Origin of the sequence: Streptomyces sp. NPDC059564, assembly GCF_042735575.1 — a bacterium.
GTDB lineage: Bacteria > Actinomycetota > Actinomycetes > Streptomycetales > Streptomycetaceae > Streptomyces.
The window spans coordinates 13,191-70,432 of the sequence record NZ_JBHWBP010000008.1 but is presented as its reverse complement, the minus strand read 5'-3'; the positions used below and the strand labels follow the sequence as shown (position 1 = coordinate 70,432).

46 protein-coding genes and 1 tRNA gene (1 of these 47 only partly in view) are annotated in these 57,242 nt (G+C 73.2%); 26 read left to right on the top strand and 21 right to left on the bottom strand.

Annotation, left to right across the window (positions count from 1 at the left end):
- Positions 1-50 (top strand) — tRNA-Thr (locus ACFV0Q_RS03670); it begins 26 nt to the left of the window's first position.
- 96 nt (positions 51-146) lie between these two features.
- Here ACFV0Q_RS03670 and ACFV0Q_RS03665 read toward each other — a convergent pair.
- Positions 147-2,672 (bottom strand): SpoIIE family protein phosphatase, encoded by a 2,526-nt coding sequence (locus ACFV0Q_RS03665; RefSeq protein ID WP_384999873.1) that lies wholly within the window; start codon positions 2,670-2,672, stop codon positions 147-149.
- 225 nt (positions 2,673-2,897) lie between these two features.
- On the opposite strand from ACFV0Q_RS03665, the gene ACFV0Q_RS03660 reads away from it, so the two are divergent.
- From ACFV0Q_RS03660 to ACFV0Q_RS03620, 9 genes are all read left to right on the top strand, one after another.
- A complete protein-coding gene (locus tag ACFV0Q_RS03660; RefSeq protein WP_384999870.1) occupies positions 2,898-8,387 on the top strand; it encodes a HAMP domain-containing protein in 5,490 nt (1,829 codons plus the stop codon).
- Positions 8,388-8,622: 235 nt separating this feature from the next.
- Positions 8,623-9,303: a two-component system response regulator gene (locus ACFV0Q_RS03655; RefSeq protein ID WP_384999867.1), complete on the top strand. Its 681-nt coding sequence runs from the start codon at positions 8,623-8,625 to the stop codon at positions 9,301-9,303.
- A 154-nt stretch (positions 9,304-9,457) separates the two neighbouring features.
- The gene (locus ACFV0Q_RS03650; RefSeq protein ID WP_384999864.1) at positions 9,458-12,226 is read left to right on the top strand and encodes a DNA translocase FtsK; all 2,769 of its coding nucleotides are present in this window, start codon (positions 9,458-9,460) and stop codon (positions 12,224-12,226) included.
- Between the two features lie 208 nt (positions 12,227-12,434).
- Positions 12,435-13,328 carry a RodZ domain-containing protein gene (locus tag ACFV0Q_RS03645; protein WP_384999862.1) on the top strand — a complete coding sequence of 298 codons (894 nt, stop codon included), beginning with the start codon at positions 12,435-12,437 and terminating at the stop codon, positions 13,326-13,328.
- Between the two features lie 125 nt (positions 13,329-13,453).
- Complete coding sequence (gene rimO, locus ACFV0Q_RS03640) at positions 13,454-14,947, top strand: 30S ribosomal protein S12 methylthiotransferase RimO (protein WP_384999859.1); 1,494 nt, start codon at positions 13,454-13,456, stop codon at positions 14,945-14,947.
- A complete protein-coding gene (pgsA, locus tag ACFV0Q_RS03635) occupies positions 14,944-15,600 on the top strand; it encodes a CDP-diacylglycerol--glycerol-3-phosphate 3-phosphatidyltransferase (protein WP_384999856.1) in 657 nt (218 codons plus the stop codon). The genes rimO and pgsA overlap by 4 nt, the downstream gene beginning before the upstream one ends.
- An 86-nt stretch (positions 15,601-15,686) precedes the next feature.
- Positions 15,687-16,166, top strand: a complete 480-nt coding sequence (locus ACFV0Q_RS03630; RefSeq protein ID WP_384999885.1) for a CinA family protein — start codon at positions 15,687-15,689, stop codon at positions 16,164-16,166.
- Between the two features lie 109 nt (positions 16,167-16,275).
- On the top strand, positions 16,276-16,656 hold the full coding sequence (locus ACFV0Q_RS03625; RefSeq protein ID WP_007266936.1) for a helix-turn-helix domain-containing protein: 381 nt from the start codon (positions 16,276-16,278) through the stop codon (positions 16,654-16,656).
- Between the two features lie 253 nt (positions 16,657-16,909).
- Positions 16,910-17,209, top strand: a complete 300-nt coding sequence (locus ACFV0Q_RS03620) for a hypothetical protein (RefSeq protein ID WP_384999853.1) — start codon at positions 16,910-16,912, stop codon at positions 17,207-17,209.
- Here the strand turns inward: ACFV0Q_RS03620 and ACFV0Q_RS03615 are convergent.
- The 4 genes from ACFV0Q_RS03615 to ACFV0Q_RS03600 form a co-directional block, all read right to left on the bottom strand.
- Positions 17,157-17,924: an SDR family NAD(P)-dependent oxidoreductase gene (locus tag ACFV0Q_RS03615; protein ID WP_384999850.1), complete on the bottom strand. Its 768-nt coding sequence runs from the start codon at positions 17,922-17,924 to the stop codon at positions 17,157-17,159. The genes ACFV0Q_RS03620 and ACFV0Q_RS03615 overlap by 53 nt on opposite strands.
- A gap of 36 nt (positions 17,925-17,960) precedes the next feature.
- Complete coding sequence (locus ACFV0Q_RS03610) at positions 17,961-18,773, bottom strand: Fpg/Nei family DNA glycosylase (RefSeq protein WP_384999847.1); 813 nt, start codon at positions 18,771-18,773, stop codon at positions 17,961-17,963.
- A gap of 98 nt (positions 18,774-18,871) precedes the next feature.
- Positions 18,872-19,567 carry a hypothetical protein gene (locus ACFV0Q_RS03605; protein WP_384999844.1) on the bottom strand — a complete coding sequence of 232 codons (696 nt, stop codon included), beginning with the start codon at positions 19,565-19,567 and terminating at the stop codon, positions 18,872-18,874.
- Positions 19,568-19,734: 167 nt separating this feature from the next.
- On the bottom strand, positions 19,735-24,324 hold the full coding sequence (locus ACFV0Q_RS03600) for an ATP-dependent helicase (protein ID WP_384999841.1): 4,590 nt from the start codon (positions 24,322-24,324) through the stop codon (positions 19,735-19,737).
- A 79-nt stretch (positions 24,325-24,403) separates the two neighbouring features.
- On the opposite strand from ACFV0Q_RS03600, the gene ACFV0Q_RS03595 reads away from it, so the two are divergent.
- The 3 genes from ACFV0Q_RS03595 (at position 24,404) to ACFV0Q_RS03585 (ending at position 26,357) form a co-directional block, all read left to right on the top strand.
- The gene (locus ACFV0Q_RS03595) at positions 24,404-25,258 is read left to right on the top strand and encodes an AraC family transcriptional regulator (protein WP_384999838.1); all 855 of its coding nucleotides are present in this window, start codon (positions 24,404-24,406) and stop codon (positions 25,256-25,258) included.
- A gap of 77 nt (positions 25,259-25,335) precedes the next feature.
- Positions 25,336-26,052: an AzlC family ABC transporter permease gene (locus tag ACFV0Q_RS03590; protein WP_384999835.1), complete on the top strand. Its 717-nt coding sequence runs from the start codon at positions 25,336-25,338 to the stop codon at positions 26,050-26,052.
- Complete coding sequence (locus tag ACFV0Q_RS03585) at positions 26,049-26,357, top strand: AzlD domain-containing protein (RefSeq protein ID WP_384999833.1); 309 nt, start codon at positions 26,049-26,051, stop codon at positions 26,355-26,357. The genes ACFV0Q_RS03590 and ACFV0Q_RS03585 overlap by 4 nt, the downstream gene beginning before the upstream one ends.
- On the opposite strand, the gene ACFV0Q_RS03580 is transcribed toward ACFV0Q_RS03585, so the two are convergent.
- Positions 26,326-27,318 carry a hypothetical protein gene (locus tag ACFV0Q_RS03580; protein ID WP_384999830.1) on the bottom strand — a complete coding sequence of 331 codons (993 nt, stop codon included), beginning with the start codon at positions 27,316-27,318 and terminating at the stop codon, positions 26,326-26,328. The two genes, ACFV0Q_RS03585 and ACFV0Q_RS03580, sit on opposite strands and share 32 nt — an antisense overlap.
- An 80-nt stretch (positions 27,319-27,398) precedes the next feature.
- Here ACFV0Q_RS03580 and ACFV0Q_RS03575 point away from each other — a divergent pair, with 80 nt between their 5' ends.
- Both ACFV0Q_RS03575 and ACFV0Q_RS03570 read left to right on the top strand, forming a co-directional pair.
- A complete protein-coding gene (locus tag ACFV0Q_RS03575; RefSeq protein WP_384999827.1) occupies positions 27,399-27,593 on the top strand; it encodes a DUF3046 domain-containing protein in 195 nt (64 codons plus the stop codon).
- Between the two features lie 176 nt (positions 27,594-27,769).
- The gene (locus tag ACFV0Q_RS03570) at positions 27,770-28,864 is read left to right on the top strand and encodes an AI-2E family transporter (protein WP_384999882.1); all 1,095 of its coding nucleotides are present in this window, start codon (positions 27,770-27,772) and stop codon (positions 28,862-28,864) included.
- Here the strand turns inward: ACFV0Q_RS03570 and ACFV0Q_RS03565 are convergent.
- Positions 28,809-29,585, bottom strand: a complete 777-nt coding sequence (locus tag ACFV0Q_RS03565) for a Clp protease N-terminal domain-containing protein (protein ID WP_384999824.1) — start codon at positions 29,583-29,585, stop codon at positions 28,809-28,811. The two genes, ACFV0Q_RS03570 and ACFV0Q_RS03565, sit on opposite strands and share 56 nt — an antisense overlap.
- 147 nt (positions 29,586-29,732) lie before the next feature.
- On the opposite strand from ACFV0Q_RS03565, the gene ACFV0Q_RS03560 reads away from it, so the two are divergent.
- The gene (locus tag ACFV0Q_RS03560; protein ID WP_384999821.1) at positions 29,733-30,305 is read left to right on the top strand and encodes an HPP family protein; all 573 of its coding nucleotides are present in this window, start codon (positions 29,733-29,735) and stop codon (positions 30,303-30,305) included.
- 72 nt (positions 30,306-30,377) lie between these two features.
- On the opposite strand, the gene ACFV0Q_RS03555 is transcribed toward ACFV0Q_RS03560, so the two are convergent.
- Positions 30,378-30,803 (bottom strand): hypothetical protein, encoded by a 426-nt coding sequence (locus ACFV0Q_RS03555; RefSeq protein ID WP_384999818.1) that lies wholly within the window; start codon positions 30,801-30,803, stop codon positions 30,378-30,380.
- A 294-nt stretch (positions 30,804-31,097) separates the two neighbouring features.
- On the opposite strand from ACFV0Q_RS03555, the gene ACFV0Q_RS03550 reads away from it, so the two are divergent.
- The gene (locus ACFV0Q_RS03550; protein WP_384999815.1) at positions 31,098-31,952 is read left to right on the top strand and encodes a serine protease; all 855 of its coding nucleotides are present in this window, start codon (positions 31,098-31,100) and stop codon (positions 31,950-31,952) included.
- A 75-nt stretch (positions 31,953-32,027) separates the two neighbouring features.
- Here the strand turns inward: ACFV0Q_RS03550 and ACFV0Q_RS03545 are convergent, their stop codons facing one another.
- Complete coding sequence (locus ACFV0Q_RS03545) at positions 32,028-32,426, bottom strand: nuclear transport factor 2 family protein (RefSeq protein ID WP_384999812.1); 399 nt, start codon at positions 32,424-32,426, stop codon at positions 32,028-32,030.
- Between the two features lie 145 nt (positions 32,427-32,571).
- On the opposite strand from ACFV0Q_RS03545, the gene ACFV0Q_RS03540 reads away from it, so the two are divergent.
- On the top strand, positions 32,572-33,345 hold the full coding sequence (locus tag ACFV0Q_RS03540) for a hypothetical protein (protein WP_384999809.1): 774 nt from the start codon (positions 32,572-32,574) through the stop codon (positions 33,343-33,345).
- A gap of 19 nt (positions 33,346-33,364) precedes the next feature.
- On the opposite strand, the gene ACFV0Q_RS03535 is transcribed toward ACFV0Q_RS03540, so the two are convergent.
- Positions 33,365-33,910 carry a GNAT family N-acetyltransferase gene (locus ACFV0Q_RS03535; protein ID WP_384999806.1) on the bottom strand — a complete coding sequence of 182 codons (546 nt, stop codon included), beginning with the start codon at positions 33,908-33,910 and terminating at the stop codon, positions 33,365-33,367.
- A 200-nt stretch (positions 33,911-34,110) separates the two neighbouring features.
- Between ACFV0Q_RS03535 and recA the strand changes: the two genes are divergently transcribed.
- Together recA and recX are read left to right on the top strand one after the other, a co-directional pair.
- Positions 34,111-35,223 (top strand): recombinase RecA, encoded by a 1,113-nt coding sequence (recA, locus tag ACFV0Q_RS03530; protein WP_384999803.1) that lies wholly within the window; start codon positions 34,111-34,113, stop codon positions 35,221-35,223.
- 3 nt (positions 35,224-35,226) lie between these two features.
- Positions 35,227-35,790: a recombination regulator RecX gene (gene recX / locus ACFV0Q_RS03525; RefSeq protein ID WP_384999800.1), complete on the top strand. Its 564-nt coding sequence runs from the start codon at positions 35,227-35,229 to the stop codon at positions 35,788-35,790.
- 124 nt (positions 35,791-35,914) lie between these two features.
- On the opposite strand, the gene ACFV0Q_RS03520 is transcribed toward recX, so the two are convergent.
- The 8 genes from ACFV0Q_RS03520 to ACFV0Q_RS03485 all read right to left on the bottom strand — a co-directional run bounded on the left by ACFV0Q_RS03520 (position 35,915) and on the right by ACFV0Q_RS03485 (position 42,138).
- Positions 35,915-36,304 carry a rhodanese-like domain-containing protein gene (locus ACFV0Q_RS03520; RefSeq protein WP_384999797.1) on the bottom strand — a complete coding sequence of 130 codons (390 nt, stop codon included), beginning with the start codon at positions 36,302-36,304 and terminating at the stop codon, positions 35,915-35,917.
- Positions 36,301-36,834: a cysteine dioxygenase gene (locus ACFV0Q_RS03515; RefSeq protein ID WP_384999794.1), complete on the bottom strand. Its 534-nt coding sequence runs from the start codon at positions 36,832-36,834 to the stop codon at positions 36,301-36,303. The genes ACFV0Q_RS03520 and ACFV0Q_RS03515 overlap by 4 nt, the downstream gene beginning before the upstream one ends.
- Positions 36,835-36,910: 76 nt before the next feature.
- Positions 36,911-36,958: a hypothetical protein gene (locus ACFV0Q_RS03510; protein WP_311314449.1), complete on the bottom strand. Its 48-nt coding sequence runs from the start codon at positions 36,956-36,958 to the stop codon at positions 36,911-36,913.
- A gap of 71 nt (positions 36,959-37,029) precedes the next feature.
- Positions 37,030-38,616 carry an FAD-dependent monooxygenase gene (locus ACFV0Q_RS03505; protein WP_384999791.1) on the bottom strand — a complete coding sequence of 529 codons (1,587 nt, stop codon included), beginning with the start codon at positions 38,614-38,616 and terminating at the stop codon, positions 37,030-37,032.
- Between the two features lie 152 nt (positions 38,617-38,768).
- Positions 38,769-39,647: an amino acid ABC transporter permease gene (locus ACFV0Q_RS03500; RefSeq protein ID WP_384999788.1), complete on the bottom strand. Its 879-nt coding sequence runs from the start codon at positions 39,645-39,647 to the stop codon at positions 38,769-38,771.
- On the bottom strand, positions 39,644-40,318 hold the full coding sequence (locus ACFV0Q_RS03495) for an amino acid ABC transporter permease (RefSeq protein ID WP_384999785.1): 675 nt from the start codon (positions 40,316-40,318) through the stop codon (positions 39,644-39,646). The genes ACFV0Q_RS03500 and ACFV0Q_RS03495 overlap by 4 nt, the downstream gene beginning before the upstream one ends.
- 83 nt (positions 40,319-40,401) lie before the next feature.
- Positions 40,402-41,253: a glutamate ABC transporter substrate-binding protein gene (locus ACFV0Q_RS03490; RefSeq protein ID WP_384999782.1), complete on the bottom strand. Its 852-nt coding sequence runs from the start codon at positions 41,251-41,253 to the stop codon at positions 40,402-40,404.
- 99 nt (positions 41,254-41,352) lie between these two features.
- Positions 41,353-42,138, bottom strand: coding sequence for an amino acid ABC transporter ATP-binding protein (locus ACFV0Q_RS03485; protein ID WP_384999780.1), 786 nt, complete (start codon positions 42,136-42,138; stop codon positions 41,353-41,355).
- Positions 42,139-42,422: 284 nt separating this feature from the next.
- On the opposite strand from ACFV0Q_RS03485, the gene ACFV0Q_RS03480 reads away from it, so the two are divergent.
- Both ACFV0Q_RS03480 and ACFV0Q_RS03475 read left to right on the top strand, forming a co-directional pair.
- Positions 42,423-43,139 (top strand): response regulator transcription factor, encoded by a 717-nt coding sequence (locus ACFV0Q_RS03480; protein WP_384999777.1) that lies wholly within the window; start codon positions 42,423-42,425, stop codon positions 43,137-43,139.
- An 11-nt stretch (positions 43,140-43,150) separates the two neighbouring features.
- A complete protein-coding gene (locus ACFV0Q_RS03475; protein WP_384999774.1) occupies positions 43,151-44,563 on the top strand; it encodes an ATP-binding protein in 1,413 nt (470 codons plus the stop codon).
- Positions 44,564-44,568: 5 nt separating this feature from the next.
- Here the strand turns inward: ACFV0Q_RS03475 and ACFV0Q_RS03470 are convergent, their stop codons facing one another.
- The gene (locus ACFV0Q_RS03470) at positions 44,569-46,836 is read right to left on the bottom strand and encodes an endo-beta-N-acetylglucosaminidase (protein WP_384999771.1); all 2,268 of its coding nucleotides are present in this window, start codon (positions 46,834-46,836) and stop codon (positions 44,569-44,571) included.
- 10 nt (positions 46,837-46,846) lie between these two features.
- Positions 46,847-48,139, bottom strand: a complete 1,293-nt coding sequence (locus ACFV0Q_RS03465) for a glycosyl hydrolase (protein WP_384999768.1) — start codon at positions 48,137-48,139, stop codon at positions 46,847-46,849.
- A 240-nt stretch (positions 48,140-48,379) separates the two neighbouring features.
- Here ACFV0Q_RS03465 and ACFV0Q_RS03460 point away from each other — a divergent pair, with 240 nt between their 5' ends.
- From ACFV0Q_RS03460 to ACFV0Q_RS03450, 3 genes are all read left to right on the top strand, one after another.
- Positions 48,380-52,588 (top strand): NEW3 domain-containing protein, encoded by a 4,209-nt coding sequence (locus ACFV0Q_RS03460; protein WP_384999765.1) that lies wholly within the window; start codon positions 48,380-48,382, stop codon positions 52,586-52,588.
- A 7-nt stretch (positions 52,589-52,595) separates the two neighbouring features.
- A complete protein-coding gene (locus tag ACFV0Q_RS03455) occupies positions 52,596-53,642 on the top strand; it encodes a LacI family DNA-binding transcriptional regulator (protein WP_384999762.1) in 1,047 nt (348 codons plus the stop codon).
- A 91-nt stretch (positions 53,643-53,733) separates the two neighbouring features.
- Positions 53,734-54,666, top strand: a complete 933-nt coding sequence (locus tag ACFV0Q_RS03450) for an ROK family protein (protein WP_384999879.1) — start codon at positions 53,734-53,736, stop codon at positions 54,664-54,666.
- 16 nt (positions 54,667-54,682) lie between these two features.
- Here the strand turns inward: ACFV0Q_RS03450 and ACFV0Q_RS03445 are convergent, their stop codons facing one another.
- Complete coding sequence (locus tag ACFV0Q_RS03445; protein WP_384999759.1) at positions 54,683-55,678, bottom strand: TAXI family TRAP transporter solute-binding subunit; 996 nt, start codon at positions 55,676-55,678, stop codon at positions 54,683-54,685.
- A 125-nt stretch (positions 55,679-55,803) separates the two neighbouring features.
- Here ACFV0Q_RS03445 and miaB point away from each other — a divergent pair.
- The coding region (miaB, locus tag ACFV0Q_RS03440) for a tRNA (N6-isopentenyl adenosine(37)-C2)-methylthiotransferase MiaB (RefSeq protein WP_384999756.1) at positions 55,804-57,242 on the top strand (1,439 nt) is incomplete at its 3' end.

Below are 57,242 nucleotides of genomic sequence, written 5' to 3'. Positions count from 1 at the left end.
TCTCCATGGTAAGGAGAAGGTCAACGGTTCGATTCCGTTAAAGGGCTCCAATAAGAAAGGCCCCCGCCTGTTGGCGGGGGCCTTTTTTGCGTTGTGCCCCCGTGTTGCGCCTGCCCGTGGCGGGCGGCGCCCCGAGGGCGGGGTGGTCAGTCGCCGGTGCGCTGGCCCGGGACGCGGAAGGCCAGGATGGCCATGTCGTCCGAGGCGGGTTCCGCAGCGAAGCGTTCCACCGCGCGCAGGATGCGGGAGGCGACCGCGCCGGCCGTGAGGCCGGTGCAGGTGGTGAGGACCTCGGCGAGGCCGTCGTCGCCGAGCATGCGCGTGCCCTCTCGGCGTTCCGTCACGCCGTCCGTGACGCAGAGCAGGACGTCGCCCGGTTCCAGGGTCAGGGTCTGCTCATAGAGGTCGAGGTCTTCGATCACGCCGAGCAGGGGCTGGGGTTCGGCGGCCGCGGTGACCTGGCCGTTCGGGCGCAGGCGCAGGGGGAGCGGGTGGCCCGCGCAGACGACCTTCATGAGGGCGCCGCCCTCGGGCCGGGGGTGCAGCTCGCCGTACAGAAGGGTGAGGAAGCGGCTGCGGGCGCCCTCGTCGAGGATGGCCGCGTTGAGGCGCTCCAGGACCGCGGGGGCGCCCAGCCCTTCGCGGGCCAGCAGGCGCAGGGCGTGGCGGGCCAGGCCGGTGACGGCGGCCGCCTCGGGGCCCGTACCGCAGACGTCGCCGATGGCGAAGCCGTACACGCCGTCGCGGATCGGGAAGACGTCGTAGAAGTCGCCGCCCACCTCGTTGCCCTCGCCGGCCGCGCGGTAGATGACCTCGACCTCCATGCCGGGGACGGCGGGGGAGCCGGGCGGCAGCAGGCTGCGCTGGAGGGAGCGGCTGATGGCGGTGCGCTCGGAGTAGAGGCGGGCGTTGTCGAGGGCGAGGGCGGCCCGGCGCGAGAGGTCGTCGGCCAGTTCGAGGATCTCCTGGCGGAAGTGCTCCTCGCGCGGCTTGCCCAGGGTGAGCATGCCGATCACGCGGTTGCGCGCCAGGAGGGGCAGCACGACGGAATCGCCGCCCACCGCGGTGGCCGCGGCCGTCCAGGGGCGGGCGCCGGCCTCGCGGACCGGTTCGGGCGGGCTGACCCGGGAGAGGAGGGCCTTCAGACCGTCGATGTGTTCCTCGTCCTCGTGCAGGACGTAGGCGAGGAAGGGGTCGGAGGCCTGGTCGGCGATGGTGTAGACGGCGCACCAGGTGGCCAGGGTGGGGACGGTCATCTGGGCCATCAGGGCCAGGGTCTGGTCCCGGTCGAGGGTGCCGGCGAGCAGGTCGGAGGCCTCGACGAGGAAGGAGAGGGAGCCGCGGCGCAGCCGTTCGAGCTCGCCGAGCCGGGCGGACTCGACGGCGAGGGCGATGCGGTCGGCGGCGAACTGGAGGCGCAGGGCCTCCTCGTTGGAGTAGCGGCCGGGGCTCTCGGCGGCGACGCCGAGGGAGCCGGTGAGGCGGCCCTCGACCTTGAGGGGGACCGTGATCACGGAGCGCATGCCGGTGGCCTCCAGGAGCGGGACGGCTCCGGGGACGGCGGCGAGGTCGTCGTGGACGGCGGGCATGCGGGCGGAGCCGTAGCGGTTGGTGCCGGCCTCGACGGGTACGCGGGCGAAGCGCTGGCGGGTGGAGGGCAGGCCGGTGGTCGCGCGGACCTCCAGCTCGGTCTCGTCGTCCGTGGCCAGGAGCAGGAAGGCGGCATCCGCGTCGAGCATGTCACGGGCCCGTTCGACGGTGCGCTGGAGCAGGCCGTCGAGGTCGTCGGGGGCGGGGGAGCCGATGAACACCTCGAAGGGGTCCGCCTGGCGCGGCTCGGTGTGCGGGCCGCCGTCGGAGGAGGGGACCCGGGTGGGGGTCTGGAGCAGGGCGCGCTCGTCGTCGTGGACGAGGAGGCAGACGATGGAGGGCTCGCCGTGGGCGTCGCGGACCCGCAGGTGGGAGGCGTAGACGGGGATGACGCGGCCGTCGGCGGCGCGGATGCCGTAGCTGCCCTCCCAGCGGGACAGGCGCAGGGCCTCGGCGACGCCGGTGCCCGTGCCGGGGGTCTGCGGCCAGGCGGCGAGTTCGGTGAGCGGGCGGCCGAGGGCCTTCTCGGCGGGGTAGCCGAAGATGTGCTCGGCGTCCTCGTTCCAGGCGGAGACGGTGTCGGCGGAGTCGATCTGGAGGACGGCGACGCGGACCCGGCTGTCGGCGAGGGGCAGCATCTGGTCGGGGATGACGGGGCCCGCGGAGCGGGTACCGACCGGCCGGTCCGGGAGGTCGAGGCGGAACCACACGTGTTTGTGGGTGGCGGTGTACTCGACGCCCCAGCGGGTGGCGAGGGCGGCGCAGAGCATCAGGCCGCGGCCGCTCTCGCGGTCGGGGTCCGCGTACGGGCGCTCGCCGGGGTGCTGGAGCGGGAGCTCGCGCTCCGGGTACCGGTCGGCGACCTCGACGCGTACGCCGTCCTCGGCGCGCAGGCACAGGACCTCGGCCCGGGTTCCGGCATGGACCACGGCGTTGGTGACGAGCTCGCTGGTGAGCACCACCGCGTCGTCGACGATGTCCGCGAAGCCCCAGCCCTGCAGGGTGTCGCGGACGAACGCGCGGGCGGCGGCGACCGAGCGCCCTTGAGGATCGAAACTGGCAGCCGCCCGTGCCGTGATCACAAGTCTCCTTCGACGCGGTGGGACATCGGAGCCAGGTTACTTACCTTCGCGGTCGCGAGGAGCCGACGTCCGGGATTCCACCCGCGGGGTGCGGCGGGTGTGCGATGGTGCCGGAGTGTTATGGCCTGGTTGGACCGGGGTGAAACACTGGGCAGTCTTGGAGTACCGGTCTTGGACGGCCGGATGTCCGGTGGAACAGCGGTCGACCCTTTCGGGAGGGACACGGTGGAGTCTGGCGCAGCGGTGCGGCGTACGGGAACGCGACCGAAGGGCGGTCGGTCCCGGCGGGGCGGCACGACGGAAGTCGATACCGCCGCGCTGAACCGGCTGCTCACGGCCCTGGTGTCGATGCGGGACGGTAACTTCCGCAAGCGGCTGACGGTGTCCGGCGAAGGCGTGATGGCGGAGATCGCCGCCGTCTACAACGAGGTCGCCGACCGGAACCTCCACCTGACCGGGGAGCTGTCCCGGGTCCGGCGGATGGTGGGCCGCGAAGGCAAGCTGAGCGAACGGCTGGAAACAGGCGCTTGCGAGGGTTCCTGGGCGGCCGCGATCGACGCCTCGAACCAGCTGGTCGACGATCTCGCCCGGCCGGTGTCCGAGGTGGGCCGGGTGCTGTCGGCGGTGGCCGAGGGTGACCTGGACCAGCGGATGGACCTGCGGACGCAGACCGCGGAGGGGGTCGGGCATCCGCTGCGCGGGGAGTTCCTGAAGGTCGGGCGGACGGTCAACAACCTGGTCGACCAGCTGTCGGCGTTCACCGACGAGGTGACGCGGGTGGCGCTGGAGGTGGGTACCGAGGGCAAGCTCGGTGGCCAGGCCCAGGTGCGCGGCATGTCGGGTTCCTGGAAGGATCTGACCGACTCCGTCAACACGATGGCGTACCGGCTCACCGCTCAGGTGCGTGACATCGCTCTCGTCACGACGGCGGTGGCCAAGGGAGATCTGTCGCGCAAGGTCACGGTGCACGTGGCCGGCGAGATGCTCCAGCTGAAGAACACCGTGAACACCATGGTGGACCAGCTGTCGTCCTTCTCCTCGGAGGTGACCCGCGTCGCCCGCGAGGTGGGTACGGAGGGCGAGCTGGGCGGCCAGGCGAAGGTGCCCGGGGTCGCGGGCGTGTGGAAGGACCTGACCGACTCCGTCAACACGATGGCGGGGAACCTGACGGCCCAGGTGCGGGGCATCGCGCAGGTCACGACCGCTGTGGCGAACGGTGACCTGTCGCAGAAGGTGCGGGTCAGCGCGCGCGGCGAGGTGGCGCAGCTGGCCGAAACGATCAACCAGATGACCGAAACGCTACGGACCTTCGCGGACGAGGTCACGCGCGTGGCCAGCGAGGTCGGGGCGAAGGGCCTGCTGGGCGGTCAGGCGCAGGTGCCCGGCGCGGCCGGGACGTGGAAGGACCTCACCGACTCGGTGAACACGGTCTTCCGGAACCTGACCACGCAGGTGCGCGACATCGCGCAGGTGACGACGGCGGTGGCGAACGGCGACCTGTCGCAGAAGGTCACCGTCGATGTGGCCGGCGAGATGCTGGAGCTGAAGAACACCGTCAACACGATGGTGGACCAGCTCCAGTCCTTCGGCGCCGAAGTGACGCGTGTGGCCCGTGAGGTCGGCGTGGAGGGCGAGCTGGGCGGCCAGGCGCAGGTGCCCGGAGCCGCCGGGACGTGGAAGGACCTCACCGACTCGGTGAACACGGCCTTCCGCAACCTCACCGGACAGGTCCGCAACATCGCCCAGGTGACGACGGCGGTGGCCAACGGCGACCTGTCGCAGAAGGTCACCGTCGACGTCTCCGGCGAGATGCTCCAGCTGAAGAACACCGTGAACACGATGGTGGACCAGCTGTCGTCCTTCGCCGACCAGGTCACGCGGATGGCGCGGGACGTGGGTACGGAAGGCCGCCTCGGCGGTCAGGCACGGGTGGAGGGGGTGTCCGGCACCTGGAAGGAGCTGACCGACTCGGTCAACTTCATGGCCGGGAACCTGACCTCGCAGGTGCGCCAGATCGCACAGGTGACCACGGCGGTGGCGCGCGGTGACCTGTCGCAGAAGATCGACGTGGACGCCCGGGGCGAGATCCTGGAGCTGAAGAACACCATCAACACGATGGTGGACCAGCTGTCGGCCTTCGCCGAGCAGGTGACCCGGGTCGCCCGGGACGTGGGTACGGAAGGCCGCCTCGGCGGTCAGGCGCAGGTGCCGGGCGTGGCCGGCGTGTGGCGCGACCTGACGGATTCGGTGAACGGCATGGCCGGGAACCTGACCTCGCAGGTGCGCAACATCGCGCAGGTCGCGACGGCGGTGGCGCGCGGTGACCTGTCGCAGAAGATCGACGTGGACGCGCGCGGCGAGATCCTGGAGCTGAAGAACACCCTCAACACGATGGTCGACCAGCTCTCGAACTTCGCGGAGCAGGTGACCCGCGTGGCCCGTGAGGTGGGCACGGAGGGCATCCTCGGTGGTCAGGCCGAGGTGAAGGGGGTCTCCGGCACCTGGAAGGACCTCACCCAGTCCGTCAACTTCATGGCGAACAACCTGACCTCGCAGGTGCGCAACATCGCCGAGGTGACCACGGCGGTCGCCATGGGCGACCTGTCGAAGAAGATCACGGTCGACGCCAAGGGCGAGATCCTCGAACTCGTCACCACCGTGAACACGATGGTGGACCAGCTGTCGTCGTTCGCGGAGCAGGTGACGCGGGTGGCCCGTGAGGTGGGCACCGAGGGCATCCTCGGCGGCCAGGCCCGGGTGCGCGGGGTGACCGGCATCTGGAAGGACCTCAGCGACAACGTGAACACCATGGCCGGGAACCTGACGGCCCAGGTGCGCGGGATCGCGCAGGTCTCGGCGGCGGTCGCCAACGGCGATCTGACGAAGAAGGTCACCGTCGAGGCGCGCGGCGAGGTCGCGCAGCTCGCCGACACCGTGAACACGATGGTCAACACCCTGTCCTCCTTCGCGGACGAGGTCACGCGCGTGGCCCGCGAGGTGGGTACGGAGGGCCGGCTGGGCGGTCAGGCGCACGTGCCGGGCGTTTCCGGGACGTGGAAGGACCTCACCGACTCGGTGAACTTCATGGCCTCCAACCTCACCGGTCAGGTGCGGCAGATCGCCATGGTCACGACCGCCATCGCCAAGGGCGACATGACCAAGAAGATCGACATCGACGCGCGCGGCGAGATCCTGGAGCTCAAGACCACCATCAACACGATGGTCGACCAGCTGTCCTCCTTCGCCGACCAGGTGACCCGGGTGGCCCGCGAGGTGGGCACCGAGGGCATCCTGGGCGGCCAGGCCCGGGTCCGGGACGTGGACGGCACCTGGCGGGACCTCACCGAGTCCGTGAACGAGATGGCCGGGAACCTCACCCGGCAGGTGCGCGCCATCGCGGCCGTGGCCACCGCGGTGACCCGGGGCGACCTGAGCCTGAAGGTCGACGTGGACGCGGCGGGCGAGATCCAGGTCCTGCAGGACAACATCAACACGATGATCGTGAACCTGCGCGACACCACCCTGGCCAACAAGGAACAGGACTGGCTCAAGGGCAACCTCGCCCGGATCTCCGCCCTGATGCAGGGCCGCCGGGAACTGGACGACGTCGCCTCGCTGATCATGAGCGAGCTGACCCCGGTGGTCTCCGCGCAGCACGGCGCGTTCTTCCTCGCGCTGCCCACCGGCGGCAGCACCGAGATCGGGACGGACGGGCCCGGCGAGGGCTCGTACGAGCTGCGGATGCGCGGGAGTTACGCCTACGCGGGCGGTCAGATGCCCACCTCCTTCCGGCCCGGGGAGGGGCTGATCGGGACGGTCGCCGAGGAGAAGCGGACGATCCTGGTCGAGAACACCCCGCCCGGCTACCTGAGGATCTCCTCGGGGCTCGGCGAGGCGCCGCCCGCGCACGTGATCGTGCTGCCGGTGCTGTTCGAGGGGAAGGTGCTCGGCGTGATCGAGCTGGCCTCCTTCACGCCCTTCACGCAGATCCAGAAGGATTTCCTCAGCCAGATCGCCGAGATGATCGGTACGAGCGTCAACACCATCTCCGTCAACTCCAAGACGGAGATGCTCCTCAAGCAGTCGCAGGAGATGACCGAGCAGCTGCGCGAGCGCTCCGACGAGCTGGAGAACCGGCAGAAGGCGCTCCAGGCCGCCAACGCCGAACTGGAGGAGAAGGCCGAGCTGCTGGCCCAGCAGAACCGCGACATCGAGGTGAAGAACACCGAGATCGAGGAGGCCCGGCAGGTCCTGGAGGAGCGCGCCGAGCAGCTCGCGGTCTCGATGCGGTACAAGAGCGAGTTCCTCGCGAACATGTCGCACGAGCTGCGCACCCCGCTCAACTCGCTGCTGATCCTGGCCAAGCTGCTCGCCGACAACGCGGACGAGAACCTCTCGCCCAAGCAGGTCGAGTTCGCGGAGACCATCCACGGCGCGGGATCCGACCTGCTCCAGCTGATCAACGACATCCTCGACCTGTCCAAGGTCGAGGCCGGGAAGATGGACGTCTCCCCGACCCGGATCGCGCTGGTCCAGCTCGTGGACTACGTGGAGGCCACCTTCCGGCCGCTGACCGCGGAGAAGGGCCTGGACTTCTCGGTACGGGTCTCCCCGGAACTGCCCGCCACCCTGCACACCGACGAGCAGCGCCTCCTGCAGGTGCTGCGCAACTTGCTGTCCAACGCGGTGAAGTTCACCGACAACGGGGCGGTGGAGCTGGTGATCCGGCCCGCGGGCGGCGACGTTCCGACGGCGATCCGGGAGCAGCTGCTGGAGGCCGGCTCGCTGCGCGAGGCGGACGGCGACCTGATCGCCTTCTCGGTGACCGACACCGGGATCGGGATCGCGGCGAGCAAGATGCTGGTGATCTTCGAGGCGTTCAAGCAGGCCGACGGCACGACGAGCAGGAAGTACGGCGGCACGGGCCTCGGGCTGTCCATCAGCCGGGAGATCGCACGCCTGCTGGGCGGGGAGATCCACGCCGCCAGCGAGCCCGGGCGGGGTTCGACCTTCACCCTGTACCTGCCGCTGCACCCCAGCGAGCTGCCGCCGCAGGGGTACGCGCCGCCCACGCCCGGCGGCGCGCGCGGGGACTACCGCAGGGCGGCCGAGGATGCGCCGCCCGCGCCGCAGCAGGCTCCCGCGCCCCTGGCGCAGGCTCCGGTGCGCCAGGCGCTGCCGGCGGCCGAGCCCGCCGGGCAGGGCTCCTCGGCGCTGTTCCGGCGCCGCCGCAAGCAGCTGAGCGACGCGGCGCCGCGCGCCGAGGTGCCGGGGCAGCCGTACGGGGAGCCCTGGGACCTGCAGGAGCCGGCCGTGGCGGCCCCGCGCACGTACGACTTCCACGGCGAGCGGGTGCTGATCGTGGACGACGACGTACGCAACGTCTTCGCCCTGACGAGCGTGCTGGAGCAGCACGGCCTCGCGGTGCTCTACGCCGAGAACGGGCGGGAGGGCATCGAGGTCCTGGAGCAGCACGACGACGTGGCGGTCGTGCTGATGGACATCATGATGCCGGAGATGGACGGGTACGCGACGACCTCCGCGATCCGGCGGATGCCGCAGTTCGCGGGGCTGCCGATCATCGCGCTGACGGCGAAGGCGATGAAGGGGGACCGGGAGAAGGCCATCGACTCCGGGGCTTCCGACTACGTGACCAAGCCGGTCGAACCCGACTACCTACTGTCGGTCATGGAACAGCACATGCGCGGTAACTGATCGGCGGCAGAGCAGTGATCGGAGGGCACAAGGGGAACCTTCTGCCCTCCCATCACGTTTCCGCTTCGTGCACAGTGACATCTTGGTGACAGGGTGTGGCGATCTCGGGACTGGGGCTACGATGACCGGCACAAGGACGGACGGCGCAAGGATGCCGTCCTCTGGGGCGGGGCCCGGCGCACATGCCGGAGCCAGGAGCCGGGGAGGCCCCATGCCGGGGCGAGGAGGACAGGGCATGGTGCAGAAGGCCAAGATCCTCCTGGTCGACGACAGGCCGGAGAATCTGCTGGCGCTGGAGGCCATCCTCTCCGCGCTCGATCAGACACTGGTCCGGGCGTCGTCGGGGGAGGAAGCGCTCAAAGCGCTGCTGACGGACGATTTCGCGGTCATCCTGCTGGATGTCCAGATGCCGGGCATGGACGGATTCGAAACCGCCGCGCACATCAAGCGGCGCGAACGGACCCGGGACATCCCGATCATCTTCCTCACCGCGATCAACCACGGTCCGCACCACACCTTCCGCGGTTACGCGGCGGGAGCGGTGGACTACATCTCGAAGCCGTTCGACCCGTGGGTGCTGCGCGCCAAGGTCTCGGTCTTCGTCGAGCTCTACACGAAGAACTGCCAACTGCGGGAACAGGCGGCCCTGCTGCGCCTCCAGCTGGAGGGCGGCGGTTCCACCGGTGAGGGCAGCAAGGAGACGGCCGGGCTGCTGGCCGAGCTCTCCGCGCGGCTCGCCGCCGTCGAGGAGCAGGCCGAGGCCCTGACCAAGCAGCTCGGTGAGGACTCGGCCGACGCCGCGGTCGTGGCCACCGCCGCCCACCTGGAGCGCAAGCTGACCGGGCTGCGGCGGGCGCTGGACGCCCTGGAGCCGGGGACCGGCGGGGGAGCGCCGATGCTGCCCGCGCAGGGCTGAGTCCTCCCGTACGACGAAGACACCCGCCTCCGGCCCGGGCTGGGCGGGCGTCAGGTCTGCCGGGGCGTCAAAGCGCGTACGGACGGGGCGACACGAACGGGTGAAGGGGTGGGCACGCGTGTCCACCGGCGTGCGCACCGGTAACCTCGGCCCCATGGCCTCAAGTACGTCCGGCAAGGGTTCCCAGAGCACCGCGGGCACCGCGAAGGGCCGCACCGGCCGTACGACGGCGCCGGCCAAGAAGGCGGCCCCCGCCCGCAAGGCTCCCGCGAAGAAGGCCGCGGCGGCCAGGCGCGCCCCGGTCAAGAAGGTCGCCGCCAAACCGGCGCCGTCCCCCACCGGGGGCGTGGTGCGGCTGGTGCGCGCCTGCTGGCTCGGTCTCGCGCACGCCATCGGCGCGGTCCTGCGCGGACTCGGCCGCGGAGCCAAGAACCTCGACCCCGCGCACCGCAAGGACGGGGTCGCGCTGCTGCTGCTGGCCCTGGCGCTGATCGTCGCCGCCGGGACCTGGTCGAACCTGAGCGGGCCCGTCGGGGACCTGGTCACGATGCTGGTCACCGGCGCGTTCGGGCGCCTGGACCTGCTCGTGCCGATCCTGCTCGGGGTCATGGCGGTGCGGTTCATCCGGCACCCCGAGCAGACCGACGCCAACGGGCGGATCGGCATCGGCCTGTCCGCCCTGGTCATCGGCGTCCTCGGGCTGGTCCACATCGCCTGCGGGGCGCCCGGCCGCGACGAGGGCACCACCGCGATGCAGAACGCGGGCGGGCTCGTCGGCTGGGGCGCCTCCAAGCCGCTCATCTTCACCATGGGCGCGCCGCTGGCCGTGCCCATGCTGGTGCTGCTCACGGTGTTCGGGCTGCTGGTGGTCACCGCGACCCCGGTCAACGCGATCCCGCAGCGGCTGCGCCGGCTCGGGATCCGGCTCGGGATCATCGCGCCGAACCAGTACGACGAGGGGTACGGGGAGCAGGACGGCGCCGCCGGGCGGCGGGACCGTCACGACGCCGAGCAGTGGCGGGCCCGCTCGGGCGGCGACGGCGTCGCGGACCCCGTCGACGAGGCCGAGGAGGCCGCGCTCGCCCGGCGGCGCCGGACGCGGCGCAGTGCCGCGCGGCCCGGGGAGCGGGAGATGGACGCCGTCGACGTGGCCGCGGCGGCCGCCGCCGCGCTGGACGGGGTGGTCTACGGGGGGCTGCCGCCGTCCCCGCTGGTCGCCGACCTCACCCAGGGGATCTCCGTGGAGGGGAAGGGCGTGGAGGTCACCGCTCCGGTGCCGCCCGCCCGGGAGGAGCGGCCCGCCGCCCCGGCCGTCCCGGTGGAGGCCGACGCGCCGCACGAGCGGACCGCCGCGGCCTCCGGGACGCTGTCGGTGCCGGACCTGACGAAGGCCCCGCCCGAGGCCCAGCCGCTGCCGCCGCGCGCCGAACAGCTCCAGCTGCGCGGGGACATCACGTACGCACTGCCCTCGCTGGACCTGCTGGAGAAGGGCGGGCCCGGGAAGACCCGTAGCGCCGCCAACGACGCGGTCGTCGCCTCGCTGACGAACGTGTTCACCGAGTTCAAGGTCGACGCGCAGGTCACCGGCTTCACCCGGGGCCCGACGGTCACCCGCTACGAGGTGACGCTCGGCGCCGCCGTGAAGGTCGAGCGGATCACGGCGCTGGCGAAGAACATCGCCTACGCGGTGGCCTCCCCGGACGTGCGGATCATCAGCCCGATCCCGGGGAAGTCCGCGGTCGGCATCGAGATCCCGAACACCGACCGCGAGATGGTCAACCTGGGCGACGTGCTGCGCCTCGCGGACGCCGCCGAGGACGACCACCCGATGCTGGTCGCGCTGGGCAAGGACGTCGAGGGCGGCTACGTCATGGCCAACCTCGCGAAGATGCCGCACGTGCTGGTGGCCGGCGCCACCGGTTCCGGAAAGTCCTCCTGCATCAACTGCCTGATCACCTCGGTGATGGTGCGGGCCACCCCGGAGGACGTGCGGATGGTCCTCGTCGACCCCAAGCGGGTCGAGCTGACCGCGTACGAGGGCATCCCGCACCTGATCACGCCGATCATCACCAACCCCAAGCGGGCCGCCGAGGCCCTGCAGTGGGTGGTGCGCGAGATGGACCTGCGCTACGACGACCTCGCGGCCTTCGGCTACCGGCACATCGACGACTTCAACCAGGCGATCCGGGACGGCAAGATCAAGCTGCCGCCGGGCAGCGAGCGGGAGCTCAGCCCGTACCCGTACCTGCTGGTGATCGTCGACGAGCTCGCCGACCTGATGATGGTGGCGCCGCGCGACGTCGAGGACTCGATCGTCCGCATCACCCAGCTGGCCCGCGCGGCCGGCATCCACCTGGTGCTCGCCACCCAGCGGCCCTCGGTGGACGTGGTCACCGGCCTGATCAAGGCGAACGTGCCCTCGCGGCTGGCCTTCGCGACCTCCTCGCTGGCCGACAGCCGGGTCATCCTGGACCAGCCCGGCGCGGAGAAGCTGATCGGCAAGGGCGACGGGCTGTTCCTGCCGATGGGCGCCAACAAGCCGGTCCGCCTGCAGGGCGCCTTCGTCACCGAGGACGAGATCGCCGGGATCGTGCAGCACTGCAAGGACCAGATGGCGCCCGTCTTCCGGGACGACGTCACGGTCGGGCAGAAGCAGAAGAAGGAGATCGACGAGGAGATCGGCGACGACCTGGACCTGCTGTGCCAGGCGGCCGAGCTGGTGGTGTCCACCCAGTTCGGCTCCACCTCCATGCTCCAGCGCAAGCTGCGGGTGGGCTTCGCCAAGGCGGGCCGGCTCATGGACCTGATGGAGTCCCGGGGCGTGGTCGGCCCCAGCGAAGGGTCCAAGGCGCGCGACGTTCTGCTCAAGCCGGACGAACTGGACGGGGTCCTCGCCCTGATCCGCGGGGAGGACGCACCCTAGAACGGGGGTCCGTCCGGCTCACCCGACCGTATGGGATCGGCGGGCAACCGTTTCCCCCGGGCGCGCGTCAAGTTGAGCAGGGACAGCGGCGGGTCCTCCCGAAGCCATTCGGATGGCGTAGGGAGCGGACCCTCCGGTTGCCCCACCCTTTCGTCACCCCCCTAGACTGGTAATCCAGCAGGTGGCTACACGCTCGAAAGGCGCCCTCGTGTCCATCGGCAACTCCAACTCCCCCGAAGAAGAGCGTCCTTCGACCGACGACCGGTCCGAGGACCGCCTCGTCAAACACGCCGTCGAAGAACCGTCGATCGGGACGGCCCTCAAGAAGGCCCGGATCGCCGCCGGGCTGACAGTCGACGAGGTCAGTTCCACCACCCGCGTGCGCATCCCGATCGTGCACGCGATCGAAGAGGACGACTTCACGCGGTGCGGCGGCGACGTCTACGCCCGCGGTCACATCCGTACGCTCGCCCGCGCCGTGCACCTCGATCCGGCACCCCTGATCGACAGCTACGACGCGGCCCACGGCGGCCGGCCGGCACCCACCCCCGCCGCGCCGATGTTCGAAGCCGAGCGGATCCGCCCCGAACGGCAGCGGCCCAACTGGACCGCCGCCATGGTCGCCGCCATCGTCGCCGTGATCGGCTTCGTCGGCTTCACCGCCTTCAGTGGCGGGGACGGCCAGACCAAGCGGCCGGTGGCGGAAGGTTCCGCCTCCCCGAAGCCGGCGCCCAAGCAGCCCGCGGGCAAGCCCGCCGCCCAGCCCCAGACCCCGCAGTCACCCAAGCCGGAGCCGTCCGACAGCGCCATCGCCGCGGCCCCCAAGGACCTCGTCACGGTCGTCCTGACGGCCGACACCGGTGAGAGCTGGGTCTCCGTGAAGGACCACAGCGGACACCTGCTGTTCGACGGAACCCTCGCACGGGGTGAGTCGAAGACCTTCACGGACAAGGAGTCCGTCGACCTCGTGCTCGGCGATGCCGGGGCCGTCAAGCTGTTCGTGAACGGCAACGAGATCAAGGAGCACTTCGAGGAGGGCCAGGTGGCGCGCCTCAAGTACACCAAGGACGATCCCCGCCAGGGCCAGGCGCAGGCGGGCTGACCAGCACGGAATAAGAAATTCCAGATCCCCGGGACGCCGCGCGGCACCAGCCGCCGGCCCCGGGGATCTTGTTGTGGGGGGACTTGGGGCAGGGGCCGGCGCCGGGACGAAGTAGTCTTGAGTCCATGCCCGAACGCCGTACCGTCGCCCTTGTCACTCTTGGCTGCGCCCGTAACGAGGTGGACTCGGAGGAGCTCGCAGGCCGCTTGGCGGCGGATGGCTGGGAGCTCGTCGAGGACGCCGCCGACGCGGACGTAGCCGTCGTCAACACCTGTGGCTTCGTCGAAGCCGCCAAGAAGGACTCCGTAGACGCCCTGCTGGAAGCCAACGATCTCAAGGATCACGGCAAGACCCAGGCCGTCGTCGCCGTCGGCTGTATGGCCGAGCGCTACGGCAAGGAACTCGCCGAAGCGCTCCCCGAAGCCGACGGAGTCCTCGGCTTCGACGACTACGCCGACATCTCCGACCGCCTCCAGACGATCCTCAACGGTGGCATCCACGCCTCCCACACCCCGCGCGACCGGCGCAAGCTGCTGCCGATCAGCCCGGCGGCACGCCAGGACGCCGAGGTGGCCCTGCCCGGACACGCCCAGGAGCCGGAGGCCGCCCCCGAGGACCTCCCGGAGGGCGTCGCGCCCGCTTCCGGGCCGCGCGCCCCGCTGCGCCGCCGCCTCGACAAGAGCCCCGTCGCCTCGGTCAAGCTCGCCTCCGGCTGCGACCGCCGCTGCTCCTTCTGCGCCATCCCGTCCTTCCGCGGCTCGTTCATCTCCCGCCGCCCCAGCGACGTGCTGGGCGAGACGCGCTGGCTCGCCGAGCAGGGCGTCAAGGAGATCATGCTGGTCTCCGAGAACAACACCTCGTACGGCAAGGACCTCGGCGACATCCGCCTGCTGGAGACCCTGCTGCCCGAGCTGGCCGAGGTGGACGGCATCGAGCGCGTCCGCGTCAGCTACCTCCAGCCCGCCGAGATGCGGCCCGGGCTGATCGACGTACTCACCTCGACCCCCAAGGTCGTCCCGTACTTCGACCTCTCCTTCCAGCACTCGGCCCCCGACGTGCTGCGCGCCATGCGCCGCTTCGGTGACACCGACCGCTTCCTGGAGCTGCTGGACACCATCCGCGCCAAGGCCCCGCAGGCCGGCGTCCGGTCCAACTTCATCGTCGGCTTCCCCGGCGAGAAGGAGTCGGACTTCGCCGAGCTGGAGCGTTTCCTCACTCACGCCCGCCTCGACGCCATCGGCGTCTTCGGCTACTCCGACGAGGACGGCACCGAAGCCGTCACCTACGACGGCAAGCTGGACGCGGACACCATCGCGGAGCGCCTCGCGCACATGCAGCGGCTCGCCGAGGAGCTCACCTCCCAGCGCGCGGAGGAGCGGATCGGCGAGACCCTTGAGGTGCTCGTCGAGACGGTCGTCCCCCTCGACGAGGCGGAGGAGGGCGAGGGTGCCTACGGGCGCGCCGCCCACCAGGCGCCCGAGACCGACGGCCAGGTCGTCTTCACGGACGGCACGGGCCTGGTCCCGGGGCGCATCGTCACGGCGAAGGTGGTCGGAACGCTGGGTGTGGACCTGGTGGCCGAGGCCCTCGGCATGGAGCTTGAGGAGGCGGCCGGATGACCGGTGTCCCGGCATCGGCGGCGGGCGGGACCGGCCGCCGGCCCACGCCCGGCGCGAAGCTCGGGACCGCGGCCGTCAATCAGGCCAGCCTGTGGAACATCGCCAACATCCTGACGATGATCCGGCTCGTCCTCGTGCCGGGATTCGTCCTGCTGCTGCTCGCCGACGGGGGCTACGACCCCGTCTGGCGGGCGTGGGCGTGGGCGGCCTTCGCCGTCGCCATGATCACGGACATCTTCGACGGACACCTGGCCAGGACGTACAACCTGGTCACGGACTTCGGGAAGATCGCCGACCCCATCGCCGACAAGGCGATCATGGGGTCGGCTCTCGTGTGTCTGTCCTGGCTCGGCGACCTGCCCTGGCTGGTGACGGGGGTGATCCTCGGGCGCGAGCTCGGGATCACGCTGATGCGCTTCTGGGTGATCCGCTACGGAGTGATTCCGGCCAGCCGGGGCGGCAAGCTGAAGACGCTGGCCCAGGGCACCGCCGTGGGCATGTACGTACTCGCGCTGACGGGGCCGCTCGCCACCCTGCGGTACTGGGTGATGGCGGTCGCCGTCGTGCTGACCGTGGTCACCGGTCTGGACTACATCCGGCAGGCCGTGGTGCTGCGCCGGGCCGGACTGGCGGCGGAGCGGGCCTCGAGGTGACATACGGGGCGGGCGGGCTGCCGGAGGAATCCGGTGCGGCGGAAGGCGTCGCGGGGGCGGTCGGCGTGGCCGGGGACGTGCTGAGGATGCTCGCGGAGCGTGACCAGACGCTCGCGGTCGCGGAATCGCTCACCGGAGGGATGGTCGCTGCCGAGATCACGGCGGTGCCGGGGGCCTCGCGCTCCTTCCTCGGCTCGGTCACGGCGTACGCCACTGAACTCAAGCACCGCGTCCTCGGGGTGGACGCGGAGCTGCTCGCGGCGGAAGGCGCGGTGAACGCGCAGGTCGCGGCGGAGATGGCGGCCGGAGTGCGGCGGGTCACGGGCGCCTCGTGGGGGATCGCGACCACCGGAGTGGCCGGTCCGGACCCCCAGGACGGGCAGCCGGTGGGCACGGTTTTCATCGCCGTGGCCGGTCCCGCGGGCAGGAAAACGGCCCTGTTGAGGTTGAACGGCTCCCGTACGGAAATCCGTAGGGAGAGTGTACGGACCGTGCTCGAACTCCTCTCGAGCGAACTCCGCGAGAATCTGCGGGGGCAGGATACGGAACAGAACGGGGGGATTTGATGTTTGCAGCCCTGAGTGAACACGACATCGCTCCCCGCACGGCCGCGGCGCGAGGCGGTACGGTGGGGCGTGAAGGTTACGGCTACACGGTCAGAGGAGGGAGCCACCGATGATTCTGCTCCGTCGCCTGCTGGGTGACGTGCTGCGTCGGCAGCGCCAGCGCCAGGGCCGTACTCTGCGCGAAGTCTCCTCGTCCGCCCGAGTTTCGCTCGGCTATCTCTCCGAGGTGGAGCGGGGGCAGAAGGAGGCATCCTCCGAGCTGCTCTCCGCGATCTGCGACGCGTTGGACGTACGGATGTCCGAGCTGATGCGCGAAGTCAGTGACGAGCTGTCGCTGGCGGAGCTTGCGCAGTCGGCCGCCGCAAGCGAACCGGTGCCGGCACCGGTGCGCCCGATGCTCAATTCGGTCTCCGTGGCTTCGGTCACGGGCGGGCCGGAACGGGTGACCATCAAGGCACCCGTGGAAGCGGTGAATGTCGTAGCCGCTTGAGCGTGACGACAAGCATGTGAGTGTGGCGGGAGCCCCGGGTGGTGAGTGATGCACCGGCCGGGGCTCTTTGCCGTCCGCCCGACGTTGGTCCGCCCGACGTTGGCCCGCCCCCGCCGTTCGGTCGTCGCCGGGGCGCATGGGCGACGCGGCGGGTGTTCTGGGTGCGGGGGCCGGGGTACTGCGGGAGGATGGGCCCGTCCGGGATCCGGCCCTCCCCCAGACTCCGTCCGGGGGGACCCCCGTGGAGGTGTCCGTGCGGAGGTTGCTCATACCCCTCGCGCTGGCGGTGGGCGTGCTCTGGTGGTGGGCCGTACTGCGCCTCGCCCTGGTCCCGGAGGACTCCGGGACCGTGGAGGGCGCCGTGGCCGTGGGCGGCTGGGGGCTGGGGCTGCTGCCGGTGCACTGCACGGGCCGGGTGCCCGTACGCAGGGCCCGGGGGGCCGCGGGGGCTACTGGGGGCGCTGACGGGGTTGAGGGGGCCGACGGGGCCGCCGAAGGGGCTACCAGGGCATCGACACTCCGCCGTTCGGGCGCAGGATCTGGCCCGTCATGAAGGACGAGGCGTCGCAGGCCAGGTAGAGCACCGCCTGCGCGATGTCCTCGGGCTGCCCGACCCGGCGCAGCGGGGACATCCGGACCATCGCCGCCTCCGTCCGGTCCTGGACCTCGGCGCCGTGCCGGCCGGTCATCGGGGTGCGGATCCAGCCCGGGGCGACGGCGTTGACGCGGATGCCGTGCGGGCCGGCCTCGGTGGCGAGGGTCTTCGTCAGCTGGACCACGGCCGCCTTGGCGGCGCTGTAGCAGAGCAGGCCGGGCTGGGCGGCGTCCACGGCGCCCGAGGCCATGGTGATCACCGAGCCGGGGCGGCCCGCGGAGATCATGGAGCGGACCGCCTCCTGGCAGGTGCGCAGGACCCCCTTGAAGTTGACGTCCAGGATCCGGTCGAGGTCCTCGTCGGTGGTCTCCAGGACGCTGCTGGTGTGCATCACCCCGGCGATGGCGGCGGTGACGTCGAGGGGCCCGGCCGCGGCGACGGCGGCCCGCAGCGCGGCGCGGTCGGTGACGTCGAGGGGGTGGGCGGTGGCGGCGCCGCCGGCCTTGGTGATCAGGGCCGTGGTCTCGGCGAGGCCCGGCTCGTCGCGGTCCGCGCAGTGCACGGCCGCGCCCGCCGCGGCGAGCAGGACGGCGGTGGCGCGGCCTATGCCGCTGGCGGCTCCGGTGACGAGCGCGGTGCGGCCGGTGAGGTCGTACGCGGTGGGTGTGGGCATGCAGGGACCGTACGAGTGGATCTGACGGGGCGTCAACTATGCTGCCGGGGCCGGACCCGTCTGGCAGCGCGGGCACCAGTACGTCGGGCGGTCGTCCTGCGGGGCCTCGCGCACGGGGGTGCCGCAGCGCAGGCAGGGGCGGTGCGCGCGGCCGTACACGAAGAGCTCCTGGCCGGGGCGGTGGCGGCCGGTGGTGTTGCGGCGCCGCGGCCGGGCGGGGTCGCCGGTGTTCGCGGCCAGCAGGCGCCGGGCGGCGGCGGCCAGGCGGGGGAGGGTGGTCTCCGGCGCGGGGAGCGCGCCGACCGGGGTCCAGGGGGTCGCCTGGGCCAGGAAGCAGAGCTCGGCCTTGTAGATGTTGCCGATGCCCGCCAGGTTGCGCTGGTCGAGCAGGGCCTCGCCCAGGGGCCGTCCGGGGTCGGCGAGGAGGTTGGCGGCCGCCTTGGCCGCGTCCCAGTCGGGGCCGAGGAGGTCGGGGCCGAGATGGCCCACCGCGCGGGCCTCGTCGGCGGTGCGGAGGAGTTCGAGGACGGGGAGGCGGTAGCCGACGGCCGTGGCGTCGGCGGTGGCGAGGACCGCCCGGATCTCGAAGGCGGGGCCGCCGTGCCACTTCTCGCCCGGGCCGAACACGTACCAGGCGCCGTCCATCCGCAGGTGGCTGTGGAGGGTCAGGCCGCCTTCCAGGCGGGCCAGGAGGTGCTTGCCGCGCGGGGTGACGTCCAGGGTGGTGCGCCCGGTGAGGTCGGCGGTGGCGAAGCGGGGGACGCGCAGGTCGGCGGTGGTCAGGGGCTTGCCGGCGAGGGCGGTGTGGAGGCGGGCCGCCGCGCGGTGGACGCTGTCTCCTTCGGGCATGGCCCCATTGTCGCTCCGCGGCCCGGCCGGACGGGGACGAGCCCCCGCGCCGGGGTGCCGGTGCGGGGGCTCGTCGGGGTGCGGTGGGTGGCCGCGGCCTACTTCCAGGTCAGGCCCTCCTTGAGGGTGAACGGGTCACCCCAGTACAGCGCGCCGGAGACCTTGGTCTCGGCCGAGGGAGCCAGCGCGACCACGCAGCTCGTCTGGGTCTGGCCGTTGGTGAACCCCTTCGGCATCGACTCGTTCTTGCACTTCTCGAACTTGCCGATGATGGAGAGGTCCTGCGCCTCGGTGCCGTCGCCGAGCAGGCCCTTGATGTAGTTGACCGAGGTGAAGGACAGGTCGGTGGTGCCCGTGTTCTTCACCGTGTAGTGGATGTAGTAGGGCACCTTGCCCTTGGCCTGGTCGCCGAGCTTGAGCACGTCGAGGTCCGCGGCCTGGCCCTGCTCGATCTTGGTGACCGAGAGGGCGATCTGGCCCTTGGTGCTGCCGGACTTGTACGGGAACTCGGCCGCCTCGCCGATCTTGTACTTCTGGCCGGGCTTGGCCGCGCCGGCGGCGCCGCCGGGGGCCGGGGCGGCGGAGGACGGGGCGCCGCCGTAGCCGCCGGAAGCGCCGGTGCTCGGGGAGGCGGGGGTGCTGGGCTGGGAGGCGGGCGAGGACTGGCCGGCCGGCGAGCTCGGCTGCGGCGCCACGTCTTCGTTGCCGTCCTTGCAGCCCGTGAGGACGACGGTGCCGGCGACGGCCAGGCCGACCGCGGCCAGGGTGCTTCTGCGCATGCTGAAGGTGCTCATACTTCTTTTCCCCCATGTCGGTGTCTTCGTATCCACGGCGTCGAACGCGACGTGTGTGATCACCTTGATAAGGCACGGATAAGCACTTCGGGCAGCTCAGGGGCGCCTGGCGGCCGTTTCGTGACATGCCCAAGACATACGTGGCCGGGCTGAGACGCCCGGAGCCCTCAGCGGCGCAGCCGCAGCCCCCTCGGCGTGGCGTGGAAACCGGCCGCCTCCAGGGCGCGGCCCAGCGGGGAGGTCAGGGCCGCGGCCGTGTTGATCCGCTCCACCGTCAGGTCGGGCAGGGTGCCCGCCCGCGAGGCCGCCACCAGCGCCGCCGTCGCCGCCGCCAGACGCGGGTCGTCGACCTCCGGCCAGGCCAGCAGGGTCTTGCCGCCGCGCTCCAGGTACAGGGCGAGGTCACCGTCGACCAGGACCACCAGGGAGCCCGCCTTGCGGCCCGGCTTGTGCGTGGCGCCGGCCGGGGGCTCCGGCCAGGACAGGGCCGCCCCGTACGCGTTCGCCGGATCTGCGGCGGCCAGAACCACCGCCGCCAGCGGGGGCGGGGTCCGCTCGGCGGCCCGGAGGCGGTCCACCGCGCCGTCCATCGCGAACTGCGCCGCGCCCAGCCCCTCCACCACGTAACCCCGGCGGGCCTGCCCGCTGTCCTCGAACGCGGACAGGATCCGGTACACCGCGCTGAACCCGCCCTCGACCCCCTCGGCCGCCACCGCCCCGCGGGTGACCACCCCGTGCCGGTCCAGCAGGGTGCGGGCGAGCGCGTGGGCGCGGTGCGTCGGGTCGGGCGCGGGGTCCGGGAGCAGCGACCAGCGGCCCGAGACGGTGGGCGGTCCGGTACGGGAGACCGTGGCGCTCAGGGTCCCGTACCGGCCGCGCGGCACCGTACGGCGGGCCCGGTGGGCGGTGGCCCCGGCCGTACGGCCCGAGCCCAGCAGGGAACGCAGCGGGGCCAGGGTGTCGTTCGTCACCCGGCCCGACCAGGCCAGGTCCCACAGCGCCGAGGACAGTTCCAGGTCGGAGGCCTCCGGAAGACCGGCGCGGACGGACTCCGACAGCTGCCGGAAGAACAGGGCGTGCCCCGAGGAGAGGGCCTCCAGCACGCTCTGGTGCAGCGGCGACAGCTCCAGCGGGTGCGCGGGCGGGAGCAGCAGGGGCGCCGCGTCCGCCAGGTAGAGGGAGATCCAGCCGTCCTTCCCGGGCAGGGCTCCCGCGCCCGCCCAGACCACCTCGCCGGTGGTCGTCAGCTCGTCCAGCAGGGCCGGGGAGTACCCCGCCACCCGCGAGGGCAGGATCAGCCGCTCCAGAGCCGAGGCCGGCACCGGGGCCCCCTGGAGCTGCTCGACGGCGCGGGCCAGGCCGTCGATGCCGCGCAGGGCGCCGCCGAGGTGCTGCCACTGGGGCAGGAAGGTGGCCAGCGAGGCCGGCGGGACCGGCTCCAGTTCCTGCCGGAGCGCCGCCAGCGAGCGGCGCCGCAGCCTCCGCAGCACCGTCGCGTCGCACCACTCCTGGCCGATGCCCGCCGGATGGAACTCGCCCTGCACCACCCGGCCCGCCGCCGCGAGCCGGTGCAGGGCGCCGTCCGTCACCGCCGCGCCCAGGCCGAAGCGGGCGGCGGCGGTGGCGGTGGTGAACGGCCCGTGGGTGCGCGCGTACCGGGCCAGGAGATCGCCGAGGGGGTCCTTGACGGGCTCGGTGAAGGCCTCCGGAACGCCGACGGGCAGCGCCGTGCCCAGCGCGTCCCGCAGCCGGCCCGCGTCCTCGACCGCCGCCCAGTGGTCCGCGCCGCCGATCCGGACCCGGATCGCGCGGCGGGCCGCCGACAGGGCCGGCGCCCAGTCGGGCTCCGCGCCGCGCGCCGCCAGCTCCTCGTCGGTCAGCGGGCCCAGCAGGCGCAGCAGGTCGGCCACCGACTCGGCGTCCTTGGCCCGCCGGTCCTCCGTCAGCCACTGGAGTTCCCGCTCCAGTTCCTCCAGTACCTCCGCGTCGAGCAGTTCGCGCAGCTCCGCCTGGCCCAGCAGTTCGGCGAGCAGCCGGGAGTCCAGCGAGAGGGCCGCGGCCCGCCGTTCGGCGAGGGGCGAGTCGCCCTCGTAGAGGAACTGGGCGACATAACCGAACAGGAGGGAGCGGGCGAAGGGCGAGGGCTCGGGCGTGGTGACCTCGACCATGCGCACGCGCCGCGCCTCGATGTCGCCCATCAGCTCCGTCAGCCCCGGGACGTCGAACACGTCCTGGAGGCATTCCCGTACGGCTTCCAGCACGATCGGGAACGAGCCGAACTCGGACGCCACCTGGAGCAGTTGCGAGGCGCGCTGGCGCTGCTGCCACAGCGGGGTGCGCTTGCCCGGACTGCGCCGCGGCAGCAGCAGCGCGCGGGCCGCGCACTCGCGGAACCGGGAGGCGAACAGCGCCGATCCGCCGACCTGGTCGGTGACGATCCCGTTCACCTCGCCCGGGTCGAAGAGGACGTCGGCCGCGCCGAGCGGGGCCTGTTCGTCGTCGAAGGCGAAGTCCGCGGTGTGCGCGGGATCGTGGTCGAGGAGGTCCATGGAGAGCAGGTCGGCATCCGGCAGGCGCAGCACGATCCCGTCGTCGGCATGCATCACCTGGGCGTCCATGCCGTACTTCTCGGCGAGGCGGGCGCCGAGCGCCAGCGCCCAGGGGGCGTGCACCTGCGCGCCGAAGGGGGAGTGGACCACGACCCGCCAGTCGCCCAGCTCGTCGCGGAACCGCTCGACCACGATCGTCCGGTCGTCGGGCACGTGCCCGCAGGCCTCGCGCTGTTCGGCGAGGTACGCGAGGACGTTCTGCGCGGCCCAGCCGTCGAGACCGGCCGCCAGCAGCCGCAGCCGGGCGTCCTCCTCGGTCAGCGCGCCCAGCTCGCGCAGGAACGCGCCGACCGCGCGGCCCAGTTCGAGGGGCCGGCCCAGCTGGTCGCCCTTCCAGAACGGCAGCCGGCCCGGTACCCCGGGAGCGGGGGTGACCAGGACCCGGTCACGGGTGATGTCCTCGATCCGCCAGGACGTCGTGCCCAGGGTGAACACATCGCCCACGCGGGACTCGTAGACCATCTCCTCGTCGAGCTCGCCGACGCGGCCGCCGCCCTTCCTGGGGTCCGAGCCGGCCAGGAAGACGCCGAACAGGCCGCGGTCCGGGATGGTGCCGCCGGAGGTGACGGCGAGGCGCTGCGCGCCGGGCCGGCCCGTGATCGTCCCCGCCACCCGGTCCCACACCACCCGGGGTCTGAGCTCGGCGAACGCGTCCGAGGGATAGCGGCCGGCCAGCATGTCCAGCACCGCCGTGAACGCGGACTCCGGCAGCGCCGCGAACGGCGCGGCCCGCCGCACCAGGGCGAGGAGGTCGTCCAGCTGCCAGGTGTCCATCGCCGTCATCGCGACGAGCTGCTGGGCGAGGACGTCGAGCGGGTTCGAGGGGATGCGCAGCGACTCGATCGCCCCGATCCGCATCCGCTCGGTGACCACGGCGGCCTGGACCAGGTCCCCCCGGTACTTGGGGAAGACCACCCCCGTGGAGACCGCGCCCACCTGGTGTCCGGCGCGGCCGACGCGCTGGAGCCCGGAGGCCACCGAGGGCGGCGACTCCACCTGCACCACCAGGTCCACGGCGCCCATGTCGATGCCGAGCTCCAGGCTGGAGGTGGCGACCACGGCCGGCAGGCGGCCCGCCTTCAGGTCCTCCTCGACCAGCGCCCGCTGCTCCTTGGACACCGAACCGTGGTGCGCGCGGGCCAGCAGCGGCGGGGCGCCCAGCGCGGCGCCCGACTGGGCCATGACCTCGGCGGGCGGGGAGCCCTCGGGCAGCGGCTCGCCCAGGGCGCGCTCGTACGCGATCTCGTTGAGCCGGTTGCACAGGCGCTCCGCGAGACGCCGGGAGTTGGCGAACACGATCGTCGAACGGTGGGCCTGCACCAGGTCCGCGATCCGCTCCTCCACATGCGGCCAGATCGACGGCTTGTCGCCGCCCTCCCGGCCCTCGGTGGCGGGGGAGCCCCCCAGCACGCCCATGTCCTCGACCGGGACGACCACCGACAGGTCGAACTCCTTGTCCGACGGCGGCTGCACGATCTCCACCCGGCCGCGCGGGGCGAGGTACCGGGCCACCTCCTCCACCGGCCGGACCGTCGCCGACAGGCCGATCCGGCGCGCCGGGCGCGGCAGCAGCTCGTCCAGCCGCTCCAGGGACAGGGCCAGGTGCGCCCCGCGCTTGGTCCCGGCCACGGCGTGCACCTCGTCCAGGATGACCGTCTCGATCCCGGCCAGGGCCTTCCGGGCCGCCGAGGTCAGCATCAGGAACAGCGACTCCGGCGTGGTGATCAGAATGTCCGGCGGCCGGGTGGCCAGCGCGCGCCGCTCGGCGGGCGGGGTGTCCCCGGAGCGGATCCCCACCCGGATGTCCGGCTCGGGCAGGCCCAGGCGCGCCGACTCCTGCCGGATGCCCGTCAGGGGGCTGCGCAGGTTGCGCTCCACGTCCACCGCGAGGGCCTTCAGCGGGGACACGTACAGCACGCGGCAGCGCTTCTTCGGCTCGGCGGGCGGCGGCTCCGCCGCGAGCCGGTCGAGGGCGGCGAGGAAGGCGGCCAGCGTCTTGCCGGAGCCGGTCGGCGCCACGACGAGGACGTCCGAGCCCTCCCCGATCGCCCGCCACGCCCCTTCCTGGGCGGAGGTGGGCGTACGGAAGGCCCCCGTGAACCACGAGCGGGTCGCGGGGGAGAACGAATCGAGCGCAGCGCCTGCCATGCCCCCATCGTGCACCCCGCCACTGACAACGGACCGGACCTGCGCGGACGCCCCCGGCGGCGGCGCGCAGAATGGGGTCATGGGGACGGACGGGAGCGCCGGGCAGGACACGGGCCGCCGGGAGTGGGCACGGCACTGGCAGTACGCACAGCTGCCCGGGCTGGACCTGCTGCGCGCCCACTACGTACGCCACACCTTCCCCCGCCACGCGCACGACGGGTACGTCATCGCGGCCGTCACCGGTGGCGTCGAGGAGGTCGGCCTGCCCGCCCGCACCGTACGGGCCGGTCCCGGCAGTGTGGTGCTGATCAACCCCGAGGTGGCGCACACCGCGCGCGCCGGGGTGCCCGAGGGCTGGGCGTACGCCACCCTCTACCCCTCCCGGGACCTGATCGGCGAGGTCGCCGCCGAGATCGGCAGCCTGCGCGGCACCCCCGGTTTCACCGCCGACATGGTCAGCGACCCGGACGCCTCACGGGTGATCACCGAGGTCCACCGGGCCGCCGAGGCCGGGAACGCGCTCGCCGCCGACACCCTGCTGCGGGGCGTGGTGGCGCGGATGCTCACCCGGCACGCGGCCCCGCTGCCCGCCCGTACGGCACGGCGCGCGGGCGCCGCCGACGCCGAGCGGGCCCGGGCCGTCCTGGAGGAGCGCATCGCGCGGCCGCCCTCGCTGGAGCAGCTCGCGGCGGAACTCGGGACCAGCCCCTTCGCCCTGCTGCGGGCCTTCCGCGACCGGTACGGGATGCCGCCCCACACCTGGCTCACCGACGCCCGGGTCCGCCGCGCGCGACTGCTGCTCGACGCGGGCACCCCGCCCGCCGAGGCCGCCGTCAGCGTCGGCTTCACCGACCAGCCGCACCTGAACCGGCACTTCACCCGGATCGTCGGGGTTCCCCCGGGCGCGTACCGGCGGGAGCGGGCCGCGGGCTAGCCGCGGCGGCCGGTCGGGGGCCCGGACGTGCAAGAACGTACAAGACCCGGCCGCCGCGGCCCGCGTACGTTCGGGGCGTGGCAGAACATCGGACAGTGATACGAGAGACCCCCGGGGAGACGGCCCCCGGGCAGCCGCGGGCCGCGGTCGTGCGCGACGCACTCGGGGTGGGCGTGGCCGTCGGCCTGTCGGGATTCGCCTTCGGGGTGACCGCCGCCGGGGCCGGGATCAGCGTGCTGCAGGCCTGTGCGCTGAGCCTGCTCGTCTTCACCGGGGCCTCGCAGTTCGCCCTGGTCGGCGCCCTCGCCGCGGGCGGGAACCCCTTCACCGCGGCCGCCGGGGCCTTCTTCCTCGGCACCCGCAACGCCTTCTACGGGCTGCGGCTGTCGCGGCTGCTGGCGCTGCCCCGGGCCGTGCGCCCCTTCGCGGCGCACTGGGTGATCGACGAGACCACCGCCGTGGCGCTGGCCCAGCCCGACCGCACGTCGGCCCGGCTCGGGTTCACCGTCACCGGCCTCAGCCTCTACCTGCTGTGGAACCTGACCACCCTGCTGGGCGCGCTCGGCGCCGAGGCCATCGGGGACACCTCCGCCTGGGGACTGGACGCGGCCGGGCCCGCCGTGTTCCTCGCGCTGCTCGCGCCGATGCTCAAGACCGGCACCGAGCGGGCCGTCGCGGGCCTCGCCCTCGTCCTCGGGCTGGGCTTCCTGCCCGTCCTGCCCTCCGGGGTGCCCGTGCTGATCGCCGCGCTGGCCGCGCCCGCCGTGCTGTGGATGAAGGGACGCCGCTCGTGAACGTCTGGATCGCCATCGGGATCACCGTCGTCGGCTGCTACGCCGTCAAGCTCGCCGGACTGCTCGTCCCGGCCGGGGCCCTGGAACGGCCCGCGGTGCGCAGGCTGTCCGCCCTGCTGCCGGTCGCGCTGCTCGCCGCGCTCACCGCCCAGCAGACCTTCAGCACCGGCCACGAGCTGGTCCTCGACGCCCGGGCCGCCGGGCTGGCCGCCGCCGGGCTCGCCCTGCTGCTGCGCGCCCCCTTCCTCGTCGTGGTCGGGGCGGCGGTGCTGGTCACCGCGGGCGTACGGGCCCTGGCGGGCTGACGGCGCCGCCCGGCCCGCCCGGTCCGGCCGCGCCCACCGGCCGCCCGTACGCGCGCAGCGTCAGCAGCGCCTCCAGGGTGGCGATCGGCCGCCGCTCCAGCGAGCTGCCCGGCGCCCAGGCCCGGCGGCGCACCGGCCAGCCGCCGTCGGGCTGCTGCTCCGCCGCGAGGAAGTCCAGCGCGCGGCGCATCTCCTCGTCGGTGAACCAGCTCCGGGCCAGTGACTCCGGCCGCCGCGCGTAGTCGTACGGGAAGAGCTGCTCGCCGGGCGCGTAGCCGGGGGCGGGCGGGTACTCCTCGCGCCGGGCCGGGTCGAGCACCGCCAGGCGCCGCTCGCGCACGAGCCGGCCCAGCTGGTCCGCGGCCGCCGCGGCGCGGGCCCGGTCGGGGGCGCCGTCGAGGAAGGCCACCGCGCTCTGGACCTCGTACGGGTGCGAGTGGCGCAGCGTCTCGATCCGCTCCCAGCAGAAGTCCGTGGCGCGGAACAGCCAGGCGTGCCAGATCCGGTTGCGGTGCAGGACCCCGACGACGGGGCCCGTGGTCAGCAGCTCGCCCGGCGGGTCGTCGTACACGGGGTGGTAGGGGGCGGCCGGGTAGGCGCGCGGGGCCGGCAGGACCAGCGGGAGCGCGCCGTCGGCGGTGGAGACCCCGGTGAGGTGGCGGCAGAGCCGCTCGATGCGCTGCCCGGAGCAGCGGCCGAGGCTGTCGAGGACCCGCAGGGCGTGCGCGGTGTGCAGGGGCTGGCTCAGCGGGCCGCGCAGATCCGGGTCCAGCGCGTGTCCGTAGCCGCCGTCGCCGCCCAGGTACGCGCCGAGGGCCGCGTCCACCGCGTCGGCGTCGCCGCCGAGGAAGTGGAAGGAGAACCGCCGCTGCTCCAGCACCCGGGCCGTGAGCCAGATGAACTGTTCGGCACGGGCCAGTGGGGCGGGCGGGGCCGGTGGGGGAGATTCGTCTCCAGGCATGCGTGCCACCGTAGGACGCCCGCTGGGGAAGGAGGGGACCAATGGGACGGGTGCACTCTCCCGGGCGGGATACTGGAGGCATGCGGTTGACGATTTTCTGGGAGCGGATGGCCGAGCACTTCGGTGCGGGCTACGCCGAGTCCTTCGCCCGGGACCACGTGATGACGGAGCTCGGCGGACGCACCGTCCACCAGGCGCTGGAGGCGGGCTGGGAGGCCAAGGACGTGTGGCGCGCGGTGTGTTCGGCCATGGACGTGCCGGCCTCCATGCGCTGAGGCGGGCACCGCTTCGTGGTTCGCGAAGCGCGTGGGACACACTGGGCGGCGTGGCAGCCAGTGATGAGACGACGACCGATCCGACCGCGGACCTCCGGGGAGGCCCGCCGCCGTCAGGTCCGCCGTCCGGGCCGTCGGACGCCGACGGGGCCGCCCGGTCCGGGGCGGACGCGCGGATGCCGCGCTGGCTGCCGCGCGCGGTGGTCCTCGTACTGGCCCTGGTCGCCTGCTTCCAGCTCGGCAGCTGGGTCTTCCACCAGCTGATCGGGCTCCTCGTCAACGTCCTGATCGCGTTCTTCCTCGCGCTCGCGATCGAACCCGCCGTGGCCAGGATGGCCGCCCGGGGCATGCGCCGCGGGCTGGCCACCTTCCTGGTGACCCTCGGGGTGTTCGTCGCGACCGCGGGCTTCCTCGCGCTGCTCGGCTCGATGCTCGCCGGGCAGATCGTCGACATCGTGGAGGGCTTCCCGGGCACCCTCGACTCGGTGATCAGCTGGATCAACAGGACCTTCCACACCGATCTGTCCCGGCTGGACATACAGGACAGCCTGCTGCACTCCGACTGGCTCCAGAAGTACGTGCAGAACAGCGCGTCCGGCGTGCTCGACGTGTCCACCACCGTGCTCGGCGGGCTCTTCAGGCTGCTGACGGTCGGCCTGTTCGCCTTCTACTTCGCCGCCGACGGGCCCCGCCTGCGGCGCGCGCTGTGCTCCGTACTGCCGCCCTCCAAGCAGTCGGAGGTGCTGCGGGCCTGGGAGATCGCCGTCGCCAAGACGGGCGGCTACCTGTACTCCCGCGGCCTGATGGCACTGATCTCCGGCATCGCGCACTACATCGTCTTCGTGCTCCTGCACGTGCCGTACGCGCCCGCCCTCGCGGTGTGGGTGGGGCTGGTCTCCCAGTTCATCCCCACCATCGGCACCTACCTGGCGGGCGCGCTGCCGATGCTGATCGCCTTCACGGTCGACCCCTGGTACGCCCTGTACGTGCTCGGATTCGTGGTGGTCTACCAGCAGTTCGAGAACTACGTGCTCCAGCCGAAGCTGACCGCGAAGACGGTCGACATCCATCCGGCGGTGGCCTTCGGGTCGGTGATCGCCGGCACCGCCCTGCTGGGCGCGGTCGGGGCGCTCATCGCGATCCCGGCCGTCGCCACCCTGCAGGCCTTCCTCGGCGCGTACGTCAAGCGCTACGAGGTCACCGAACCGGCGCCGGTCACGGCTGCCCGCCGTCCCCGGATCCGCCGAGTACGGAGGCCAGGAGCGCGCTGATGGCGGCCTCGGCCCCGGCCTTGTCGAGCCCGAGGCGGCTCAGCACGCCGTCGCCGTCCTCCAGTTCGAGGAGGGCGAGCAGGATGTGCTCGGTGCCGACGTAGCCGTGGCCCAGGCGCAGGGCCTCGCGGAAGGTGAGCTCCAGGGCCTTCTTGGCGGCGGCGTCGAAGGGGACCAGGTCCGGCACGGGCGCGCCGGAGGGCTCGGGCAGGGCGGCGGTGACGGCGGTGCGGACGTCGGCGGGCGTGAGCTGCCGGGCGGTGAGCACCGCGACCCAGAGGCCCTCGGGTTCGGCGAGCAGGCCCAGGGCCAGGTGCTCGGGGCGGATCTCGGTGTGGCCGGCCGCGCGGGCCTCGTTCTGGGCGCTCACGACGACGTTGCGGGCGCGGGGGGTGAAGCGTCCGAAGCCCTGGCTCGGGTCGAGGCCGGCGTCGCCCTCCTTGTCGGCCTTGGGCACGAAGCGCTTCTGCGCGGCCTGGCGGGTGACGCCCATGCTGCGGCCGATGTCGGTCCAGGAGGCGCCGGAGCGGCGGGCCTGGTCGACGAAGTGGCCGATGAGGTGGTCGGCCACGTCACCGAGGGCCTCGGCGGCGACGACCGCGTCGCTGAGCTGATCCAGGGTGTCGGTGTGGACCTTCTTGATGGCCTCGATCAGATCGTCGAGGCGGACCGGGTTGGTCATGCGGACGGGTTCCACGGGTTCCACGGAAGGGTTCGTCATGGGTGCAACCCTAGGTTGACACCCCGGGGGTGTCAACCGTTGGTTGTCAGTCGGTTGGCGGTCGGTTGGTCGGCTGCCGGCCGGTCGCCGATGCGGGGGCCTCTCGGTATAGGGCCGGAATGTGGGGCACCGGTAGACCTGGCGGCCATGAGCGTGGACACGAGTACCGAACAGCCCGCCCGGACGGCGGTGGCCGCCCGGGGTCACGGCCTGGCCGCCCTGCGCCCGCTCGCGGGGCGGGCCCCCGCGCCCGCCGCACCCGCCCGGGCCACCGCCCTGCACAGCGGTACGGTGGCGGCGGCCGCGCTGCTGGCGCTGGTCGGCATCGGCGCGCTGCTGTGCGAGCCCGTACTGATCCCGCCGATCGCGGCGAGCGCGGCCATCGTCTACGGGGTGCCCGCGCTGCCCCTGGCCCAGCCGCGCAGCGTCATCGCGGGGCACCTGCTGTGCGCGGCGGCCGGCTATCTGGCGCTGGCGCTGCTCGGGCGCGCGCCGTGGGTGGCGGCGCTCGGGGCGGGGGTGGCGGTGGGGCTCATGACACTGGCCCGGACCCCGCATTCGCCGGCGGCGGCGACCACCGTGGTGGTGGTGACGCAGGCGCCGGATCCGGTGTGGTTCGTACCGCTGCTGGCCGGTGCGGCGGCGGTGCTGGTGCTGGCGGGGATGGCCGCCTCGCGGCTGCGGCCGGGGGCCGCGCGGTATCCCGTGTACTGGTGGTGAGCCGGGGGCGCGTGCCGGGGGTGCGGGGGGCTGGGGACGCGGTCCCCCGCACCCGCCGGCGCGCGGCCGGCGTCAGGCGGCGGGCTGGGTCTGCCCGGTCAGCAGGCCGAGCAGCTGGTCCATCTCGCCGCGCCAGATGCGGTGCACGTTCATCCGGGTCGGCGACGTGTGGCCGGGGAGCTGGATGCGGAACGAGCTCCAGATGGCGTTGCGCTTGATGTCGGTGACGGTCCCGACGGCCTGGGCGGGCGGTATCGCGAAGACGATCTCCTGCGGGCGGTTGCTCATCCGGCTCGCCTTGTGGAGGACCACGGCCTGCTCGGTGACGGTGACGAAGTAATAGGTGAGGAACGCCTGGCCGATGAGGCCGAGCATGTTCATCAGCCACACGCTGGGGCCGGCGATGGCCTGGATCGTGACGATGGGCCTGTCGGTGGGGTTCGCCTGGGTGAGGGCGTCTGCCACCTGCTGCTGGATCGTGGCCTTCTTGATGGCCATGGGTCCTCCTGAGCGGAATTTCACGGCCCCCGTCGTCGGGGGCACCGCAGGGTACCGGCCATGGAAGGGCTGTTTTCCGCCAGGTCGGGGCGGTGGTGGATGCGTCCCGGTATGCGGTTCCGTGCCCGCCTCGTGGGGCGTTGGGGCGGTTGAGGGGGGAAGGGTCCGTGATCCGGGTGGGCGTCGGTTTCTCAACTGTCAAGGCCCTCTTGTGAGTTGACTCCGGTCAACTGAGAATGCGCATGACAACCGAAGGATCTTCGGTCGCATTCGTCACCAGAGGGGAACCCCCACATGAACAAGCCTCTCGCCGGCCTCGCGCTGTCCCTGCTCCTGACAGGAGCCGCGGCGGCGCCGGCCGTTGCCTCGGCCCCCCGGGACACCGGCCGGTCGACGGCCCCGGCGGCACCGGCCGTCGCGGTCACCTACGCGGGCACCGTCGCGCTCAGCAACTGCTCCGGCTCCGTGGTCCGTACGCCCAGCTCCCAGCCGGGCGACCCGGCGCTCGTCCTCTCCAACGGCCACTGTCTGGAGACCGGCTTCCCGGCGGCCGGCGAGGTCCTCGTGAACCGGGCCTCCAGCCGTTCGTTCTCGCTGCTCAACGCGTCCGGCTCCAAGGTCGCGACGCTGCGCGCCAGCAAGATCGCGTACGGGACGATGACGGACACGGACGTCTCGCTGTACCAGCTGACCAAGACGTACGCGCAGATCCAGAGCCAGTACGGCATCGGCGCGCTCACCCTCAACGACGCCCGCCCCACGCAGGGTTCGTCGATCAAGGTGGTGTCCGGGTACTGGAAGCGCACCTACAGCTGCAACGTCGACGGGTTCGCGTACCGCCTCAAGGAGGGCGCCTGGACCTGGAAGGACTCGGTCCGCTACACCTCGTCCTGCAACACCATCGGCGGTACCTCCGGCTCGCCGGTGATCGACACGACGACCGGCAAGGTCGTCGCCGTCAACAACACCGGCAACGAGGACGGCCAGCGCTGCACGGACAACAACCCGTGCGAGGTGGACGAGAACGGCCAGGTGACGGTCCGCCAGGGCATCAACTACGCCCAGGAGACGTACATCCTCGTCCCCTGCATCGGCGCCGGCAATCAGATCGACCTGAACCGGCCCGGCTGCACCCTGCCGAAGCCGTAACCCGCACCCACCCTGTCCGCCCGGTCCCGCCGGCACTCTCCCGTCGGCGGGGCCGGGCGTGCGTGCGTCAGGCAGTCACGGCGTCACGGTGTCGCCGTGCCGGTGGGCCACCCTCCACGCGCCGTCCTCGCGGCGGTACACCTGCGTGGCCCGCAGCGTGTAGCTCCTCGGCACGCCGTCGACGGAGACGGAGGTGTGCTCCAGTCCGGCCGTGTAGGCCATGTCGCCCACGACGTCGTACGCGAGCAGCTCGAAGGCGTAGGACGTGCAGTCGGAGAAGCTCTCCCCGAGGGCGCTGAAGAGCGCGTCGACCTCGTGCCGTCCGCGGGCGTTGCGCCAGGCCCCCAGCACGCTGACCGGCTCGTCGCGCGACCACAGCGCCCGCCGGGGCTCCGGGTCGCCGTTGTGCAGCGCGAGCTCCGCCTCGTACAGGGCGGTCCGGACCCACGCCAGGAACTCGTCGCCGTCGCTCATGCCTCCATCATGCGCCCGTCGGCCGCCACGGCGGTCCGGGCTGCCGGGCCCCGGCAACCGGGCCCGGGGGAAGGTGCCGGAGTGTGGCCTGGCGCCCGGTCGTTGGCGCGAGGCCCACTGGTGGGGAGGCGAAGGGGGACACGGGATGGCTGTGCGGACGGGGGAGCGGGTGGAGCCGGCCCGCCACCGGTGGGCGTGGTGGCGGGCCGGGGCGTGGGCGCTGCTGGGGCCGGCGCTGCTGGCGCTCTCCGCGATCCCGGCCCTCGGCGTTCCCGAGGAGGTCGCCACCGAGAAGGCCTTCTCGGCCGCGCGGCCCTGTGGCGCGCGGGAGCCGGCCGGGGCCCGGGCGGACTGCCTGCGCACGACCCGCGCGACGGTGCTCTCCGCCGAAGACGTCAAGAGCGGCAAGGCCACGGTCTTCCGCGTGCGGCTGCGGCCCCCCGTCCCGGCCCCCGCCGACCGGCCCTTCGACCTGGACGCGGCCGGAGCGCTGTCGGAGCGCATCGAGCCGGGGGTCGAGGTGGAGGTCACCACCTGGCGCGACGTCCAGGTCTCCGTCAGCCGCGACGGCACCGGCGAGACGCTGCCGGGGCTTCCGGACGAGAAGGCCGCCATGTCCGCCGGGATCGCGCTGGCCGGCGTCTGGGCGGCGGCCCTGGCCCTGCTCGCGGCGCTCGGCACCGCCCGGCGGGCCCGGCGCTCCGCCACCGGCCGTCCGTACGCCCCGCAGGTCCGGTTCGGCGTCGCGAAGGGCCTGGCCGTGCTGGTCGTACCGCTCGCCGCGGGGTTCATCGCCGGGCGCGTCGCGGACGGCTGGACGGCCGTGACCCTGACGGCGGCCTCCTGCGCCCTCGTGGCCGTCCCGGCCACCCTCGCGGCCCTCCGCTGGGACCGCCCCCGCCCTTCCGTGACCGCCTGACCCCGCGCCCCTCCGGGCGCTACAGGGGCGACAACAGCATGAGGACCTCGTCGCGGTCGTCGTCGGCGCCCAGGCGCAGGGCTCCGGGCCAGCGGCCGATCTCCTGCCAGCCGAGCCGGCCGTAGAACTCTTCGAGGCCGGCGCCTCCGCGTACGGCGAGGTGCAGCTGCTCCAGGCCCATCTCGTCCCGGGCGACGTCACGGGCCCGGCGCACGAGACCCGCGCCGATGCCCCGCCCCCGCACGCCGAGCCGGGTCTGGACGTGGTGCAGCGTGCCCCAGTGCGCCACCAGCGGATGCGCGTCGCGGCGGATGGTGAGCCAGCCCGCCAGGCCGCCGTCGACCGTGGCGGCGATGAGACGGCTGCCCGTCGGACTGAGGCCCGCGATGAGGCGGCCGACCGCGGCGGCGACCTCGGCGGCATCGACCGGGGGAAAGGGGAACCCGGCCGCTCCGCCGGCGTTGGACACCTCGGTCCAGCACTCGGCGAGGGCCTCGGGGAAGTCTTCGGTGATCCCTTCAGGGCTGACGAACTGCTGGAAGATCGGCGCTTTGTCGCTGGTCATGACATGAGTCTCGCAACGGTGCCGCACCACGGGATCCCCGGTGGTCCAAAGTGGCCGGGCGTGGTGCGCTTGACACGGAAATCGAACATCCATTCTGATGAGTTATCCACAGCCGAACCGGGCGTGGAAGCGCATTGTCAGTGGCAGGCGTTAGCGTCAATGGCGTGAAGCGATCGACTCAAGCAAACCGGGTGGAACCCATGGCAGGCACCGACCGCGAGAAGGCTCTCGACGCCGCGCTCGCACAGATTGAACGGCAATTCGGCAAGGGTGCGGTCATGCGCCTCGGCGACAAGCCGAACGACCCCATCGAGGTCATCCCCACCGGGTCGACCGCGCTGGACATCGCCCTCGGCGTCGGCGGGCTGCCCCGCGGCCGTGTGATCGAGGTGTACGGGCCGGAGTCCTCCGGTAAGACCACCCTGACCCTGCACGCCGTGGCCAACGCGCAGAAGGCCGGCGGCACCGTCGCCTTCGTGGACGCCGAGCACGCGCTCGACCCCGAGTACGCCAAGGCCCTCGGCGTCGACACCGACAACCTCATCCTGTCCCAGCCGGACACCGGCGAGCAGGCGCTGGAGATCGTCGACATGCTGGTCCGCTCCGGCGCGCTCGACCTGATCGTCATCGACTCCGTCGCGGCGCTCGTGCCGCGCGCGGAGATCGAGGGTGAGATGGGCGACTCGCACGTGGGTCTCCAGGCCCGTCTGATGAGCCAGGCCCTGCGCAAGATCACCGGTGCGCTCAACCAGTCCAAGACCACCGCGATCTTCATCAACCAGCTCCGCGAGAAGATCGGTGTGATGTTCGGCTCGCCCGAGACCACCACCGGTGGCCGCGCGCTGAAGTTCTACGCCTCCGTACGTCTCGACATCCGCCGCATCGAGACCCTCAAGGACGGCACGGACGCGGTCGGCAACCGCACCCGCGTCAAGGTCGTCAAGAACAAGGTCGCGCCGCCCTTCAAGCAGGCCGAGTTCGACATCCTCTACGGCCAGGGCATCAGCCGCGAGGGCGGCCTGATCGACATGGGCGTGGAGCACGGCTTCGTGCGCAAGGCCGGCGCCTGGTACACGTACGAGGGCGACCAGCTCGGCCAGGGCAAGGAGAACGCCCGCAACTTCCTGAAGGACAACCCCGACCTCGCCAACGAGATCGAGCGGAAGATCAAGGAGAAGCTGGGCGTGGGTGTCCGCAAGGATGCCGCCGCCACGACCGGCGAGGCGGCCGCCGCGCCGGCCGACGCCGCTGCCGTGCCCGCCCCGGCGTCGAAGGCCAAGACGACGGCCAAGGCCGCCGTGGCCAAGAGCTGACCCGTGCGGGAGCAGGAAGGGGGCGGTGGGAACGGCGGCCGTGAGGGCCGCCAGGAGCTGCCGCCCCAGAGTCCCGAGGAGCAGGCGCGGGCGATCTGTCTGCGCCTGCTCACCGGGATGCCGCGGACGCGGCGCCAGCTCGCGGACGCCCTGGAGAAGCGGGGCATCCCCGAGGAGGTGGCGCAGGAGGTCCTCTCCCGGTACGAGGAGGTGGGCCTCATCGACGACGCCGCCTTCGCCGGAGCCTGGGTCGAGTCCCGCCACCGCGGCCGGGGCCTGGCCCGCCGGGCGCTCGCGCGGGAGCTGCGGACCAAGGGGGTGCACACCACCCTCGTGCAGGAGGCGCTGGAACAGCTGGACTCCGAGCAGGAGGAGCAGACGGCCCGGGAGCTCGTGGAGCGCAAGCTCCGCTCCACCCGGGGCCTGGAGCGGGACAAGCGGCTCCGGCGCCTCGCCGGGATGCTCGCCCGCAAGGGATACCCGGAGGGCATGGCCCTGCGGGTGGTCCGGCGCGCGCTGGAGAGGGAGGGCGAGGACGCCGACGACCTCGGGTACCCGGGAGCCTGAAACCCGGAGTCCGAGGCCCGGCCGCCGTGCCGGTGGCCTCGGGCCGCCGCGGGCTCCGGACGGAGTCCGGTGCAGCGGCCCGAAGCCGTGAGGCGCCCCCGCGCCGGGCGGTGCGAGGGACGCGTCAGGAGGAGACGACGGGGAGGCCGGCCGCCTTCCAGGCCTGGAAGCCGCCCGTCAGATCCGTCGCCCCGTGCAGACCCAGGGTGTGCAGGGAGGCCGCGGCCAGCGTGGAGGCGTACCCCTCGTTGCAGATCACCACGACCCGCAGGTCGTGCCCGGTGGCCTGCGGGAGGCGGTGGGAGCCCCTCGGATCGAGGCGCCACTCCAGTTCGTTGCGCTCGACGACCACCGCGCCCGGGATCAGCCCGTCCCGCTCGCGCAGCGCCTGGTAGCGGATGTCCACCAGCAGCGCCCCCTCCAGCGAGGCCTCGTACGCGGCCTGCGGCTCGATGCGGGCGTAGCCCTCGCGGACCCGCTCCAGCAGCTCGTCGATGCCGACCGGGGTGCTCACTGCCAGTCCGCCGGGCGCTCGACCTGCTCCAGGGTGAGGACGGGGCCGCTGCGGCTGTACCGGCGGATCAGCGGCAGCGGCGGATAGTACGCGTGGACGGAGACGGCGTGCTCGGACGGGGACTCGTTGACGACCTCGTGTACGTGGTGCTCGCCGAAGGCCCGCCCGGTGCCCGCGCCGAGGCTGCGGGTGCGGTCCACCTCGGGGGCGAGTTCCAGCGACTGCCAGCCCTCGGACGGCAGCCGCACGGTGAGGGAGTGTTCGGTGAGCCGGCCCCGCGCCGTGGCGAAGGCGCCCCGGGACTCGGCGTGGTCGTGCCAGCCGGTGCCGGTGCCGGGCGGCCAGCCGATCAGCCAGGCCTCGCTGCCGCCCGGACCGTCGAGCCGGATCCAGGTGCGGCCCTGCGGATCCAGCGGCAGGGAATCCACGACCGCCGGATCGGCGGCGGTGCGCAGCGCGAAGGCGAGGAGTTCCGCCGCCGTCGGCGCGGCGGTGCGGGCGGGGGCGTGCGTGGGTGCGGGAGCAGACATGCGATGACCGTCCTGGAAGTTCGCGAGAGTGCGCGCGGGCCCGAACGGGGCACGGGGCGCGCAGGGGGAAGGCGAATCAGCAGGAAGGGCGACACACGCAGCCCGCGTAGCGGAGCAGGTCCATGTGAACCCTCCGCCACAGGCGTACGTCGTTGCCGGTCATGACGGTGAGTGAACCACGAGCGCCCAGGAGCGTCAATCGATCACCACTGTGGGCGTGGTGGAGGGGGACTGCCTCGGAGCGTCCGCCGGGGCGCCCGCACGGACCGCGTCCGCCGCCTCGTACAGCTCCGCCGGGCGGACCCCCGCGAAGGTGGCCGCCAGGTGTCCGTCGGGCCGTACGAGGAGCACGGTGTGCGCCGGAGCCCCCGGGTAGGCGTCCGCGACCAGCAGCTCGGCCCGGACCGGCAGCGCGCTGACCGCCGCCGCGAGCCGGGGCATCAGCCCGGCGCTCAGCCAGTGCCGCCGGTCCCACACCCCGGTGCCCGGGGCGACGAGGAGCACCAGCAGCCGGCCCCGCCCCAGCAGGTCGCGCAGCGGAACGGTCGCCCCGTCGGGCGCCGTCACCGGTACGTTCGCCACCGGCCCGCCCGGCTCGGTCGCCGTCGGGACCTCCCGTACGGCCATCGGCGGGGCGTACACCGGCTCCGCGCCGAGCGGGCCCCGGCCCAGGTGCCCGTCGGTGAGCAGGGCCTCCGCGGAACGGGCGGCTCCGGGCACGAGGGTGCGCAGGCCGCTCCCGCCCCGCAGCGCGGGCATGGCCTGGTCGGCGGCACGCAGCCGGGCGGCGACCGCGGTGCGCCGTTCGCCCTCGTAGCTGTCGAGCAGGGCCTCGGAGGCGCCCTGGTGCCAGGCCAGGGCCAGCTTCCAGGCGAGGTTCTCGGCGTCGCGCAGCCCCTCCTCGACCCCCTGGGTGCCGAGCGCGCCCAGCAGGTGCGCCGCGTCCCCGGCGAGGAAGGCCCGGCCGTCGCGCCAGCGCCGGGCGAGCCGGTGGTGCAGGGTGTGCACCCCGGTGTCGATCAGGTCGTACGGGGGAGTCGTGCCCCCGCACCAGCCCGCCAGGGTGTCCCGGATGAGGGTGACGAGCGCGTCCGGGGTCACCAGGTCCCCGCGCGCGGGCAGCAGCCAGTCCAGCCGCCACACGCCGTCGGGCAGCGGCCGGGCGGTGACCTCCTCGGGCCCGGCGGGCGGGTTGCGGTGCAGCAACGCTTCGCCGGGCCAGGGCAGTTCGGCGCGCAGCGCGGCCACGGCGTGCCGCTCCACGGCGGTCCGGCCGGGGAAGCGGATGCCGAGCAGCTTGCGCACGGTGGAGCGGGCTCCGTCGCAGCCGACGAGGTGGCTGCCGCGCCACCAGGTGGTCTCGGCGCCCCGGGTGTGGGCGGTGATCCCGCGTCCGTCCTGCTCCAGGGAGTCCAGCTTGGCATCGGTGACCAGCTGGACCAGGGGGTGCGCGGAGGCGGCGTCGCGCAGCCCGCGCGTGAGGGCGTGCTGCGGCAGGTGCAGGGGCGCGGGCCGGTCCTCGAAGGTGATCCGCCCGGACTCCTGACGGCGCCTCATGGTGCGCCAGGCCGCGAAGTGGGCCCCCTCGTCGCGCAGGGTGGTGCAGCCCAGCCGGTGCGCCATGGCGGCGGTGTCGGAGTGCAGGACGACCGAACGGGCGGGCCGGGGCTCGTCCTTGCCGGGCCCTTCGTCGAGCAGGACGCAGGGTACGCCGTGGCCGGCCAGGGCGAGGGAGAGGGACAGTCCGACCGGGCCCGCGCCGACGACGATCACCGGGTCCATGGCAGGGCTCCCGATGTCCGGTATGTGATCACAGAACGTATGCAACCCACTGGAGGTGCCTGCGTCAAGTGACACCCGTCCGCACAAAGCCGTGTGGTGCGGCGGAAGGCTCCGCCGCACCACACAGGTTACGCGCTGTCGCTGACCCGGCGTCAGACCGCCCGGCCGGTGGCCATGTCGCTGACCTCGGCGACGCCGACCACGGCCCCGGTGCTCTTGGTGGACTTCCGCAGCCGCCCCTCCAGCCAGGAGGCGAAGCTGGTGAGCGCGAAGTTCACCGCGATGTAGATCAGCGCGATCACCACGAGCGAGGCGATGGTGTTGCTGTAGTTCGCCGAGATCTGCCGGTTCATCGAGAGCAGTTCGGTGAGGCCCAGCAGCGAGCCGCCGAGCGCGGTGTCCTTGAGGATCACCACGAGCTGGCTGACCAGGGCCGGCAGCATGGCCGTGACGGCCTGCGGGATCAGCACGTAGGCCATGGTCTGGCCCTTGCGCATGCCGATCGCCTTGGCGGCGTCGGTCTGGCCGCGCGGCAGGGAGAGTACGCCCGCCCGGACGATCTCGGCGATGACCGACGCGTTGTACAGGACCAGGCCGGCGATCACCGCGTACAGCGGACGCGATTCGGAGGGCACGGTGGTGAACTGGACGAAGAAGGCGGAGCTGAACAGCATCAGCATCAGCACCGGAATCGCGCGGAAGAACTCCACGAACGTGCCGATCGGGCCCCGGACCCAGGCGTGGTCGGAGAGCCGGCCGATGCCCAGCAGGGCGCCCAGCGGCAGGGCGATGACCATGGCGATCGCGCCGGCCTGCAGGGTCTTGAGCAGACCGGGGATCAGGAAGGTCGTCCAGATCCGGCTGTCGGTGACGAACGGGGTCCACTTGTCGCCGTCGAGCTGATGCTTGTCCGCCATGACGGAGAGGATCCACCAGGCGGCGAGTCCGAACAGGACGAGGAAGACGCCGGCGTATATCCAGTTCCGCGCCTTGGCGCGGGGGCCCTGGACGTCGTACAGCACGGAGCTCATCGCTTCACCGCCACTCGCTTGGCCACCCAGCCCAGCAGCAGCCCGGTGGGCAGGGTCAGCAGACAGAAGCCGAGCGCGAATATCCCGAAGACGGCGAAGAGCGCCTGCGGCTCGTTCTCGACCATTTCCTTCATCAGCAGGGCCGCTTCGGCCACGCCGATGGCCGCTGCCACCGTGGTGTTCTTGGTGAGCGCGATCAGTACGTTGGCGAGCGGTGCGACGACCGCCCGGAAAGCCTGGGGGAGCACGATCAGGGTCAGTACCTGGAAGAAGCTCAGCCCCAGCGCGCGGGCGGCCTCGGCCTGCCCGACGGGCACGGTGTTGATGCCCGAGCGCAGCGCCTCGCAGACGAAGGTGCCGGTGTAGGCGATCAGTGCGAGGACGGCGAGCCGGAACCCGGTCTCCTTGGAGGTGTCGCCGCCCAGGTTGATGGTCAGGGTCTGGTACAGACCCAGCGAGCACCCGATCACCAGCAGGGTCAGCGGAGTGTTGCGGACCAGGTTGACGTAGGCGGTGCCGAAGCCCCGCAGCAGCGGGACCGGGCTGACCCGCATCCCGACCAGGACGGTGCCCCATATGAGGGAACCCACCGCCGAGTAGAGGGTGAGCTGAACCGTCACCCAGAAGGCTCCGAGCAGGTCGTACTGCCCGGAATCAAGAAAGTCGAACACGTTGCCCTGCGCTCTCCCCAGGATGGCCGGTGAGGTGCGCCGCCGCCCGCGGCAGGCGGGCGGCGACGCTCCTCACCGGGAAATCAGCTGCCTTCGGTGATCTGCGGGGCAGGCTCGTTCTTGTAGTCGGCCGGGCCGAGGTTCTTCTTCACGGCCGCTTCCCAGGAGCCGTCCGAGACCATCTTCTTGAGCGCGGCGTTGATCTTGGTCTGGAGGTCCTTGTCGCCCTTCTTCAGACCGATGCCGTAGTTCTCGTTGCTCATGTTCAGGCCGGCGAGCTTGAACTTGCCCTTGTTCTTCTCCTGTGCGGCGTAGCCGGCCAGGATCGAGTTGTCCGTGGTCAGGGCGTCGACGGCCTTGTTCTCCAGGCCGGTCAGGCACTCGGAGTAGCCCGGGAACTCCTGGAGGTCGGCCTCCGGCGCCAGGTCCTTCTTGATGTTCTGCGCGGAGGTCGAGCCGGTGACCGAGCAGAGCTTCTTCTTGTTGAGGTCCTGGACCTTGGTGATGCTGCTGTCGTCGGCGCGGACCAGCAGGTCCTGGTGGGCCAGGAAGTACGGGCCGGCGAAGTCGACCTTCGCCTTGCGCTTGTCGTTGATCGAGTAGGTGGCGACGATGAACTTCACGTCCCCGTTGGAGATCAGGTTCTCGCGCTCGGCGCTGACGGCCTGCTTGAACTCGATCTGCTCCGGCTGGTAGCCGAGTTCCTTGGCCACGTAGGTGGCGACGTCGACGTCGAAGCCCGTGAACTTGCCGTCGGGGGTCTTCAGACCCAGACCCGGCTGGTCGAACTTGATGCCGATGACGACCTTGTCGGACTTGGTGCCACCGGAGGCCCCCGCGTCGGAGGCCGTGTCCTTCTTGCCGCCGCACGCGGTCGCGGTCATGGCGAGAACGACGGCCGTGGCGACGGCTGCGCCGACCTTGAGAACCTTCATGTGAACTTCCCTCGGATGAGACGTTGTTGGACGACGAGCGGAATCACGTCGTGGGGCGACGGCACGCGCCGTCGACCGGATCACTACCAGACGCGGGCGTCAGTGGTGCAGGATCTTCGACAGGAAGTCCTTGGCGCGGTCGCTGCGCGGGTTGCTGAAGAACTGGTCGGGCGTGGCCTGTTCGACGATCTTTCCGTCGGCCATGAAGACGACCCGGTTCGCCGCCGAGCGGGCGAAGCCCATCTCGTGCGTGACGACGACCATCGTCATGCCCTCGGCCGCGAGCTGCTGCATGACCTCCAGCACCTCGTTGATCATCTCCGGGTCCAGCGCCGAGGTGGGCTCGTCGAAGAGCATCACCTTCGGGTCCATCGCCAGTGCCCGGGCGATGGCGACGCGCTGCTGCTGGCCTCCGGACAGCTGGGCCGGGTACTTGTCGGCCTGCGTGCCGACGCCCACGCGGTCCAGCAGCGACTTCGCCTTCTCCAGCGCCGCTGCCTGGTCCGTCTTGCGGACCTTGAGCTGACCCAGCATCACGTTCTGGAGCACCGTCTTGTGCGCGAACAGGTTGAACGACTGGAACACCATGCCGACATCGGCACGCAGCCGGGCGAGTTCCTTGCCCTCGGCCGGCAGCGGCTTCCCGTCGAGCGTGATGGTGCCCGAGTCGATCGTTTCCAGCCGGTTGATGGTCCTGCACAGCGTGGACTTGCCCGATCCCGAGGGACCGATCACCACGACGACCTCACCGCGGGCAATGCTCAGATCGATGTCCTGAAGCACGTGCAGCGCGCCGAAGTGCTTGTTGACGTTGCTCAGTACGACCAGGCCGTCCGCGGCACCTGCCGCGTCCTGCGCGTCCTTGGTCACTGATACTCCGCTCATCGGCTTCTTGCTCCGTCCTCCGTCGGTTGGGAGGACAGTAGTGAGCGGGTGCGCACAGCGTCATCACATCTGAGCGAGAATTGAGGATAACGATCCGGCCTCGCGCCGATACGCTCCGTACGCGTCGCCCGATACGGGGCGCCGTACGCGTACCGGGTGGATAACAGAAGACCCGGCGGACCGGAACCCCCTTGACGTGGGACTCTTCATGGGCGTGGATGCAGGGTGCACATGTGCCCGTGCGCATGACCACGAATCCGGGACCGTCAGGAAGGGAGGACGCCATGAGGCTGCTGCTCGTCGAGGACGACGACCACGTCGCCGCCGCGCTGTCGGCGATCCTCGCCCGCCACGGCTTCCAGGTGACCCACGCCCGCAACGGCGAGGAGGCCCTGCAGGCGCTGCTGCCGGCCGGTTCCCCGCCCGGCGTCTCTCCGTACGGGGTGATCCTGCTCGACCTCGGCCTGCCCGACCAGGACGGCTACGAGGTCTGCGGCAAGATCCGCAAGCGCACCGCCACCCCGGTCATCATGGTCACCGCCCGGGCCGACGTGCGCTCGCGCATCCACGGCCTGAACATGGGCGCCGACGACTACGTGGTCAAGCCCTACGACACCGGCGAACTCCTCGCCCGCATCCACGCCGTGGCCCGCCGCACCGGCGCCTCCGAGGAGGCCGCCGCGACCGGCACCGGATCCCCGGCCCTGGTGCGGCTCGGCCCCGTCGCCATCGAACTGCCCACCCGCCGCGTCAGCGTGAACGGCACCGACGTACCGCTCACCCGCAAGGAGTTCGACCTGCTGGCCCTGCTCTCGCAGCGGCCCGGCGTCGTCTTCCGCCGGGAGCAGATCATCAGCGAGGTGTGGCGGACCAGCTGGGAGGGCACCGGCCGCACCCTCGAGGTCCACGTCGCCTCGCTGCGGTCCAAGCTGGGCATGCCCGCGCTCATCGAGACCGTCCGCGGGGTGGGCTACCGGCTCGTCACCCCGGCCGCGCCCTAGCGGGGTCCGCCGTGCGCACCCGGCTGCTCCCGCTGCTCGTCATCCTCATGGCGGGGGTGCTGCTAGCGCTCGGTTTCCCGCTCGCCGTCAGCCTCGCCGCCGCCCAGCAGCAGAAGGTGGTCGTCGACCGGATCGACGACAGCGCCCGCTTCGCCGCCCTCGCCCAGTTCGTCATCGACGCCGAGGGCTCCGGGTCCACCGGCGCCGACGAGCGCCGCGAGACGCTCCAGCTGGAACTCGCCCGCTACCAGGAGCTGTACGGCATCCGCGTCGGCATCTTCTACCGCGACGACAACGCCATGGTCCGCGCTCCCGGCTGGTGGCAGCTCCCCGAGTCCGGAGAGGGACGCAAGGCCTTCGAAGAGGCCCTCGCCGGGCGCCGCAGCCACGACCCCGGCCAGGTGTGGCCCTGGCAGACCCACGGCAAGCTCCTCGTCATCTCCCCGGTCGTCCTCGACGGCGACGTGGTCGCCGTCGTCGCCACCGAATCACCCACCGAACAGATGCGCGGCCACATCCTCCGCGGCTGGCTGATCATCATCGCCGGGCTCGCCGCCGCCATGCTGGCCGCCTTCGGCGCCGCCCTGCGCCTCACCAGCTGGGTGCTCAAGCCGGTGCGCACCCTCGACGCGGCCGCCCACGGCATCGCCACCGGCCGGATGAACTCCCGCGTCGCGGCCGCCGGCGGCCCCCCGGAACTCCGCCGCCTGGCCCGTTCGTTCAACGAGATGGCCGACAACGTCGAAGAGGTACTGGAGCAGCAGCGGGCGTTCGTCGCGGACGCCTCCCACCAGCTGCGCAACCCGCTCGCCGCGCTGCTCCTGCGGATCGAACTCCTCGCCCTCGAACTCCCCGAGGGCAACGAGGAGATCGCCTCCGTGCGCACCGAGGGCAAGCGCCTCGCCCAGGTCCTGGACGACCTGCTGGACCTGGCGCTGGCCGAGCACGCCTCCGCCGAGATCAGCCTCACCGACATCGGGGCGCTCGCCGCGGAGCGGGTCGCTTCCTGGCGGCCGTACGCCGAGGAGAAGGGCGTACGGCTCACCGAGACGGGCCGCTCCGCCGTGACCGGCTGGGCCGACCCCATCGCCCTGTCCAGCGCCCTCGACGCCGTCATCGACAACGCCCTGAAGTTCACGCCGGAGGGCGAGGAGGTGCAGGTGTCGGTCACCGCGGAGGGGCGCAGCGCGCTCGTCGTCGTCGCCGACCGGGGGCCCGGCCTGACCGAGGAGGAGCTGCTGCGGGTCGGCGACCGCTTCTGGCGCAGCGGCCGCCACCAGAACGTCAAGGGCTCCGGGCTCGGCCTGTCCATCTCCCGGGCCCTGCTCGCCTCGGGCGGCGGGACCCTCTCCTACGGGACGAACCCGCCGCACGGGCTGCGCGTCACGGTGGCCGTCCCGCGCACCGACCCCCACAGCGGCTGACCGGCCTACCAGCGCAGGGCGAGGCGGGCCGGCGCGGAGACGGCGTACGCCTCGTCCACGGCCCGCAGCTCGAAGGCGGCCGCGCGCTCCCGGCCCGCGCGGGTGACGGAGGGGAGGTGGAGGGCGGTCCCGCAGGTGCCGGCGAGGAAGCGGCGGGTGCCGTCCGGGAGGAGGCGGTGGAGCTCGTAGTGCCGGACGGGCCCGGCTGCCCGGTCCCAGCGCAGGCGGAGCTCGGCTTCCCGGCCCCGACGGGCCGAGGCGGCCAGCTTCAGGTGCGTGGGCGGGGCCGGGGGCCGACCGGGGGCGGTGTCGCGTACCGTCAGGGCGCCGAGGCGCCAGGACACCGCTGATGTCCCGCGCCCGGTGATCCGTACGGCAAGGGCGTACGCGGTCTTCCCGGCCAGCGTCGCGAGGGGGAACCGGGAGGTGTGCCAGCCGGGGGCGGCGTTCCGCGACGGGGCCGCCAGCCAGGTGTACGGCACCGGCTCGCCGGGGGCTGCCGCCTCGCGGGTCGCGACGCCGAACTCGACGGAGACCCCGCCGGAGTGGACCAGTTCCGCGACCGCCGTGCGGGTCAGCGGCAGCCGGGTGGCGTGCAGGCCGACGGTGGTGGGCGCGGTGAGGGTCCCGGCGACGAGCAGGCTGGAGCCGCCGCGCCAGGCGTCCGCGAAGTCCAGGGTCACCGAGGGGCGTTCCCCGGGGGTGTCCGCGGCCGTGTCCACCGCCCAGCGGCGGCCCGGGAGGCGGTCCTGGAGGCCGAGGTGGTTCCAGGGCGCGTCGGAGGTGACCGCGCCGCCCTCGTACCAGCGCAGGCCGTGCCCGGTGTTGAAGGAGCAGCCGAAGGGGAGCGCGCTCACGGTGGACCGGTCGGCCACGGCCGTCGCCGGGGCCCGCCAGCCCGACGGGGGCTCGGGCGCCGGGCGGGCCGGGTCCAGGGAGGCGCCCGTCCAGAACAGGTCGTCGGCCCGGTGGAAGGCTCCGGGGGAGCGGTCGGCGAGGTGGCCCAGGGTCCACTCGGGACGGTAGAAGCCGAGGCTGACGACGTGGTCACGGTCGCGCGGCACGATCGCGTCCCAGGGGACGTCGGCGTCCCAGCCGCGGGACTCGGTGTCCACGGCCGCCCACAGCTCGTGGCGGGAGCGCCCGAGCCGTTCGGCGAGCGCGGCCGAGTCCGCCAGGGTCCGCGCGGTCCAGCGGAAGTCCACGAAGACGCTGTCCGCGACCCGCCCCGAACGGTCCTCGAAGAACTCCTGGTTGAGCGCGTTCAGGGCGCCCTGCCAGCCCACCCCGCCGGTGCTGTTCATCGCGTCGTACCAGGTGATCCGCAGACCGTGCGGGGCGCCGGCCGCCCGCAGGGCGTGCAGGAACTCCCGCATGCGGGTGGCGAGCGCGCTGTCGCCGCCGTCCGTCTCGGCATTCACGAACCAGCCGTCGAAACCGTACGTACGGGCCACCTCGACCAGCTTCTCCGCGAGCGGGAAACGGCCCGCCGAGTCCCGCCGGACCAGGTCCCGGGTCCACTGGAGGTCGCCGCCGTAGGCGACGGGCGGCAGGAAGACGTTCCCGAGGACCGGGACGCCGTTGCGGTGCGCGGCGTCGACGACGGGCGCGTTCGGGGCGAGGACGATGCCCTCGCCGGAGGAACCGCCCCAGAAGACCAGCTCGTCGAGGTACGCCCAGTGCGTGAGGGCGTAGTAGTCGGCGGTCGCCGAGCCCTGGGAGGGGTTGAGCGCGGTCGGCCCGAACGAGACCAGCGAGGCGATGCGTGCCTGGCCGGCGCGGGCGGTGCGGTTCGCCGGGACGGGGGTGAAGCGCGGGGCCAGCGGGACGGTCGCGGTGTTGTGGGGCAGGTCCGGGTCGGCCTCGGGGGTCCAGGCGGCGAGCGAACGCCACACGATGCCGGGGCCCGGGGTGCCCTGGGGGAGGGAGTCGGGGAACCAGTAGGAGGCGTACGGGGCCAGGGTGGGCGGCGGGGTCGGTGCGGGCGCGGCCCGCTGCGGTACCGGGGCTGCCGCGGGATGCGGGGCCGGCGGGTTCGGGGCCATCGGGCGCGGGGCGGCGGAGGCCGTTCCGGGCAGGGCGGCCGCTCCGGCTCCGGCGGCGCCCGCGGCGAGGACCGCGCGGCGGGAGGGGCCGGCGGGGGGTGTGGGGGCCGGGCCGGGGGTCGGACCGGCGGGGGGTGCGCCGGTCGGGTCGGCGGTCGGGCCGGAGGCACGGGAGGCGGGGGGTATGGGGGAGGTGCGAGGATCGGCGCCGTTGCCGGTCTCGGACATGCGGGCTCCTCTAGGAGGGGGAAGGGGGTCGGATCACGTCGTGCACGCGCAGCACCTCGGTGATGCCGCGGGCGGCCAGCCGGGCCGGGTCCCCGGCGTGTTCCTCCAGGACCACCGCCGGGCGCACGCCCCGGGCCGCCAGTACGGCCCAGGCCTCGAAGAACGCGCCGCCCGGGGCGCAGGCCGACCGCCGCCCCGGGGTCTCCCCGGCCGTCCCGTCGCCGTCCGCACCCTCCAGCGCGAGCGCGGTGGACCGTACGGCGGGGCGGTGCTCGCGGCCCCGCCAGGCCTCCGCGATCCGGGCGACCACGCCGCCGGCGGGCTTGGTCCGGCGGTCGTTGGTGAGCAGGCCGAGGCCGTACTCCAGCTCCGGGAAGTCCGCGAGCTCCCGGGACACGTCGTGCGAGCACCACCAGGTGACGCCCCACAGGCCGGGGCAGTCCAGCGCGGCGGCCAGGGTGGCCTCGGTGAACTCCGCCGCGTGCGCGGGCCCGATCAGCGGGGCGGGCGCCCCCACCTCCTGGAGCCACACCGGGCGGCGCGGGTCGAGGGCCCAGGCCTTGGACAGCTCGATCAGGTACGCGGCGTGGTGCTCGGTCGCCGCCCCGGTGCGGCCGTGGCGCTGTGCGGTGCCGTTGAACACCCACGAGTGCACGGCGGTGGCCCCGCCCAGCCGGGCCGCCTGGGCGGGGGTGAAGGGGTGCCCGTCCCGGTACCAGGCGGCGTCGTACTCCGCGTGCAGGTGGAGGCGTCCCGGCGCGCCCCGTTCGCAGGCGGCGAGCATCCGCTCCAGCCAGCGGGCCGCCTGCGCCGGGGTGATCCGGTCGGGGTCGGGGTGGGGTGCGTCGGAGAACTGGTTGATCTCGTTGCCGACGGTCATGCCGAGGAAGTTCGGCCGGTCGGCGAGGGCGGCGGCCAGCGTGCGCAGGTACTCCTCCTGCCCGGCCACCACGTCCGGGTCGCTGAAGATGCTGCGCCGGTGCCAGGTCCCGGTCCAGGCGGGCAGGAAGTCGAAACTGGACAAGTGGCCTTGCAGGCCGTCCACGTTGACGTCGAGTCCGCGCTCGGCGGCCGCGTCGGCGAGCGCGACCAGCTGTTCGACCGCGCGCGGCCGGATCAGGGTGCGGTTCGGCTGGAACACCGGCCACAGCGGGAACACCCGGACGTGGTCCAGACCGAGCGCGGCGATCGAGTCCAGATCGGCCCGGACCTCGTCGAGGTCGAAGTCCAGCCAGTGGTGGAACCAGCCCCGGGTCGGGGTGTAATTCGCGCCGAAGCGGAGGGTTCGGGGGGCCTGGTGCATGAAAGGTCCTGGAGTTCAGGGGAATTCACCGGATGCGCATAACCTGCCGCGCCCCACGGGGGAAAGTCAACAGGGCCATTTCCGGAAACTTATGCGCTTCAGTCCCGTTGACAGTTGGGGTCCAGGCGCCGAGGGTGGATGAACTAATGCGGTTTAGCGAGCGGGGCTGAGCGAATCGTCCTGCGAGGTCGCGTGAGGTCGCGTGAGGTCGCGCGAGGTCACCCGAGGAAGTGTGCGGAAATGGACAGCGGAATTTCGGTCACCTCCGTGACCACCCCGGCCCTCTTCGTCGGCCCGCCCGGCTCCCCGGTGCAGGCCGTACGGATCCGCGTCCGCCGGCAGCGCCCGGCCGGCCCCCTGTACGTGACGGTCCACGGCCCCGGACTGCACACCCCGCATCCGCGCCTCCTGCGCGCCGACACCCCCGGGGAGCACGCCGACGGCTCCGCCGCGCCGGAATCCACCGCCGAGGTCGGCGTCCGGACCCCCGACGTGCCGCCCGGCACCCTCATCCCCGCCACCGCCCGCGTCGCCACCCCCGACGGACGGCCCCTGGCCGAGCGGGAGTTCACCCTCACCGTCGCCGAGCCCGGCTGGACCGTCCGCCTCGTCCCGCACTTCCACTACGACCCCCTGTGGTGGAACACCCAGGCCGCCTACACCGCCCTGTGGGACGCCCCGCCCGAGCCGGGCGCGCCCGAGCACGGCTGGGAGTACACCGGCGTGCCCGCCTTCACCCTGGTCCCGCTCCACCTCCAGCAGGCGCGCGACGATCCCGCGTACCGCTTCGTCCTCTCCGAGGTCGACTACCTCAAGCCGTACTGGGACGCCCACCCCGAGGACCGCGCCGAACTGCGCGCCCTGATCGCCGGGGGCCGCGTGGAGATCGTCGGCGGCACCTACAACGAGCCCGCCACCACCCTCACTTCCGCCGAGACCACCGTCCGCAGCGCCGTCCACGGCCTGGCCCTGCACCGCGGCACCCTCGGCGCCGACCCGCGCACCGCCTGGCAGCTCGACGTCTTCGGCCACGACCCCTCCTTCCCCGCCCTGATGGCCGGCTGCGGACTCGACTCGGCCGTCCTCGCCCGCGGGCCCCACCACCAGTGGGGCCCGATGATGGACACCTGGGGCGAGGCACTGCGCCCGCCCGCCGCCATGCAACTGCCCGCCGAATACGAGTGGATCGCCCCCGGTGGCGAAGGCCTGCTGCTGCACTACCTGCCCGCGCACTACTCCGCCGGCTGGTCCTCCCACCGGGCCCCCGACGCCGAAGCCGCCGCCGAGCAGCTGCTGGAGCTGTACGAACTGCTGCGCCCCGCGGCCGCCACGCGCAACGTCCTGATCCCGATGGGCACCGACTTCTCCTGGCCGCACCGCTGGGGCCTGGACGTCCAGCACGCATGGAACCGCCGCTACCGCTGGCCGCGCGTGGAACACTCCGGCCCGCGCGCCCACTTCGACGCCGTCCGGGCCGAACTCGCCGCGCGCGGGGAGCGGCCGCTGCCGGTGACCCGGGAGATGGGCCCCGTCTACACCGGCAAGGACGTCAGCTACGCCGATGTGAAACAGGCCCACCGGGCCGCCGAGAACCTCCTGGAACAGGCCGAGGCGTTCGCGGCGCTCGCCTGCGCCGAGGGCCTGCTGACCTACCCCGCCCGTACCCTCGCCAAGGCCTGGCGGCACCTGCTGCACGCCGCCCACCACGACGCGGTCACCGGGACCTTCTCCGACCAGGTCTACCTGGACCTCCTCCCCACCTGGCGGGAGGCCCACGAACTGGCCGGCGCCGTACGGGAGGAGGCCCTCTCCGCACTGACCGGCGCGGCCGACACCCGGGGCCCCGGCCCGCTCGCCGTGACCGTGCACAACCCGCTCTCCTGGACCCGGACCGACCTGGTGCGGACCCGGGTGGACCTGGCCGCGCTGGGGCTGACCGGGGAGGGGGCGGCGCGCCTGGGCGTGCGCGACGCCGAGGGGTGCGACGCGCCCGTCCATCTGGAGGCCGTCCGCGGGGACCTCGCCGAGGTGGCCTTCCTCGCCCGGGACGTGCCCCCGCTCGGCCACCGCACCTGGTGGTTCGCCGCCTCGCCGGGGCCGCTCTCCGGTGGCTGGGAGCCCGCCCCGGGGACCGCCGCCGAGAACGGGTACTTCCGCGCCGAGGCCGACCCGGAGCGCGGCGGCGGCCTCGCCCGGCTGCTCCACCGGCCCACCGGGCAGGAGGTGCTGACCCCCGGCGAGGTGGACGAGCTGGTCGTGCAGGAGGAGTACCCGCAGCACCCGTACTTCGGTGAGGGGCCCTGGCACCTGCTGCCCAAGGGGCCCGGCACCGGTTCGGGCGGCGCGCCGGCCGCGTCCTGCCGGGTGGAGCGGGGGCCGCTGGGCGCGCGGATCGTCGCCGAGGGCCGTACCGGTCCCGTCCGCTGGACCCGCGTGACCACCCTGTGGGACGCGCTGGACCGGGTCGAGCTCACCGCCCGCGTGGACTTCGACGGGGGCGACCGGCTGCTGCGGCTGCGGATCCCCGCCGACGTGCCGGGGGCGCTGCCGGTCGCGGAGACCGCCGCCGCCGTCGTCGGACGCGGCTTCGCCTTCCCCGAGGCGGACGCCGGGGCCGACCACACCCGGGCCCCGTGGACCCTGGACAGCGCCTGCCTGAACTGGTTCGCGCTGTCGGCGCCGATCACCGGCCCGGGGGAGGGCCGGGCGCTGGGGGCGTGCGAGATCGTGCTGCCGGAGGGGGGAACTCCGGCGGGCCTGCGGGAGTTGGTCACCGCGCTGGGCCGCCTCGGGGTCACCGCCACGCCGACCCGGCCCGGCGGGCCGCGCTGGGGGGACCTGGCGGTGGACAGCAGCCTGCCGGACTTCCGCATCGCGCTCGGCGGCCCCGGCGAGAACCCCTTCACGGCGGCGGTGCTGGCCTCGGCGGACCCCGCGTACGGGCGGGCGCTACGGGAACACGCGCGGGCCTGGATCCCCGCCCGGGCACCGCTGCGGGACCTGTGGCTGCCCGGCTGCGACCTGACCGGCCCGCGCGACCTCCCGGTCCTCGCCCTCGCGGGGCCGGTGGCGGAACTGGCGGCGGAACTGGCCGCGGAAGTGGCCGCCACGGGCCGCCTGCACGCCCCGCCCGCCGGTGTGGCGGCGGAGGCGGGCGAGGCGGCGTACGGGCGGCGGACGGTCGGGGTGCTCGTGCGGGGGACGCCCAGCTTCGCCGTCGACACCCGGGGCCGCCTGCACAGCACCCTGCTGCGCTCCTGCACCGGCCGCCCCAGCGGGGAGTGGATGGACCCTCCGCGCCGCACCGCCCCCGACGGCAGCTCCTTCCAGCTCCAGCACTGGACCCACACCTTCGAGCACGCCCTGGTGGCCGCCCCCGGCGACTGGCGCGAGGCCGATCTGCCGCGCCGGGGGCGGGAGTTCAACAAACCCCTCACCGCCGTGACGGCCGCCCCCGGCGCCGGGCCGCGCCCGCCCGCCCGCTCCCTCCTCACCGTCGAACCGGCCGACCGGGTCCTCGTGGAGGCGGTGAAACGGTCCGAAGACGGCACCCGCCTCACCGTCCGCCTCCGCGAATCCCACGGCCGCCCGGCCACCCCCGAACTCGCCCACCCCGCACCCGAACGGCCCGCCGCCCCCGTCGTCGAGGCCGATCCGCTGGACCGGCCGCTGCGGTCCTTCGGGGGGCGCCTCGCCGGCGCCGTGACCACCACCCTGCTGCTCCCCACCGCCTCCGGGATGCCGCCGCGCGAGGGCGAACGGGAGCCGGTCCAGCCGGTGTTCAGCCGCTACTGGCTCCACAACACCGGCACGGCCCCCCTCGGCGACGCCCCCTTCACGGTGACCTGCCGGGGCACCCCCGCCGACGCCACGGTCACCGTGGCCGCGCACGGGGCCGCCGCCGGGCCCGTCGCCCTGGAGGTCCGCGCCCCCGACGGCTGGCGGCCCGCCTGGACCCGCCGCACCCTGGACCTCCCGCCCGGCGGCCACGCCCGCGTCCCCCTCACCGTGGAGCCCGACCCGGGCGCCGCCCCCGGCCGGCACCTGGTCCGGGTCCTGGCCGCCACCCCCGAGGGGGAGTTCGAGGACGCCCTCACCGTGACCGTCCCCGGCGGCCCCGTCCCGGCGCTGTGGGTCGAGGCCCCGCAGGCCGAAGTCCGCGTGGCCCCGGGCGGGCGGGTCCGCGTACGGGTCCGCGTCGGCAGCACCGGGATCCGCAGCCCCCTCACCGGCACCGCGTACCTCGCCTCCCCGTACGGCACCTGGCAGCTCGCCGGCCCCGCCGCGCAGCCCCTGCGCGTGGATCCGGACCGCCCCGCCGAGCCGGCCTTCGAGATCGCGCCGCCCCTCACCACCGCCCCAGGGAGCCACTGGCTGGCGGTCAAGGCGGCCTGTCAGGGCTGGATCGCGTACGGTCCGCCCATCGCAGTCCACGTCACCGAGGGATGAGGCAGGCATGGCCCGCAGACCCACCATCAAGGACATCGCCCGCCGGGCCGGGGTGTCGCAGAGCGCCGTCTCCTTCGCCCTGAACGGCCGCCCCGGCGTCTCGGAGCACACCCGCGGCCGGATCCGCCGGGTCGCCGAGGAACTCGGCTGGCAGCCCAACAGCGCCGCCCGCGCCCTGTCCGGCGAACGCTCCGGCGCCGTCGGGCTGGTCCTGGCCCGCCCCGCGCACACCCTCGGCGTCGAATCCTTCTTCCTCCAGCTCGTCTCCGGCATCCAGGAGGTGCTCTCCGCCGGACGGACCGCCCTGCTCTTCCAGGTGGTCGAGGACATCGACGCCGAATGCGCCGTCTACCGTCGCTGGTGGGCCGAACGCCGGGTGGACGGGGTCCTCGTCGTCGACCCGCGCACCCGCGACCCGCGCCCGGAGCTCCTCGCCGAACTGGGCCTGCCCGCCGTCCTGATAGGCGGCACCGGTACGCCGCCGGGCGCCGCGGACGCGTCCGTGTCCTGCGTCTGGGCCGACGACACCCGCGCCATGACCGAGGTCCTGGACCACCTCCACGGACTCGGCCACCGCCGGATCACCCACATCGCGGGCCTGCCCGGGCTCTCCCACACCGCCCGCCGCATCGCCTCGCTGCGCGCCGAGGCCGAGCGGCTCGGACTCCCCGCCGCACAGGTGCGCTCCGTCACCACCGACTACTCCGACACCGAGGGCGCCGCCGCCACCCGCCGGGTCCTCGCCGAGCCCGGGCCGCCCACCGCGCTGATCTACGACAACGACGTGATGGCGGTGGCCGGCAGCGCCGTCGCCGCCGAGCTGGGCATCCCCGTGCCCGGCCGGCTCTCCATCGTGGCCTGGGACGACTCGGCTCTCTGCCGGGTCACCCACCCCCGGCTGACCGCCCTGGTCCGCGACACCGCCGGATTCGGCCGGCTCGCGGCCGAGGAACTCCTCGCCGTCCTCGCCGGAGCCCCGCCCCGGGCCCGGGAGAGCGAGCTGCCCCGGCTCGAACCCCGCGAGAGTACGGCCCCGCCACCGGCCGCATACTGAAATCCGACCCCTCTCAGGAGCGCCCACCGTGACCACCCCCACCTCAGCCTTCCCCGCGCCGCGCACCGCCGCCGCGGTCGCCGGTCCGACCGTGGCGATCGACATCGGCGGGACGAAGATCGCCGGGGCGCTGGTCCACCCCGACGGCACCATGACCGCCGCCACCCGGCGCCCCACCCCGCGCTCCGCCGACGCCGAAGAGGTCATGGCGGCGGTCGGCGAGGTCATCGCGGACCTGTCCGGAGCCCCGCTGTGGGACCAGGCCGTCCGCTGCGGCATCGGCAGCGCGGGCCCGGTCGACGCCTCGCGGGGCACGGTGAGCCCGGTCAACATCGGCGCCTGGCGGGGCTTCCCCGTGCAGGCCCGGATCACCGCCGAGCTGCACGCGCGCGGCGCCCGGATCCCGGCGGTCCTGGCGGGCGACGGGGTGGCCATGACGGCGGCCGAACACTGGCTCGGCGCGGCCCGGGGCCACGCGAACGCCCTGTGCATGGTGGTCTCCACCGGCGTCGGCGGCGGCCTGATCCTGAACAACCAGCTCCACCCCGGCCCCACCGGCAACGCCGGTCACATCGGCCACATCAGCGTCGCCTTCGACGGTGAGCCCTGCGTCTGCGGAAGCCGCGGCTGCGTCGAATCCCTCGCCTCGGGCACCGCCATCGCCCGCTGGGCCCTCGCCCAGGGCTGGACCGGCCCCGACCCCACGGCGGCGGGCGTCGCCGCCTCCGCCGAATCCGGGGACCCGGTCGCGCTGGCCGCCTTCGACCGGGCCGGCCGCGCCCTGGCGGCCGCCATCGCGGCCACCGCGACCCTGGTCGAGACCGACATCGCCGTCATCGGGGGCGGGGTCGCCGCCAGCGGGGACACCCTCTTCGAACCGATCCGGCGGCACCTGGCCTCGTACGCGACCCTGTCCTTCGTCCAGGACCTCCAGGTCGTCCCGGCCGCCCTCGGCACCCACGCCGGGCTGATCGGCGCGGCCGCCGCCGCGATGATGCTGCTGCCGGGCGCGCCCACGGCCTGACCCGCGGGCGGCCGCGCTACGGCTTGACCGAGCGGTAGTACTGCCGGGCCCCCTCGTGCAGGTCCAGCGGGTCCGTGTAGATCGCCGTCCGCAGGTCCACCAGCTGCGCCGCGTGCACCTCGTGCCCGATCCGGTCGCGGCTCCCGATCACCGTCCGCGTGAACTGCTCCGTCAGCCGCGCCCCGGTGTCCTCGCGGGTCACCAGCAGGTTCGGCACCGCCAGCGTGGCCACCGAGGAGGTGTTGCGGGCCCGCGCGTACGCGTCCTGCGGCATCACCGCCGCGCGGTAGTACCGGGCCGGGCTCCCGCTGCCCTGGAGCCGTTCCACCAGGTCGCCCAGCTGCACCAGCCGGATCTCGAACCGCTCCGACAGCTCGCGCACCGCGTTCGTCGGCAGCCCGCCCGACCAGAAGAAGGCGTCGATCCGGCCCGCCTCCAGCTCCGCCGGCATGGTGTCGATGCCGATCGAGACCGGGGTGATGTCCTGCTTCGGGTCCAGCTTCGCCGCCGCCAGCAGCCGGTCCGAGATCAGCCGCACCCCCGAACCGTCCTGGCCCACCGCGACCCGCTTGCCGCGCAGGTCGCGCGCCGACTGCACCGGGGAACCGGCGGGCACCACGAGCTGCACGTAGTCGTCGTAGAGCCGGGCGACCCCGCGCAGCCGCGACGCGCCCGGCTTGCCGTCCAGCCGGTACTTGGACACCGCGTCCGCCGTCGCCACCGTGAAGTCCGCCTCACCGGCGGCCACCCGCTGGAGGTTCTGCTGCGAGCCCTCGCTGGGCTCCAGCCGGACCTTGACGCCGGGCAGGTCCTGGGCGAGGGCCTGCTCCAGCAGCTGCCCGTAACGGTGGTAGACGCCCGTACGGACACCCGTGCTGAAGGTCAGCTCGCCCGTCACCTCCGGCTCCCCGAAGGGCTTCACCCACCACAGCAGCCCCGCGAGCACCGCCAGCACGGCGACGAGGGCCGCGATGACGCGGCGCCGGGTGATCCGGGAGGAAACGAGGGGCATGGCGGCGATCCTGCCACCCGCCCGGCGTCCTGTCACGGCGGTCCCGCCCGCCCCGGACCGCCGCCTTCCGGCGGGCGGACCGCACGGGGGAAAGAGGTCTCCCGGGTACCGCCTACCCTTGTCGCATGACCAGCAGCAGCGACCGGAGCCCGGCAGTGGACCTTAAGGGAACTTACGAGGTGCGCACCTACGGGTGCCAGATGAACGTGCACGACTCCGAGCGACTCTCCGGTCTGCTGGAGGACGCGGGCTACGTCCGCGCGCCCGAGGGCTCCGACGGCGATGCCGACGTCGTCGTCTTCAACACCTGCGCCGTCCGCGAGAACGCCGACAACAAGCTCTACGGCAACCTCGGCCGCCTCGCCCCGATGAAGACCAAGCGCCCCGGCATGCAGATCGCCGTCGGCGGCTGCCTCGCGCAGAAGGACCGCGACACCATCGTCAAGCGGGCCCCCTGGGTCGACGTGGTCTTCGGCACGCACAACATCGGCAAGCTGCCCGTCCTGCTGGAGCGCGCCCGCGTCCAGGAAGAGGCGCAGGTCGAGATCGCCGAGTCGCTGGAGGCCTTCCCCTCCACGCTGCCGACCCGCCGCGAGTCCGCGTACGCCGCCTGGGTCTCGATCTCCGTCGGCTGCAACAACACGTGCACCTTCTGCATCGTCCCGGCGCTGCGCGGCAAGGAGGAGGACCGCCGTCCCGGCGACATCCTCGCCGAGGTCGAGGCGCTGGTCGCCGAGGGCGTCTGCGAGATCACCCTGCTCGGCCAGAACGTGAACGCGTACGGTTCCGACCTCGGCGACCGCGAGGCCTTCAGCAAGCTGCTGCGCGCCTGCGGGCAGATCGAGGGCCTGGAGCGGGTCCGCTTCACCTCCCCGCACCCGCGCGACTTCACCGACGACGTGATCGCGGCCATGGCCGAGACCCCGAACGTGATGCCCCAGCTGCACATGCCGATGCAGTCCGGCTCCGACCCGATCCTCAAGGCGATGCGCCGGTCCTACCGGCAGGAGCGTTTCCTCGGGATCATCGAGAAGGTCCGCGCCGCGATCCCGCACGCCGCGATCTCCACCGACATCATCGTGGGCTTCCCCGGTGAGACGGAGGAGGACTTCCAGCAGACGATGCACGCGGTGCGCGAGGCCCGCTTCGCGAACGCCTTCACCTTCCAGTACTCCAAGCGGCCCGGCACCCCGGCCGCCGAGATGGAGGGGCAGATCCCCAAGGAGGTCGTCCAGGACCGCTACATGCGCCTGGTCGCCCTCCAGGAGGAGATCTCCTGGGAGGAGAACAAGAAGCAGGTCGGCCGCACCCTGGAGGTCATGGTCGCCGAGGGCGAGGGCCGCAAGGACGGCGCCACCCACCGGTTGTCCGGGCGCGCCCCCGACAACCGCCTGGTGCACTTCACGCAGCCGGACGAGGACGTGCGCCCCGGTGACGTGGTGACCGTCGAGATCACCTACGCCGCCCCGCACCACCTGCTCGCGGAGGGCCCGACGCCGTCGGTACGCCGTACCCGCGCGGGCGACGCCTGGGAGAAGCGCAACGCGGCCGAGCAGGCCAAGCC

Coding starts and splice junctions, on each gene's coding strand:
- ACFV0Q_RS03655 (WP_384999867.1), top strand. CDS start 8,623: ATGGTGCAGAAGGCCAAGATCCTCCTGGTCGACGACAGGCCGGAGAAT.
- ACFV0Q_RS03650 (WP_384999864.1), top strand. CDS start 9,458: ATGGCCTCAAGTACGTCCGGCAAGGGTTCCCAGAGCACCGCGGGCACC.
- rimO (WP_384999859.1), top strand. CDS start 13,454: ATGCCCGAACGCCGTACCGTCGCCCTTGTCACTCTTGGCTGCGCCCGT.
- pgsA (WP_384999856.1), top strand. CDS start 14,944: ATGACCGGTGTCCCGGCATCGGCGGCGGGCGGGACCGGCCGCCGGCCC.
- ACFV0Q_RS03630 (WP_384999885.1), top strand. CDS start 15,687: ATGCTCGCGGAGCGTGACCAGACGCTCGCGGTCGCGGAATCGCTCACC.
- ACFV0Q_RS03625 (WP_007266936.1), top strand. CDS start 16,276: ATGATTCTGCTCCGTCGCCTGCTGGGTGACGTGCTGCGTCGGCAGCGC.
- ACFV0Q_RS03615 (WP_384999850.1), bottom strand. CDS start 17,924: ATGCCCACACCCACCGCGTACGACCTCACCGGCCGCACCGCGCTCGTC.
- ACFV0Q_RS03610 (WP_384999847.1), bottom strand. CDS start 18,773: ATGCCCGAAGGAGACAGCGTCCACCGCGCGGCGGCCCGCCTCCACACC.
- ACFV0Q_RS03605 (WP_384999844.1), bottom strand. CDS start 19,567: ATGAGCACCTTCAGCATGCGCAGAAGCACCCTGGCCGCGGTCGGCCTG.
- ACFV0Q_RS03600 (WP_384999841.1), bottom strand. CDS start 24,324: ATGGCAGGCGCTGCGCTCGATTCGTTCTCCCCCGCGACCCGCTCGTGG.
- ACFV0Q_RS03595 (WP_384999838.1), top strand. CDS start 24,404: ATGGGGACGGACGGGAGCGCCGGGCAGGACACGGGCCGCCGGGAGTGG.
- ACFV0Q_RS03580 (WP_384999830.1), bottom strand. CDS start 27,318: ATGCCTGGAGACGAATCTCCCCCACCGGCCCCGCCCGCCCCACTGGCC.
- ACFV0Q_RS03575 (WP_384999827.1), top strand. CDS start 27,399: ATGCGGTTGACGATTTTCTGGGAGCGGATGGCCGAGCACTTCGGTGCG.
- ACFV0Q_RS03570 (WP_384999882.1), top strand. CDS start 27,770: ATGCCGCGCTGGCTGCCGCGCGCGGTGGTCCTCGTACTGGCCCTGGTC.
- ACFV0Q_RS03565 (WP_384999824.1), bottom strand. CDS start 29,585: ATGACGAACCCTTCCGTGGAACCCGTGGAACCCGTCCGCATGACCAAC.
- ACFV0Q_RS03560 (WP_384999821.1), top strand. CDS start 29,733: ATGAGCGTGGACACGAGTACCGAACAGCCCGCCCGGACGGCGGTGGCC.
- ACFV0Q_RS03555 (WP_384999818.1), bottom strand. CDS start 30,803: ATGGCCATCAAGAAGGCCACGATCCAGCAGCAGGTGGCAGACGCCCTC.
- ACFV0Q_RS03550 (WP_384999815.1), top strand. CDS start 31,098: ATGAACAAGCCTCTCGCCGGCCTCGCGCTGTCCCTGCTCCTGACAGGA.
- ACFV0Q_RS03545 (WP_384999812.1), bottom strand. CDS start 32,426: ATGAGCGACGGCGACGAGTTCCTGGCGTGGGTCCGGACCGCCCTGTAC.
- ACFV0Q_RS03540 (WP_384999809.1), top strand. CDS start 32,572: ATGGCTGTGCGGACGGGGGAGCGGGTGGAGCCGGCCCGCCACCGGTGG.
- ACFV0Q_RS03535 (WP_384999806.1), bottom strand. CDS start 33,910: ATGACCAGCGACAAAGCGCCGATCTTCCAGCAGTTCGTCAGCCCTGAA.
- recA (WP_384999803.1), top strand. CDS start 34,111: ATGGCAGGCACCGACCGCGAGAAGGCTCTCGACGCCGCGCTCGCACAG.
- ACFV0Q_RS03515 (WP_384999794.1), bottom strand. CDS start 36,834: ATGTCTGCTCCCGCACCCACGCACGCCCCCGCCCGCACCGCCGCGCCG.
- ACFV0Q_RS03505 (WP_384999791.1), bottom strand. CDS start 38,616: ATGGACCCGGTGATCGTCGTCGGCGCGGGCCCGGTCGGACTGTCCCTC.
- ACFV0Q_RS03500 (WP_384999788.1), bottom strand. CDS start 39,647: ATGAGCTCCGTGCTGTACGACGTCCAGGGCCCCCGCGCCAAGGCGCGG.
- ACFV0Q_RS03490 (WP_384999782.1), bottom strand. CDS start 41,253: ATGAAGGTTCTCAAGGTCGGCGCAGCCGTCGCCACGGCCGTCGTTCTC.
- ACFV0Q_RS03485 (WP_384999780.1), bottom strand. CDS start 42,138: ATGAGCGGAGTATCAGTGACCAAGGACGCGCAGGACGCGGCAGGTGCC.
- ACFV0Q_RS03480 (WP_384999777.1), top strand. CDS start 42,423: ATGAGGCTGCTGCTCGTCGAGGACGACGACCACGTCGCCGCCGCGCTG.
- ACFV0Q_RS03470 (WP_384999771.1), bottom strand. CDS start 46,836: ATGTCCGAGACCGGCAACGGCGCCGATCCTCGCACCTCCCCCATACCC.
- ACFV0Q_RS03465 (WP_384999768.1), bottom strand. CDS start 48,139: ATGCACCAGGCCCCCCGAACCCTCCGCTTCGGCGCGAATTACACCCCG.
- ACFV0Q_RS03460 (WP_384999765.1), top strand. CDS start 48,380: ATGGACAGCGGAATTTCGGTCACCTCCGTGACCACCCCGGCCCTCTTC.
- ACFV0Q_RS03455 (WP_384999762.1), top strand. CDS start 52,596: ATGGCCCGCAGACCCACCATCAAGGACATCGCCCGCCGGGCCGGGGTG.
- ACFV0Q_RS03445 (WP_384999759.1), bottom strand. CDS start 55,678: ATGCCCCTCGTTTCCTCCCGGATCACCCGGCGCCGCGTCATCGCGGCC.